This window comes from Shewanella livingstonensis (assembly GCF_003855395.1).
Classification (GTDB): Bacteria; Pseudomonadota; Gammaproteobacteria; order Enterobacterales; family Shewanellaceae; genus Shewanella; species Shewanella livingstonensis.
In genome coordinates this window covers 4032611-4090281 of sequence record NZ_CP034015.1, presented here as the reverse complement: position 1 = coordinate 4090281, position 57671 = coordinate 4032611, and the positions used below count along the sequence as shown (strand labels likewise).

Annotated in this window: 56 protein-coding genes (1 of these 56 cut by a window edge); 25 read left to right on the top strand and 31 right to left on the bottom strand. The window is 41.2% G+C overall.

Features of this window, described 5'->3' with window-relative positions:
• Positions 1-158 precede the first annotated feature (158 nt).
• Positions 159-1193, top strand: coding sequence for a patatin-like phospholipase family protein (locus EGC82_RS17745; RefSeq protein ID WP_124731933.1), 1035 nt, complete (start codon positions 159-161; stop codon positions 1191-1193).
• A 243-nt stretch (positions 1194-1436) separates the two neighbouring features.
• Here EGC82_RS17745 and EGC82_RS17740 read toward each other — a convergent pair whose 3' ends face one another.
• From EGC82_RS17740 to lolB, 3 genes are all read right to left on the bottom strand, one after another.
• Positions 1437-2384 carry a ribose-phosphate pyrophosphokinase gene (locus EGC82_RS17740; protein ID WP_124731932.1) on the bottom strand — a complete coding sequence of 316 codons (948 nt, stop codon included), beginning with the start codon at positions 2382-2384 and terminating at the stop codon, positions 1437-1439.
• Between the two features lie 90 nt (positions 2385-2474).
• Positions 2475-3347, bottom strand: a complete 873-nt coding sequence (gene ispE, locus EGC82_RS17735) for a 4-(cytidine 5'-diphospho)-2-C-methyl-D-erythritol kinase (protein ID WP_124731931.1) — start codon at positions 3345-3347, stop codon at positions 2475-2477.
• A gap of 46 nt (positions 3348-3393) precedes the next feature.
• On the bottom strand, positions 3394-4005 hold the full coding sequence (gene lolB, locus EGC82_RS17730) for a lipoprotein insertase outer membrane protein LolB (RefSeq protein ID WP_124731930.1): 612 nt from the start codon (positions 4003-4005) through the stop codon (positions 3394-3396).
• A 236-nt stretch (positions 4006-4241) separates the two neighbouring features.
• Here lolB and hemA point away from each other — a divergent pair, with 236 nt between their 5' ends.
• The 8 genes from hemA to EGC82_RS17690 all read left to right on the top strand — a co-directional run bounded on the left by hemA (position 4242) and on the right by EGC82_RS17690 (position 12145).
• Complete coding sequence (gene hemA, locus EGC82_RS17725) at positions 4242-5492, top strand: glutamyl-tRNA reductase (RefSeq protein ID WP_124731929.1); 1251 nt, start codon at positions 4242-4244, stop codon at positions 5490-5492.
• Positions 5493-5506: 14 nt separating this feature from the next.
• Entirely contained in the window at positions 5507-6592 is a 1086-nt protein-coding gene (gene prfA, locus EGC82_RS17720) for a peptide chain release factor 1 (protein ID WP_124731928.1), read from the top strand.
• Positions 6593-6601: 9 nt separating this feature from the next.
• Positions 6602-7459 (top strand): peptide chain release factor N(5)-glutamine methyltransferase, encoded by an 858-nt coding sequence (gene prmC, locus EGC82_RS17715; protein WP_124731927.1) that lies wholly within the window; start codon positions 6602-6604, stop codon positions 7457-7459.
• Positions 7460-7581: 122 nt separating this feature from the next.
• Positions 7582-7977 carry a SirB2 family protein gene (locus EGC82_RS17710; RefSeq protein WP_124731926.1) on the top strand — a complete coding sequence of 132 codons (396 nt, stop codon included), beginning with the start codon at positions 7582-7584 and terminating at the stop codon, positions 7975-7977.
• A gap of 9 nt (positions 7978-7986) precedes the next feature.
• Entirely contained in the window at positions 7987-8775 is a 789-nt protein-coding gene (locus EGC82_RS17705) for a transglutaminase family protein (RefSeq protein ID WP_124731925.1), read from the top strand.
• Positions 8776-8989: 214 nt separating this feature from the next.
• Positions 8990-10237 (top strand): DUF819 family protein, encoded by a 1248-nt coding sequence (locus EGC82_RS17700; RefSeq protein WP_124731924.1) that lies wholly within the window; start codon positions 8990-8992, stop codon positions 10235-10237.
• A 17-nt stretch (positions 10238-10254) separates the two neighbouring features.
• Positions 10255-11106 carry a 3-deoxy-8-phosphooctulonate synthase gene (gene kdsA, locus EGC82_RS17695; RefSeq protein WP_124731923.1) on the top strand — a complete coding sequence of 284 codons (852 nt, stop codon included), beginning with the start codon at positions 10255-10257 and terminating at the stop codon, positions 11104-11106.
• A gap of 166 nt (positions 11107-11272) precedes the next feature.
• Positions 11273-12145 carry a DMT family transporter gene (locus EGC82_RS17690; protein WP_124731922.1) on the top strand — a complete coding sequence of 291 codons (873 nt, stop codon included), beginning with the start codon at positions 11273-11275 and terminating at the stop codon, positions 12143-12145.
• Positions 12146-12147: 2 nt separating this feature from the next.
• Here EGC82_RS17690 and EGC82_RS17685 read toward each other — a convergent pair whose 3' ends face one another.
• Both EGC82_RS17685 and EGC82_RS17680 read right to left on the bottom strand, forming a co-directional pair.
• A complete protein-coding gene (locus EGC82_RS17685) occupies positions 12148-13128 on the bottom strand; it encodes a 2-dehydropantoate 2-reductase (protein WP_124731921.1) in 981 nt (326 codons plus the stop codon).
• A gap of 6 nt (positions 13129-13134) precedes the next feature.
• The gene (locus EGC82_RS17680; protein ID WP_124731920.1) at positions 13135-13491 is read right to left on the bottom strand and encodes a VanZ family protein; all 357 of its coding nucleotides are present in this window, start codon (positions 13489-13491) and stop codon (positions 13135-13137) included.
• A gap of 338 nt (positions 13492-13829) precedes the next feature.
• On the opposite strand from EGC82_RS17680, the gene EGC82_RS17675 reads away from it, so the two are divergent.
• Entirely contained in the window at positions 13830-14315 is a 486-nt protein-coding gene (locus EGC82_RS17675; RefSeq protein ID WP_124731919.1) for a YajQ family cyclic di-GMP-binding protein, read from the top strand.
• 212 nt (positions 14316-14527) lie between these two features.
• On the opposite strand, the gene EGC82_RS17670 is transcribed toward EGC82_RS17675, so the two are convergent.
• The 4 genes from EGC82_RS17670 to EGC82_RS17655 all read right to left on the bottom strand — a co-directional run bounded on the left by EGC82_RS17670 (position 14528) and on the right by EGC82_RS17655 (position 18012).
• Positions 14528-15949: an AmpG family muropeptide MFS transporter gene (locus tag EGC82_RS17670; protein ID WP_124731918.1), complete on the bottom strand. Its 1422-nt coding sequence runs from the start codon at positions 15947-15949 to the stop codon at positions 14528-14530.
• 128 nt (positions 15950-16077) lie between these two features.
• Positions 16078-16410, bottom strand: coding sequence for a hypothetical protein (locus EGC82_RS17665; RefSeq protein ID WP_124732698.1), 333 nt, complete (start codon positions 16408-16410; stop codon positions 16078-16080).
• Between the two features lie 390 nt (positions 16411-16800).
• Complete coding sequence (locus tag EGC82_RS17660) at positions 16801-17385, bottom strand: peptidylprolyl isomerase (RefSeq protein WP_124731917.1); 585 nt, start codon at positions 17383-17385, stop codon at positions 16801-16803.
• 60 nt (positions 17386-17445) lie between these two features.
• Positions 17446-18012 (bottom strand): YajG family lipoprotein, encoded by a 567-nt coding sequence (locus EGC82_RS17655; RefSeq protein WP_124731916.1) that lies wholly within the window; start codon positions 18010-18012, stop codon positions 17446-17448.
• Positions 18013-18240: 228 nt separating this feature from the next.
• Between EGC82_RS17655 and EGC82_RS17650 the strand changes: the two genes are divergently transcribed.
• Together EGC82_RS17650 and EGC82_RS17645 are read left to right on the top strand one after the other, a co-directional pair.
• Positions 18241-19308: a DUF2804 domain-containing protein gene (locus tag EGC82_RS17650; RefSeq protein WP_124731915.1), complete on the top strand. Its 1068-nt coding sequence runs from the start codon at positions 18241-18243 to the stop codon at positions 19306-19308.
• A 139-nt stretch (positions 19309-19447) separates the two neighbouring features.
• Positions 19448-20326: a sterol desaturase family protein gene (locus tag EGC82_RS17645; RefSeq protein WP_124731914.1), complete on the top strand. Its 879-nt coding sequence runs from the start codon at positions 19448-19450 to the stop codon at positions 20324-20326.
• Between the two features lie 30 nt (positions 20327-20356).
• Here EGC82_RS17645 and EGC82_RS17640 read toward each other — a convergent pair whose 3' ends face one another.
• The 6 genes from EGC82_RS17640 to EGC82_RS17615 all read right to left on the bottom strand — a co-directional run bounded on the left by EGC82_RS17640 (position 20357) and on the right by EGC82_RS17615 (position 28494).
• Positions 20357-21130 (bottom strand): class I SAM-dependent methyltransferase, encoded by a 774-nt coding sequence (locus EGC82_RS17640; RefSeq protein WP_124731913.1) that lies wholly within the window; start codon positions 21128-21130, stop codon positions 20357-20359.
• A gap of 187 nt (positions 21131-21317) precedes the next feature.
• Complete coding sequence (locus EGC82_RS17635; RefSeq protein WP_124731912.1) at positions 21318-22259, bottom strand: sugar kinase; 942 nt, start codon at positions 22257-22259, stop codon at positions 21318-21320.
• A 2-nt stretch (positions 22260-22261) separates the two neighbouring features.
• Positions 22262-23548 (bottom strand): MFS transporter, encoded by a 1287-nt coding sequence (locus tag EGC82_RS17630; RefSeq protein WP_124731911.1) that lies wholly within the window; start codon positions 23546-23548, stop codon positions 22262-22264.
• Positions 23545-23892 carry a cupin domain-containing protein gene (locus tag EGC82_RS17625; RefSeq protein ID WP_011638548.1) on the bottom strand — a complete coding sequence of 116 codons (348 nt, stop codon included), beginning with the start codon at positions 23890-23892 and terminating at the stop codon, positions 23545-23547. Before EGC82_RS17625 ends, EGC82_RS17630 begins: the two co-directional genes overlap by 4 nt.
• Before the next feature lie 31 nt (positions 23893-23923).
• Entirely contained in the window at positions 23924-26170 is a 2247-nt protein-coding gene (locus EGC82_RS17620; RefSeq protein WP_164839241.1) for a heparinase II/III domain-containing protein, read from the bottom strand.
• Between the two features lie 32 nt (positions 26171-26202).
• On the bottom strand, positions 26203-28494 hold the full coding sequence (locus tag EGC82_RS17615; RefSeq protein ID WP_124731909.1) for a chondroitinase-B domain-containing protein: 2292 nt from the start codon (positions 28492-28494) through the stop codon (positions 26203-26205).
• An 847-nt stretch (positions 28495-29341) separates the two neighbouring features.
• On the opposite strand from EGC82_RS17615, the gene EGC82_RS17610 reads away from it, so the two are divergent.
• Positions 29342-30082 (top strand): FadR/GntR family transcriptional regulator, encoded by a 741-nt coding sequence (locus EGC82_RS17610; RefSeq protein WP_011638545.1) that lies wholly within the window; start codon positions 29342-29344, stop codon positions 30080-30082.
• A gap of 1230 nt (positions 30083-31312) precedes the next feature.
• Here the strand turns inward: EGC82_RS17610 and EGC82_RS17600 are convergent.
• Positions 31313-32491: a methyltransferase gene (locus EGC82_RS17600; RefSeq protein ID WP_124731908.1), complete on the bottom strand. Its 1179-nt coding sequence runs from the start codon at positions 32489-32491 to the stop codon at positions 31313-31315.
• 331 nt (positions 32492-32822) lie between these two features.
• Between EGC82_RS17600 and EGC82_RS17595 the strand changes: the two genes are divergently transcribed.
• Complete coding sequence (locus tag EGC82_RS17595) at positions 32823-33233, top strand: hypothetical protein (RefSeq protein ID WP_124731907.1); 411 nt, start codon at positions 32823-32825, stop codon at positions 33231-33233.
• Positions 33234-33261: 28 nt separating this feature from the next.
• Here EGC82_RS17595 and EGC82_RS17590 read toward each other — a convergent pair whose 3' ends face one another.
• Positions 33262-33747: a pilus assembly FimT family protein gene (locus EGC82_RS17590; protein WP_124731906.1), complete on the bottom strand. Its 486-nt coding sequence runs from the start codon at positions 33745-33747 to the stop codon at positions 33262-33264.
• A gap of 133 nt (positions 33748-33880) precedes the next feature.
• On the opposite strand from EGC82_RS17590, the gene EGC82_RS17585 reads away from it, so the two are divergent.
• Complete coding sequence (locus EGC82_RS17585) at positions 33881-35707, top strand: ABC transporter transmembrane domain-containing protein (RefSeq protein WP_164839157.1); 1827 nt, start codon at positions 33881-33883, stop codon at positions 35705-35707.
• Between the two features lie 173 nt (positions 35708-35880).
• Here EGC82_RS17585 and EGC82_RS17580 read toward each other — a convergent pair whose 3' ends face one another.
• Entirely contained in the window at positions 35881-37485 is a 1605-nt protein-coding gene (locus tag EGC82_RS17580) for an AMP-binding protein (RefSeq protein WP_124731905.1), read from the bottom strand.
• Between the two features lie 484 nt (positions 37486-37969).
• Here EGC82_RS17580 and EGC82_RS17575 point away from each other — a divergent pair, with 484 nt between their 5' ends.
• On the top strand, positions 37970-40576 hold the full coding sequence (locus EGC82_RS17575; protein WP_124731904.1) for a TonB-dependent receptor plug domain-containing protein: 2607 nt from the start codon (positions 37970-37972) through the stop codon (positions 40574-40576).
• 121 nt (positions 40577-40697) lie between these two features.
• On the opposite strand, the gene EGC82_RS17570 is transcribed toward EGC82_RS17575, so the two are convergent.
• Positions 40698-41231 (bottom strand): thioredoxin family protein, encoded by a 534-nt coding sequence (locus EGC82_RS17570; protein ID WP_124731903.1) that lies wholly within the window; start codon positions 41229-41231, stop codon positions 40698-40700.
• A gap of 134 nt (positions 41232-41365) precedes the next feature.
• Between EGC82_RS17570 and EGC82_RS17565 the strand changes: the two genes are divergently transcribed.
• Positions 41366-41983 (top strand): LysE family translocator, encoded by a 618-nt coding sequence (locus tag EGC82_RS17565; protein ID WP_124731902.1) that lies wholly within the window; start codon positions 41366-41368, stop codon positions 41981-41983.
• Positions 41984-42186: 203 nt separating this feature from the next.
• Here EGC82_RS17565 and EGC82_RS17560 read toward each other — a convergent pair whose 3' ends face one another.
• Together EGC82_RS17560 and EGC82_RS17555 are read right to left on the bottom strand one after the other, a co-directional pair.
• A complete protein-coding gene (locus tag EGC82_RS17560) occupies positions 42187-42513 on the bottom strand; it encodes a DUF3144 domain-containing protein (RefSeq protein ID WP_124731901.1) in 327 nt (108 codons plus the stop codon).
• A gap of 72 nt (positions 42514-42585) precedes the next feature.
• Positions 42586-43146, bottom strand: a complete 561-nt coding sequence (locus EGC82_RS17555) for a prepilin-type N-terminal cleavage/methylation domain-containing protein (protein WP_124732696.1) — start codon at positions 43144-43146, stop codon at positions 42586-42588.
• 95 nt (positions 43147-43241) lie between these two features.
• Here EGC82_RS17555 and ung point away from each other — a divergent pair, with 95 nt between their 5' ends.
• The gene (gene ung / locus EGC82_RS17550; protein ID WP_124731900.1) at positions 43242-43904 is read left to right on the top strand and encodes a uracil-DNA glycosylase; all 663 of its coding nucleotides are present in this window, start codon (positions 43242-43244) and stop codon (positions 43902-43904) included.
• Positions 43905-44015: 111 nt separating this feature from the next.
• On the opposite strand, the gene ispB is transcribed toward ung, so the two are convergent.
• Complete coding sequence (ispB, locus tag EGC82_RS17545; RefSeq protein ID WP_124731899.1) at positions 44016-44987, bottom strand: octaprenyl diphosphate synthase; 972 nt, start codon at positions 44985-44987, stop codon at positions 44016-44018.
• A gap of 404 nt (positions 44988-45391) precedes the next feature.
• Here ispB and rplU point away from each other — a divergent pair, with 404 nt between their 5' ends.
• The 7 genes from rplU to EGC82_RS17510 all read left to right on the top strand — a co-directional run bounded on the left by rplU (position 45392) and on the right by EGC82_RS17510 (position 49597).
• Positions 45392-45703, top strand: coding sequence for a 50S ribosomal protein L21 (rplU, locus tag EGC82_RS17540; protein ID WP_124731898.1), 312 nt, complete (start codon positions 45392-45394; stop codon positions 45701-45703).
• Positions 45704-45719: 16 nt separating this feature from the next.
• Positions 45720-45974, top strand: coding sequence for a 50S ribosomal protein L27 (gene rpmA / locus EGC82_RS17535; protein ID WP_006080527.1), 255 nt, complete (start codon positions 45720-45722; stop codon positions 45972-45974).
• A 199-nt stretch (positions 45975-46173) separates the two neighbouring features.
• Positions 46174-47340 carry an Obg family GTPase CgtA gene (gene cgtA, locus EGC82_RS17530; RefSeq protein WP_124731897.1) on the top strand — a complete coding sequence of 389 codons (1167 nt, stop codon included), beginning with the start codon at positions 46174-46176 and terminating at the stop codon, positions 47338-47340.
• A gap of 20 nt (positions 47341-47360) precedes the next feature.
• A complete protein-coding gene (locus EGC82_RS17525) occupies positions 47361-48119 on the top strand; it encodes a threonine/serine exporter family protein (protein WP_124731896.1) in 759 nt (252 codons plus the stop codon).
• A complete protein-coding gene (locus tag EGC82_RS17520) occupies positions 48119-48589 on the top strand; it encodes a threonine/serine exporter family protein (RefSeq protein ID WP_124731895.1) in 471 nt (156 codons plus the stop codon). The genes EGC82_RS17525 and EGC82_RS17520 overlap by 1 nt, the downstream gene beginning before the upstream one ends.
• 19 nt (positions 48590-48608) lie before the next feature.
• Positions 48609-49091, top strand: coding sequence for a type 3 dihydrofolate reductase (folA, locus tag EGC82_RS17515; protein WP_124731894.1), 483 nt, complete (start codon positions 48609-48611; stop codon positions 49089-49091).
• Positions 49092-49189: 98 nt separating this feature from the next.
• A complete protein-coding gene (locus EGC82_RS17510; protein WP_124731893.1) occupies positions 49190-49597 on the top strand; it encodes a DUF3718 domain-containing protein in 408 nt (135 codons plus the stop codon).
• 116 nt (positions 49598-49713) lie between these two features.
• Here the strand turns inward: EGC82_RS17510 and tnpC are convergent, their stop codons facing one another.
• From tnpC to surA, 9 genes are all read right to left on the bottom strand, one after another.
• Entirely contained in the window at positions 49714-51195 is a 1482-nt protein-coding gene (tnpC, locus tag EGC82_RS17505) for an IS66 family transposase (RefSeq protein ID WP_124729339.1), read from the bottom strand.
• Between the two features lie 80 nt (positions 51196-51275).
• Complete coding sequence (gene tnpB / locus EGC82_RS17500; protein ID WP_124729338.1) at positions 51276-51626, bottom strand: IS66 family insertion sequence element accessory protein TnpB; 351 nt, start codon at positions 51624-51626, stop codon at positions 51276-51278.
• The gene (locus EGC82_RS17495; RefSeq protein WP_124729337.1) at positions 51623-51967 is read right to left on the bottom strand and encodes a hypothetical protein; all 345 of its coding nucleotides are present in this window, start codon (positions 51965-51967) and stop codon (positions 51623-51625) included. The genes tnpB and EGC82_RS17495 overlap by 4 nt, the downstream gene beginning before the upstream one ends.
• Before the next feature lie 454 nt (positions 51968-52421).
• The gene (locus EGC82_RS17490; RefSeq protein WP_124731892.1) at positions 52422-54443 is read right to left on the bottom strand and encodes a methyl-accepting chemotaxis protein; all 2022 of its coding nucleotides are present in this window, start codon (positions 54441-54443) and stop codon (positions 52422-52424) included.
• 154 nt (positions 54444-54597) lie between these two features.
• Positions 54598-55416 carry a symmetrical bis(5'-nucleosyl)-tetraphosphatase gene (locus EGC82_RS17485; protein ID WP_124731891.1) on the bottom strand — a complete coding sequence of 273 codons (819 nt, stop codon included), beginning with the start codon at positions 55414-55416 and terminating at the stop codon, positions 54598-54600.
• A gap of 3 nt (positions 55417-55419) precedes the next feature.
• Positions 55420-55800, bottom strand: coding sequence for a Co2+/Mg2+ efflux protein ApaG (gene apaG / locus EGC82_RS17480; RefSeq protein ID WP_124731890.1), 381 nt, complete (start codon positions 55798-55800; stop codon positions 55420-55422).
• Between the two features lie 50 nt (positions 55801-55850).
• Positions 55851-56657, bottom strand: a complete 807-nt coding sequence (rsmA, locus tag EGC82_RS17475; protein WP_124731889.1) for a 16S rRNA (adenine(1518)-N(6)/adenine(1519)-N(6))-dimethyltransferase RsmA — start codon at positions 56655-56657, stop codon at positions 55851-55853.
• 9 nt (positions 56658-56666) lie between these two features.
• A complete protein-coding gene (pdxA, locus tag EGC82_RS17470) occupies positions 56667-57650 on the bottom strand; it encodes a 4-hydroxythreonine-4-phosphate dehydrogenase PdxA (protein ID WP_124731888.1) in 984 nt (327 codons plus the stop codon).
• 9 nt (positions 57651-57659) lie between these two features.
• Positions 57660-57671, bottom strand: partial view of a peptidylprolyl isomerase SurA gene (surA, locus tag EGC82_RS17465; protein WP_124731887.1) — the final stretch only. 1293 nt of this gene lie beyond the right edge of the window; only the last 12 of its 1305 coding nucleotides appear in the window; the start codon falls outside the window, past its right edge — the gene reads right to left on this strand; it ends in the stop codon at positions 57660-57662.

Sequence of the window (57671 nt, the reverse complement as noted above, 5' to 3'; positions counted from 1 at the left end):
GCCTATTAATTCTCTTTTACGGGACAGATAATGAATACGCTAACGATGAGGTATCAATAGTATTTTCCTATCAACACGATTGATTCTATCGGTTATCTATTTTACTGACGGTTGTTTAGACTTGCCTTATACAGTAAATATCTTGCCAAAGGCTCACCATGAACATCCCAACATCAACACCACCAATTAATCCTTATGATGCATCACGTGCCAAAATGGCGCTTATTGCGGAAGGTGGTGGTCAGCGAGGGATATTCACCGCTGGTGTATTAGATGCGTGGTTAGATAATGATTTTGATCCCTTCGACTTATTTATCGGCACGTCTGCTGGTTCACAAAATCTCACTAGCTTTCTCTCCCGTCAAAAAGGTTATGCTAAACGATTAATTCGTGGGCTATCACGTCATAAGCGTTTTTACCAATTGGGCCGAGGATTAGTTGGCGGCAATGTTGTCGATTTAGACTGGTACTTTGATAAAACCACTCAAGGGAGTTTTGCTTTAGACTTTTCCGCCGCCGCAAAGTCATTAGGACAACGTGAATTATTGATTACGGCAACGAATTCACGCGATAGACAAGGCTATTTTATACGCCCCAATGGTGATAATGATCACTGGCGCGAATTACTTAAAGCCTCAAGTGCTTTACCGTTTTTGTATAAACAAGGGGTTAAGCTTGCACCCTGGTTAACCGCTAGTGCAGCTAATCAAGCGGAAGTCAGTGATGACTACCCTCAAGAGGATTTTTACCTTGACGGTGGACTAGCTGCGCCATTGCCGGTTCGTGAAGCGTATAACCGTGGTGCTCGAAAAATAGTGGTCATTCGCACCGTTAATGCAGATTTTCATGCTCAATCTGCTTGGGTGCATAAATTAAAGTCATGGATTTGTGTGTCAGGTTATTGTCCCAAAACCATTGATTACTTGGTTCAGCATGAACAAGCTTACCAACAAGAACTCGCTTTTATCGCTAATCCACCTGAAGATGTCGAGATCATTCAAATTTTTGCTGATGATAATCTCCAAAGTAAATTATTAGGCAGTACTGATGTCGATTTACGTCATGACTATAGAAGCGGTATTACTGCCGGTAAGGCTTTTTTACATAACCAACAAGCATTTTATGCCACGCATCCACTGCATCAGCTAGATAAACGGCACTCATTTACTGTCAGACAAGAAATGACCGCTTAAACAAATTTGATTGTTTATTTGATAGCATATGTGCCATATCGATGAAGTGGCGTGATTGATTAAATCAATAAATACATTGTGATTAGGATGAATAAACGTTGCGGAATGCTTTGACTGATACAGTGCGGACGTCAGCCATTCAATACTGGCTTTTTTCCCTACCTTATATTAGGGCTTTGGTGATAACAACAAACAAAAACGCACTCGTGAGAGTGCGTTTTTTATTTCACTCACTAAAGCTGATTAGTGGCGAAACATTGCAGAGATTGACTCTTCGTTGCTAACGCGACGAATAGCTTCTGCTAATAGCGCTGACATAGTGAGTTGAGTCACTTTGGTCACTTTTAGCATTTCTGGGCTTAATGGCACTGTGTCTGTCACGATAACTTCATCGATAACAGAATTGGCAATATTTTCAGCTGCATTACCTGAGAATACAGGATGAGTAGCATAAGCGAACACACGATTAGCGCCATGTTCTTTTAATGCTTCAGCAGCTTTACATAAGGTGCCACCAGTGTCGATCATGTCATCAACAATGATGCAATCACGGCCTTGAACATCACCAATAATATGCATTACCTGGGCAACGTTGGCTTGTGGACGACGCTTATCGATAATAGCCAGGTCAGTATCATCTAATAACTTGGCAATGGCACGAGCGCGAACTACGCCGCCTATATCAGGAGACACAACAACAGGGTTATCAAATTTCCGGGAGAGCATGTCTTCAAGTAACACAGGGCTACCGAATACGTTATCAACCGGGACATCAAAGAAACCTTGAATTTGCTCAGCGTGTAAATCACAGGTCAATACGCGGTCAACACCCACGCTTGACAAGAAATCTGCAACCACTTTTGCGGTAATAGGCACACGTGCACTGCGTACACGGCGATCTTGGCGAGCATATCCAAAGTACGGAATAACGGCAGTAATACGACCCGCTGATGCACGGCGTAACGCGTCAACCATTACAATAAGCTCCATGAGATTATCGTTAGTTGGTGCGCAAGTAGATTGGATAATGAACACATCCGCACCACGTACATTCTCGTTTATTTGAACACTGATTTCACCGTCGCTGAAACGGCCTACAACTGCATCGCCAAGTTTGCAAAATAAACGTTCGGCAATCTTAGCAGCTAAATTTGGGGTAGCGTTACCAGCAAAGAGCTTGATGTCGGGCACTTTATGAACCTCAGGTGTTTGCTTTACGATTAAAGGCTAGATCAATTTTACGTGTTGTCACTCAAAACTGACCCAGAAGATAGTAAGTTGTTAGAGTTGTTCAAGCCGTATTGCTAATGGCGACTTATTCATCCCTTTTGCAACAAACCCTCGCATATCAGCCGGTAATTTGGCTAAAGCGTCAAGTGCTTGTTGCGAATGTGTAAATTCCCCGAACACACATGCGCCTGTTCCGGTCATTCTCGACGGCGCATATTCTACCAGCCAGCTTAAGGCATTGGCAACTTGAGGGTGCTTAGTTGTGACCAGTTTTTGACAATCATTACTCCATTGCTGGGTCATTAAGCGACTCATGTCTAATTTAGGTGTGTTGCGTGGCAGATCAGGATGTTGAAAAATATCTTTAGTTGACACATGCACATCTGGAACAATGACTAAGTACCACAACTCTGTAGGTTGTACGGCGATTAACTTATCACCCACACCCTCGGCAAATGCGGATAAACCATTAATAAAAACAGGAACATCCGCTCCTAATGCTAAGCCTATTTCAGCCAATTTACTGGGTGGTACATTGGTTTTCCATAAGGCATTTAACGCCACTAATGTGGTTGCAGCATCAGATGAACCACCGCCTAAACCTCCACCCATAGGCAGTAATTTGTCTAACCAAATATGCGCGCCACCCTCATATTGGGTGTAACGCTTAAGTGACTTTGCGGCTTTAAGAATTAAGTTATCGCTGTCAGCGACAGAATCGGAGATCGTAGAATGTAAAATTAAATCTGAGGTATTGGTAATGTGAAAATCAAGGTAATCGCAATGGTCAATAAATTGAAACAATGTCTGTAATTCATGATAACCATCATCTCGTTGGCCAGTAACATGCAAAAATAAATTCAGTTTTGCTGGAGCAGGCCAACTTGGTGATGTCATTAATTTACGTGAGTTTGTTGATTTCATGTTCGTTTTACTACCTTGTTCATTCGCCAGCACTTAACATTTAACGCTACTTTGCTTTGGATTTTACCGCTGTCCATTGATTAGTTTGAATTTTTATTTGCACATCTTCACGTTCAATTTTCAATAGCTTAGGCACAAGTGCGCCGCCTTGTTGTTGCCAACTGATAAAACTGACTGACCAATTTGCTTGGGCGTCGTGGCTGATTAATTGTTTAATTGTGCCATCAGGATTATAGCTGACAATTTTATCATTGCTGCCAATTTGGCCGGTGATCCATAAAGGTAAGCTGTCCAAAGGTATTGACCAGCCGCTAATGCCGGTTAATAAATCCTGGGCGTTGCTGTCGCGATAGGTTTTGCCGTCAACGTCAAGTGTCGCCATACCTTGGTTGGTCTTAAGGGTTAATACTGTGGTGCCTAATACGGTTGTTAAACGTAAATCATTGGCGCTGGGTTGATGTAGCCAATATAGATTGGTACTAAATTTTTCTTCAGCTGTTTTGACGGCAATTTTGCCTTGTAGTTCCCATGCTTTAGCTTGAGCGGCATTGGTCACATTGATAGGCGTAAAATCTTCAGATGGAGTAACACTACAACCGGCTAATAAAAACAACACGGAAATGGTAACGATATGGAATAAAGAGGCAGATAAACGCAATGGATTGCCTAGCAGTTGTTTGACATGTTCTTATGATACTGGGCTTAAGCGATTATGTAAAAATGCTTTTGGCAAAATTAATGTGATATTAATGTAATGGTTTGCATAATACATATGTGAACAAACATAAAAATTGAGACATTTATTCGGTTTTGTTAAGCCAATTGTGTTTTTAGTCGGTCCAATTCAGTAGAATAGACTAATTAACGTCACCGAAAAGAACTTGATACCATCAAATGAGCCTAGTAATAATCGGGATAAACCATAAAACCGCCACGGTAGATTTGCGTGAAAAAGTCGCTTTCTCTCCAGACCGCATTCATGACGCCATGAAAAGCCTGGCTAGTCGCACCCGAACGGGCGAGGCTGTTATTGTGTCGACCTGTAATCGTACTGAGCTATATTGCAATAATGCCGAGAAGGAAGACATTATTGAATGGTTAGAGGATTACCATAATTTAGAGCACAGTGATTTAATGCCGTGCATCTATGTTTATGAAGAGCAAGTTGCCGTTAAACATTTAATGCGGGTTGCATCGGGTTTAGATTCACTGGTATTAGGCGAGCCGCAAATTTTGGGGCAGGTTAAGCAAGCGTTTGTGAAGGCTAAAGAAGCAGGCACCATTGCATTAACCATTGATCGTTTATTTCAAAATACCTTCTCAGTGGCTAAAAAAGTCCGTACCGAAACCGAAATTGGCGCCGCAGCTGTTTCAGTTGCATTTGCGGCAGTGAGTATGGCTAAACACATTTTCTCATCATTGAGCACTACTAAAGTGTTGCTTATTGGTGCAGGAGAAACCATTGAATTAGTCGCCAAACATCTTAAAGATAATGGTGTTGCTTCAATGGTGGTGGCTAATCGCACTATTGAACGTGCTCAAGCCATGTGCAAAGAGTTTAATGCGACCGCAATTACCCTGGAACAAATACCTGATTTTCTCGCTAAAGCCGATATCGTGATATCCTCTACCGCCAGCCCTTTGCCCATTTTAGGTAAAGGTATGGTCGAAAAAGCGCTAAAACAGCGTCGTCACCAACCTATGTTGTTGGTCGATATTGCAGTTCCAAGAGATATTGAAGCAGAAGTCGGTGAGTTAGACGACGCATTCCTTTATACTGTAGACGATCTGCATAGCATAATTGAACAGAACATGGCTTCACGTAAAGAAGCCGCCGAGCAAGCAGAATTAATTACTGAAGATCAATCACACATATTTATGGAGTGGATTAAGTCTTTAGAGTCAGTCGACAGTATTCGCGAATATCGCAGCCAGAGCTTGGCGATTAAAGATGAATTAGTTGAGCGCGCCTTGAATAAATTATCTCAAGGCAGTGATAGTGAGCAAGTAATCCTTGAGTTAGCCAATAGGTTAACTAATCGTTTAATACATTCACCCACACAAGCGCTTACTTCAGCCAGCCGTCAAGGCGATTTGAATACGTTAGGCCAATTAAGAACTGCGCTTGGTTTAGATAAAAACTAAGGTTAGCGAGCTAAATGAAAGAATCCGTTATCCGCAAGCTAGAAGGCTTGCTCGAGCGTAATGAAGAAGTATTGGCGTTACTCAGTGATCCCAGCGTGATAGCGGATCAAGACCGCTTTCGTGGATTATCCAAAGAATATTCTCAACTTGAAGATGTGGTAAAAGGTTTTACTGAATTCCAACAAGCCCAAAAAGATTTCGAATACGCCAAAGAGATGCTTGAAGAAGACGATCTGGAAATGCGTGAAATGGCGCAAGATGAATATAAGCAATCTAAGCAAGCGTTAGAAAAGCTTGAAGATGAATTACAAGTCTTACTACTGCCTACCGATCCTAATGATGACACTAACGCGTTTCTTGAAATTCGTGCTGGTGCTGGTGGTGATGAAGCGGCCATTTTTGCGGGTGACTTGTACCGTATGTATTCACGTTACTGTGAAGCTAACCGTTGGCAAATGGAAGTCATGAACGTTAACGAAGGCGAGCATGGCGGCTTTAAAGAAATCATTGTCAAAATCAGTGGTGACGGCGCTTACGGTAAATTAAAGTTTGAGTCAGGCGGGCATCGCGTTCAACGTGTGCCAGAAACTGAATCTCAGGGTCGTGTGCATACCTCTGCCTGCACGGTAGTGGTATTGCATGAAGTGCCTGAAGCTGAAGCGATTTCGATTAATGCTGCTGACTTAAAAGTGGATACATTCCGCGCCTCTGGTGCGGGTGGTCAGCACGTTAACAAAACCGATTCTGCTATTCGTATTACCCATATTCCATCAGGTATTATTGTCGAGTGTCAGGATCAACGATCGCAACATAAAAACCGTGCCCAAGCCATGAGTGTATTGGCTGCACGAATTCAAGCTGTTGAAGACGAAAAAAGACGTAGTGCTGAAGAAACGACTCGTCGTAGCTTAGTGGCCAGTGGCGATCGTTCTGAACGTATTAGAACCTATAATTACCCACAAGGCCGCGTAAGTGATCATCGTATCAACTTAACGCTATATCGCTTAAATGAAGTCATGGAAGGCGACTTAAATGTCTTGCTTGACCCTATCATGCTAGAACATCAAGCAGATATGCTTGCCGCGTTAGCTGACGAATAAGGAGTGCTCTTGACTCAGTCTTCGTATTCAACAATTGCTGAAGCCCTGCAATGGGCTTATTCACAACTGGCGGCAACCTCTGAATCTGCTCACGTGGATGCAGAGGCTTTGCTACTGCATTGTTTAAATAAAAATCGCAGTTTTTTATACACTTGGCCTGAGCGACAGCTCACTAGTGAGCAATTTAAAGCTTATAGCCAGATGATTGCTAAACGTCAAAACGGAATTCCGGTTGCACATATCATTGGCGAGCGGGAGTTTTGGTCATTACCCTTTATTGTTAACGACTCGACCCTTATTCCACGGCCAGACACCGAAATTTTAGTTGAGACTGCACTGAACTTATCAGTGCGTCACAATGCCAAAGTATTGGATTTAGGTACCGGAACGGGCGCGATTGCATTGGCGTTAGCGTCGGAGCGACCGAAATGGCGTATTACTGCCATTGATAATGTTCCTGAAGCCGTTGAACTTGCTAAGGCTAATCGTGGCAATCTTAATTTACCCGATGTAGAAATTATCCAGTCAGATTGGTTTTCTGCGGTTAAGCAGCGCGATTTTGATTTAATCGTGTCTAATCCACCTTACATTGATGAAGCCGACGAGCACCTTCATTTAGGCGATGTTCGCTTTGAACCGCAAAGCGCACTCACTGCCGCAAATGAAGGCTATGCCGAGTTGTATTATATTGCCGATCAAGCTCGGGCTCATTTACTTCCTGGTGGGTATTTATTGCTTGAACATGGCTATGAACAAGCCATTAAAGTCCGTGAAAAACTCATTGAGCTTGGCTATCAAAACGTTGCTACAGTTCGAGACTTTGGCAGTAATGATCGCTGCACTATAGGGCAATGGATTGATGGCTAGTCCAGCCTCCAACAGGTATTTATCTTTCTAAGTAAATAGCAACAATCACGGTATTGGTGTGCGGCTGGTTGATAGAGTAAACTAGCCGCCTTTTATTTTACCTTTTCAATGAGACTTAATTAATGGAAACATTTTACAGTTTATATCCAGCGGTAAAGCATACTCACATGATGTTAGTTGCCATGAGTGTGATCTTTTTTATCGTGCGCTTTGTTTTACATTTACGTCAGTCTCCTATTATGGAAAAAAAGTTTGTTAAAGTGGCTCCCCATGTCATTGATACTTTTTTATTACTGTCTGGCTTCACCTTGTGCTTTATGATCAAACAATATCCTTTTGTGGATCCGTGGATGACAGAAAAAATCACCTGTGTTGTGGCATACATTGCATTAGGCGTGATGGCACTAAAATCTAATCGTAATAAGCTGTTTAAGTTTTTTGCATTTATTGGCGCAATTGGTTGGGTAGTGTTAGCGGCCAAACTGGCTTATTTTAAACAAGTCGTATTGATGGGTTAATTGGTTTTAATGGCAAAATATCTTCTTGATGATGCAGTTTCGATTCCCGAAACTGCATTTGAACTCTCTGAACATCTTGGCTTTTCAACCTCTAAACCTGCTATGTGGGCGTGGTACGAAATGGCCGGTTCAGTATTGAGTCACTATGTTGTTGACCAGCAAGCACGGCTTGAAGGTCTGTTTAAGTGGTTTTACAATGATTTAGGTTTTTGTGTACGAGACGACTATTTTAGTGTCGAGGCTGCAGATTTAAGTTACTGCGTATTAAAGCGTCAAGGTAACAGCACTACGTTATCTATATTACTGATCTTATTAGCTAAGCAACTCGACATAACACTCGAGGCGATTTTATTACCCGGTAATACGGTACTAAAAAGCCAAGTTAATGATGTGGTTAAATATCATGATCCACTAACTGGTAATGAGCTTAGCCGTCATCAATTGCATGCATTCGTGCGCGGTGAACTGGGTAATGCGGCTAAATTAAAACCGAGTCATCTTAAAACGGCTACGCTAAAGCGGCTAATTAGCCGCATGTTACATGAGCTGAAAGCGGGTTGTATTGTCAGTCATAAATTTGAACAGGCAATGGAATGTTGCAATTTATTATTACAATGGCATCCAGACGATGTTCACCTTAATCGCGAGCGGGCTTTTATTGCTCAGCAGTTAGGGTGTATTAAAGTGGCCATGTCTGATTTACAGCACTTCATTGATTTGAGTCCGCATGATCCGGTAATTGAACTGGTTAAGATTCAATTAAAGGAACTCAGTCAACATACGCAGGTTTATCATTAATTAATTGATAACCTGCAACTTAGGCTGCTTTGGGGTAACTCAAAGCAGTTTTTATTCTGCTAGCAAGCTGATTTAATCGTTTAGTTACAGAGTAATAAGAATTAAATCACAAAAAAATTCGCAATAACAAGATTCGCAACAGCAAGATTCACAGTAATATTAGCAATAACAATAACAACTAAAAATATAATGTATTTGTAAGGGAGAACACTGCATGACAACGTCAGCAATGGTGAGCAATGATGCCACCGCACTCGGTATACTCGCCGTTATTTTAGGCTTTGTTTTTTACACTAGCTCATCCACCCATCCGTTTTGGCAAAAATTCTATAAATACATTCCAGCATTACTATTGTGCTATTTCTTACCCTCATTATTAAACACTTTTGGCGTGATTGATGGCCATGCGTCACAACTGTATTTTGTTGCTTCGCGGTATTTATTGCCTGCGTGTTTAGTCTTATTGATTTTAAGCGTCGATTTAAAGGCTATTCTAAGTTTAGGCCCTAAAGCGGTAATTATGTTTTTAACGGGCACGCTGGGTATTGTTATTGGTGGGCCGATTGCACTGTTAAGCGTATCAATGATTGATCCATCATTACTCGGTGGCAATGGCCCTGATGCGGTTTGGCGCGGCATGACAACTCTCGCGGGGAGTTGGATTGGTGGTGGTGCTAACCAAGCAGCAATGAAAGAAATTTATGACGTCGGCGGTGAGATATTTTCAGTAATGGTGACCGTCGATGTCATCGTAGCCAATATCTGGATGGCCGTATTATTATTTATGGCATCAAAAGCCAAAGAGATTGATGCCAGAACCGGCGCAGACACTACCGCAATTGAAGCGCTAAAAGAGAAAGTAGAAAAGTATCACGCTGAAAATTCACGTATTCCAACGCTTCGCGACATCATGTTGATTGTAGCTGTTGGTTTCGGGGTAACAGGTTTTGCTCATTTTGCGGCAGACTTCTTAGGGCCATTCTTTGAAGCCAACTATCCATGGACCGAAGATTACAGTTTAACCTCTAAATTCTTCTGGTTAGTGGTCATTGTGACGACCATTGGTTTAGGGCTTTCGTTTAGTCCTGTGCGTCATCTTGAAGCCTCTGGCGCGTCTAAAATCGCCTCGGCATTTTTATATATTCTCGTTGCAACCATAGGTTTGCATATGGATGTGTCTAAAGTCATGGATACGCCGATTTATTTCTTAATTGGTATCGTGTGGATGTTAGTGCACGCAGGATTAATGTTATTGGTGGCTAAACTTATTAAAGCGCCATTGTTTTATATGGCCGTGGGAAGCCAGGCCAATGTTGGTGGCGCCGCATCGGCGCCAGTGGTGGCTGCTGCATTCCATCCAGCATTAGCTCCTGTCGGGGTATTGTTGGCCGTATTCGGTTATGCATTAGGTACTTACATGGCTTGGCTATGTGGTCAGTTATTACAAATTGTTGCAGCGTAATGCGCTAAGAGGATCAAATGGATCAAAAAATTATTCAGTTAACTAATAATGTTGAAGTCGCTAACGATAAGCCGTTCGTTTTATTTGGTGGCATGAACGTACTTGAGTCGCGCGACTTAGCAATGTCGATTGCAGAACATTATGTGGAAGTGACCCAAAAACTTGGTATCCCCTATGTGTTTAAAGCCTCTTTTGATAAAGCTAATCGCTCATCGGTTAACTCATATCGTGGCCCTGGTATAGAAGAAGGTTTACGTATTTTTGAAGAAATAAAATCAACCTTTAATGTGCCCATTATTACCGATGTACACGAAATTTATCAGTGTGCACCTGTTGCTGAAGTTGTTGATATTATTCAATTACCTGCATTTTTAGCGCGTCAGACTGATCTTGTTGTCGCGATGGCTAAAACCGGTGCCGTTATTAACGTGAAAAAACCGCAGTTTTTAGCGCCACATGAAATGCGTCACATTATTACCAAGTTTAACGAAGCCGGTAATGACAACATTATCCTATGCGAACGCGGCAGCAGCTTTGGTTACAACAACCTGGTTGTCGACATGCTAGGCATGGACGAAATGAAGCAAACGGGTTATCCGGTAATTTTTGATGCGACTCATGCACTGCAACGCCCTGGTGGACGTGCAGACTCTGCTGGTGGACGTCGTGCTCAAGCAACGGAGCTTGCGCGCAGTGGTATGGCTTTAGGGTTAGCGGGCTTATTTATTGAAGCGCATCCTGATCCTGACAATGCAAAATGTGACGGTCCATGTGCGCTGCCGCTGCATTTGCTAGAAAAGTATCTCACCCAGATGAAAGCGGTTGATGATTTAGTTAAATCGTTTGAGTTTATTGATACCAGCAAGTAAATCATCAATGGCATTGAATAACTGAAACCTCGGCAAGTTGATTTTTAATCAATTAGGCACTTAATCAGTGTCTTTTAATCGCCGTAAACAGTAATCTAATTGTCCTTGTATAAGCCCTGACTTGTTACCAAGTTTCAGGGCTTTTTTAGTAAAGAAGTAACCCATTATGTGGATCATGTTTACCTTTCTCGCCGCATTCATGCAGGCGTGGCGCAATGCATTTCAAAGTAAGTTGAGTAAAGAGGTTAGCGTTGCAGGCGTAACCTTAGCCAGATTTATTTGGGCAGGACCTATAGCAGCCGTCTATCTATATAGTTTGCATCAATATCAACCTACCGCATTACCTCAGTTTAGTAGCATCTTTTGGCGTTTTGTGATCGGTGCATCGGCAATGCAAATACTGGCAACAGGGCTAATGGTCCAGTTGTTTAAAATGCAAAATTATGCCATTGGAGCTGGTCTGGCTAAAAGTGAAGCCTTAGTGGCGGCCATTCTTGGGGTCATTTTTTTCGGTACTCAATTATCAATATTAGGTTGGATAGGTGTTGTTATTGGAGGTGTAGCGGTGATGCTACTAAGCAGTAAACAAGGTTTTAAACATTTGTCGCTTAAAACGGTGTTATTAGGGCTGGCGTGTGGCAGTTGCTTTGCGCTGACATCGCTATGGGTGCGCGAAGCAAGCTTAACTCTACAAGGTCCGTTTACGCATCGGGCTGCATGGGTATTATTGTGTGTTATAGGGCTGCAAACGATAGTGCTAATTGGTTATTTACTAGCAAAAGATAAATTAACTTTAACTGCGTTATGGCAGCGACCTAAATTAACCTTAGCCATTAGCGTGACGAGTTGTATCGGTTCTATTGGGTGGTTTAGTGCCATGTCGTTGCAAGCAGTGCCTTATGTCAAAACCTTAGGTCAAGTAGAGGTATTTTTCACTCTGATTATTGCGACGTTTTGGCTTAAAGAGAAGGTTAACATTAACGATATTGCCGGATTACTATTAATTGCCATCGCGGCTATTTTAGTGATGTGGAGCTAATATTATTCGTATTTGCTGAGGTGTAAAACCTTGTCGAGCAGAGATTGATTATGGGGGGCATTAAGCTGATGTACCTTCGCTTGCTGGCAAATATAACCATTAATATAACTGATTTCAGTAGGCCTATTATGCGTGACATCCTGATACATGGATGAATAGTTTGCTGCCGTTAAATCGATTACCTGATACACCCGCGCGATCACAGCGGTTTTATCTAAGCTAATGCCATCACATTTAGCCACTTGTACTAACTCATCAACAATAGCCGTAATCTGCGTTTGGTATTGAGTTGCTGCTAATTGACCATTAGCACACTGATTTAATGCGCTTAACGGGTTTATAACTGCATTAATCGCCAGCTTTTGCCATAACACAGGTAAAACAGGTTGATGCCATTCAAGCGGTTGATTGTCACTGTGCAAATAATTAAGGCGCGCTTTTAATGTTGGTGACATAAGGGGGCCACAAAAATGCCCTAGTTGGGTTACACCCAAGCCACTGTGTTGTACTTGCCAGTCGTTTTGCTTTAACGCAGCTTGTGAAGTTGTGCCTAACGTTAATCCTTGGTTTTTATGGTTTGCTATCGCAGCAGTAACGGGTAGGTGGGGACCTAATCCATTGTGGAGTAACACAATATGGCAGTGAGGAGCTAGTCTCGCCAATAAGGGCAGAAGAGCTTGTTCGACTTGATAGGCTTTAACACACACTAACAATAATTCAACTTGTGTTAAGCGGTCATCTTCAATGCCCAATATTGTCGCTAATATATGATGGTTATAGTGCGTATGGTCAATAAAGCTTAGCTCTTGTTGCCGAGTTTGTTTGTCTCGGCCAATAAACATCACATCATTTGCTTGAGTCGCTTGAGTACAAAGACTCAATTTATGATACATCAACTGCCCAATTGCACCGGCCCCTAATATGGCAATAAGCGCACTATTGTTATCGGTGGATGGCGGCGGTAAGACAGATGTAATTACCATGGTCTATTAACGATTCGCTTTCAATTTACGGTATTTAGTCACTGAAAAGTGCAGTAAGTAAAATAATGCAATCCCAACAAAATCGGCAATCACATCGGCAACCGAAGCACTGCGATAAGGTAAGCGAGATTGAATCAGTTCAATTAACACTGCATAAGTAGCCAAAGAGGTACACAAAAAATACCAGCGCGGTTTGAACGCATAATGTGCTAGATATGAAAGGGCAAAAAAACTGCCTAAATGGCCCACTTTATCCATATTAGCGAAAGTCTGCGGGTAACTTGGTTTTGAAAAAACCAGATAGCTAGTTACTATCACAGCAACAACTAACGCAAGTTTAAAAATATTTTTATAAGTGATCACGAGCGTAACATCAGCCTTGTGAAACGAGAATATGGCTAATAATAAGAAACCTGTTTAAAATTGTCACTACTTAACCTCTATTGAAAGCAATAATTGTTCATCGAAGGGGATTTTCGTTGTTGATAATGGTAAATCGTTAGCTGTTAAACTCAGTAATAATGGGCTGTTTAGCCATCTGATCAATAAAAATAGCCTATTAATGATTTTTTGTTAATCAACCGCGAGTTAGCACAAAATAAAACCGTTATAAGTTGTCAGGTTGTACTCCACTATCCTGATAATGAGTCCTAGTGTAAAATAGCCTGATATAATTGTGATGAATCAAAGAGGAAAGCAACATGCCATCTATGGATATTGTGTCGGAAGTTGACGAAGAAGAATTACGTAACGCGGTAGAAAACTCTCGCCGTGAAGTGGCTGGCCGATTTGATTTACGTGGTAAAGAAATCGAGATTGATTTGAAAGACAATGTCGTTACCTTAAAATCAGAAGACGATTTCATTTGTAAGCAGTTAGTCGATATTCTGCGTATTCAGCTTAGCAAACGTAACGTCGATCCGTCGTCAATGGAAGTCGATGATAAAGCGATTCACAGTGGTAAAACTTTCAGTTTAAAAGTTAACTTCAAGCAAGGTATCGAATCTCTGACGGCCAAAAAGCTAGTTAAAGCCATCAAAGACAGCAAACTTAAAGTACAGGCCGCCATTCAAGGCGATAAAGTGCGTATAACTGGCAAAAAACGTGATGATTTACAAGCTGTAATGAGATTAGCTAAAGAGTCAGAGTTAGATCAACCTTTTCAGTTTGATAACTTTAAGGATTAATCCTTAAATCTCTGCATGCTGCAGAGACAAACACTGATAATGCAAAACCGATATGGGAAAGCCTATCGGTTTTTTGCTTATGGCCTGCGGCGACTAACGTCGTGGCGCTTCACCCACACCAGAGCAAGAGGAAATTAACGGCTACTCCCTTTTTGGCGTTGCAGGGAGAGCCTTGCGTTGTCAATTCACGAAGTTTGAAACTGGTCATACAGTTATGATTTTCCCTCATCCGTCGAGACATCAATTGAGTCATCCGATGATGCTTGCTTCGCTGCTATGACTTGTTGTTGCGAGCGATTCACCACCACCACCAATATTAATACCGGAAAGCCAATCAAACTGGCTGCAACAAAGAAGTTGATATAACCAAAAGCATCAACATACAAGCCCGAAAATCCTGCAATAAATTTTGGAAACAACAACATAATGGATGACAATAATGCATATTGGGTGGCGCTATAACCCGTACTGGTTAAGCTCGACAAATAAGCAATAAACGCCGCAGTCGCGATCCCGGCACTGAAATTATCCACTGAAATTGCCAAGGTTAAAAATGGTACGTTGTAGCCAATATAGGCTTGCCAAGCAAACAGCAGGTTGGTGACCGCGACGAGTAAGGCCCCCAAGAATAGAATTTTCATGGTGCCATAACGCATGATTAATACCCCACCAAAAGCGGCGCCAACCAAGGTCATAATCAATCCATAGACTTTACTGATAAAAGCGATTTCTTCTTTGCTAAAACCGATATCAACGTAAAACACATTTGCCATAATACCCATGACAATATCGGAAATACGATAACACGAGATTAACAACAAAATGAGAATCGCGCTTTTGCCATAACGCTTAAAAAAGTCAATAAAAGGCAATACACTTGCGCTGTATAACCAGGCTAATGCCCCAGCGACTTTAGCAGGGTATTTGGCTGCAAACTCGGCTCTTAATAGGCGTTCTTTATCGTCAGCCTGTTTGGTATCGACTTGCGGTTCTTTACTGCATAGGGTGGTAATAATGCCAATACCCATTAACATTGCCATGGCAAAGTAGGCAGTCTGCCAAGCTTGTAGATTGTAAGTATCATCACCTGGTGATACCCAAGCAGCGATAGTTAATGCACCTGCAGTGGCAATGATCATCGCACTGCGGTAACCGACTTGGTAAGCAGCCGCGAGGGCTGCTTGCATTTTTTCAGGGGCTGATTCAATCCGAAAAGCATCGATGACTATGTCTTGGGTGGCGGAGGCAAATGCCAAAAGTAGGGCACATAAGGCCAAGCGTTCAAGATTGATCACAGGATCGCTAACAGACATACCGAGTATGGCACCGACTAAGCACAGTTGTGCGAATAGCATCCAACCTCGTCGTCGGCCTAAAAAACGAGTAAATAACGGCAGCGACATTCGGTCTACTAATGGTGACCATGCCCATTTGAACGCATACGTTAGTGCTATCCAGCTAAAATATCCAATAGCGGCTCGGTCGATACCGGCTTCACGCAACCAAAAACTTAAGGTTGAAAAAACTAGCATTAATGGCAAGCCAGCAGAAAATCCCATTAAGAGTAATATTAATACTCTTTTGTGGTAATAAACCGATAATGCTTCACGGGTACGAGCCAAGAAAACTGACATAAGACAACTGGATAAAGGAGAATGGCTCTAGCTTATGTTGCAAGCGGTTTAGGTTCAAGCCATTCTAAAAGATTATTAAGTCTGTTTGAGGTTAAACGGGTATGTAGACTAGGATTAAGATAATTACCTTAAGGTCTGATACCAATACAACTTTGTGGCACATTACCGCCAATATTGATGTAGTCACAACAGTCATGCACTTGTTGGCGTAAGTATTGATTACCTTTAATTGCCCAGCCAGACCAATGATCGAAACAGTACAATAAGTGCCAAAACACTTTTTCAGTGTCGCTAGGTTGTTCGGTTAATTGATTGGGATTGTTGGATATACATTGCCATTCTTCTAATACATCCCACATATACAGTTGTATTTCTTTGTAATCTAATTGGTTGTCTAAAAAAGCTTTGCCGAAATAGGCAAGCTGTGGGGCTTTAGTTTCAATGAAATCATTAGCCGTCATCATAAATGCGTCCTTGAGTATTCGAAATGCGGTTGCCAAGAGTTGTGCAGCTAACTGGGTGGAGGGGTAAAATAGAGTATAGACGTTAATGAGGTTGTTGGAGCTGTGAGCGTGAAATAAAGTGTCATTTTGTCATTCTATAGTGCTACTTCATTGATTTGTAAGCTAGTAAAAATGTAGGGGTAATAACATTATCATATTGAACAAAAGATAATAGTTTTGGTTAGCGTTCAATGATGCCGGCATTCGTCTTGATGTTAGTCATGTATTATTGCTTTGGCATAATAGTATTAGTTTAGGTATTAGTTAATCGAACGAGTGGAGAATAGAGCCCTTACCGATAGTATGCGCTAGCATTACCATCGGTAGGTATAGATGAATAGCAGGAAATTAGCGAGCCAATAAAGTGGCTTTTTTTAGCATGACGGTCTTTACCGGGAAATCTGGCCAGTTTAGAGTGTGGTTATGTTCTGTGGGAACCAATGAAATGGCTTCTAACACATCCATTCCTTGAGTAACCTCACCAAAAACGGTGTAGCCCCAGCGACGTTTAGAAGGATCTAATTTCTTATTGTCACCCAGATTAAAGTAAAACTGTCGGGTGGCGGAATGAGGATCGTTATCTCGAGCCATTGCAATGGTGCCAAGCAAGTTAGATAAACCATTACCGGATTCATTCACTATTGGCGCCAGTGAAGGGCGCTCTTCTAATTTAGCGGTTAATCCCCCTCCTTGAACGACAAATTCGCTAATTACGCGATGAAAAATAGTATTGTCATATTCGCCTTTCACCACATAGGTTAAAAAGTTATCTACGGTCAGCGGTGAACGAGTGCGATCTAACTCAACCACTATTTTACCCATAGAGGTGTCTAACTCTACTTGCGGATATAAGGTGTCTTTTTGAATATCGACTGCGGCGTTAGTGCTTAAACTGGTTAATAACAATAGGCAAGTGGCGAGCCATTTCAACATAATATGCAGTCCTTTGTTATTGGCATCAAACGATGCCAATCGATGATAATGCGTGTTGGATTAACGTTGAATAAATTGGTGTAACTCTTCATCGTTAAGAATTTCAGTGGTGAGCTTATCAACTAATTGAGTGATATCTAATTCAAGCGTGGCAAAGTCTGGGCTCAATGAGCCTTTTAAGTAGCCATTAGCATTATATGACTTAGTGAATTCTTGTTGTGAATTTTTAGCTAATACATTGATAACTAGGCGTGTTTTTGATTCAAAACTGAATGTAGAATCAGTTACGTCAGCCAATAAATAGTTGAGTTGAAACTGCACTGAATTACGTGCGGCAGGGTCAATAACATAACCCGCTTTGTTCATGCCATTACGAAACAGTTTTTCCAGCTGTTGACGAACCGGCTCACTGGCGCTCACCAACCTAGGCGCTTTACCTTCTTCGTTAAAACGCACTACAAAGCTTGCTTCTCGAGTATCTATGGTGTCGACCATTACCGGAAAATCGGCTTCAGTTTGTAACTTAACCGCACCCAGGGTCGGATTGAGGCCAACATGAGTCGGTTCATAACTGGCGCAAGCTGTTAACAGTAATGTAGACAGTAAAATAGGGATTAATAACTTCATGAGACAACAATAACAAGTAAACGGTAGATAAATGATACCAGAATTTGTCTGGGTTTCCAGTATCGCCAAGGTTATGTTGTTATAAAGATAACTCTAGTGATGTACGCCGCAATGTATCTGGATGAAGCTGATAATTAATATTTGGTTGAACTCCTCCTCTATTTAGATGCCCAGCAACAATGTTACTCGGTTGTTGACATTAATGACTGATCAATTCAGGTTAGTGTGATGCAACTTAAGTTTGATAAACAATATGATGTAGGGAATGTAATGCAACATAAACAACCGCAATTGGCACCAGAAAAATTGATCAATGCCAATGGCCAGCCAGTGTTTGGCCTATTTGATGGAATCGTTGATTCGCTCAATGTTAATCAATTTGCTTATTCAACAGTAATGGACAAACAAGCATCGATAATGGCTAAACATTTTAATTTTAAGCAATTCCAATTTGTTAACATTATTACCCCGCATTATATTGTCGCCCTTGCGATTGCCGATATTCGATATGTTGCCAATGGTTTTTGTTATCTTTATGACATCAGAGCCAACAAGCTAACCCAAACACAATGGTTAACGCCATTTGGGCTGGGCTGTAAGTTAAGTGGTTCACCTAAGCGTGGCCGCGCCGAGATAGGCCGTAAAAGCAAAGGTATTGTTATCGATATTATCGACGGTCAATGGCACGTTGAAATTAACCTTGCTTATATACAAGCTAATTTACGCATTCAGCCAGCGCCACTCAGTTTACCGATCAGCTTGTGTACTCCAACAGGTTATAACGGTTGGACTTATACTCAAAAGCACAATGGCTTATCCGTGGCGGGGCAACTCACCATTCATCATGAACCACAGCCTTTGCAATATGCACTGGCAGGTTATGACTTTTCGGCCGGATTTATGCGCCGTGAAACCAGTTGGCGCTGGGCTTCAATTAATGCTCAAACTGACGAGGGGATTATAGGGCTTAATTTGGCGGCCGGTGTTAATGAAACCGGCCAAACTGAAAATGTGATGTGGATAAATGGCGAACGCCATTTACTGGGCGGGGCACAATTTGATTTTAATCGCCACTCTCAACAAGATGGGTGGTATATCACCACCAATGATGGCCAAGTCGATTTGCATTTTAGGCCATTAAATCAACGCAGTGAAAAGTTAAATTTACTCTGGTTAAAAAACAACTTTAGACAATACATTGGTTATTTTAGTGGTGTGATTTGCGATAATAATGGTAATCAGTATCGCCTAAAAAATCAGTTAGGATTAACCGAAGATCACTTTGCTAAATGGTGATGCAAGCTAAATAATATTTTGTTAGTAGCTTGCTTTGCTAAGCGTGTATTTTACTAAAGGTGTGCTTTGCTAAGGAATGCGAATTCGCACCGCGTCACATCAGTGACGAAAATAATAATAATTAAAAATGGATAACAATATGGACATGGATTTACTGATTACTCACCCTGAGTGGTTATTATTGGTGTTAGCGCCGATTTTTTTCGGCTGCATTTTACTGGAATGGTGGTTTGGTGTTCGCGCCCAGCGATTACCGAGTAATGCTCAATATCGTCCTGCCGAAGTATTGTGTAATTTTGTATTGGCTGGTATGCACCAGGTGGCGGACATCATCGCTGGCTTGTTTATTGCGAAGATATATTTACACTTTTTCGGTTGGCGCTTATTTGATATTGAAATGACATTATTCACTTTTGGTTTATTGTTGATTGCTCAAGACTTTTGTTATTACTGGTTCCATCGTGCTAGCCATCGTATTCGCTGGATGTGGGCGGCGCATGTGGTGCATCACAGTTCAGAAAACATGAATTTCAGCACTGCATTTAGACAAAGCTTAATGTACCCATTGGCAGGAATGTGGCTGTTTTGGTTGCCTTTAGTGGTGATTGGCTTTGATCCTAATTGGGTGGTGTTTGCAGTATTACTTAATCTGGGATTGCAGTTTTTTGTTCATACCCAAGCGATTAAGTCGTTAGGGCCGCTAGAATTGATTTTTAATACACCGTCCCATCACCGGGTTCATCATGGCCGTAACCCACAATACATCGACAAAAATTATGCTGGCGTATTGATTATATGGGACAAACTATTTGGAACCTTTGAGCCAGAAAATGAAACGGTGATTTATGGCATCACTAAGCCGGTAAACAGTTTTAACCCGTTAGTGGTAACGTTTAGTGAATGGCGCGACATGTGGGGTGATGTTACCCAAGCGCAATTATCTCTAAAACAACGTTTACGGATATTATTTGCACCGCCTTCAACACATCAACAGTCATCCACTAAAACCGATATTTGAGCCCGCTGTAAACAAGCTTCAGGCTAGTACTTATCCCACTTTACTTGCTTTAATAGAGTAAATAAGTGGGATGAGGTGACCTTGATGTTTTAGCTGGTAACCTTTACCTACCACAAACTCCAAACCTTCAACGCAGTTGTAGGGGCTATAAGGATGTTCATTGAATGCTTCGATGTGAAGTCCTGCACTAATAAGTGCGCTAATGACTTCACTTATCGGGTGCGGCCAAGTGACTACCGTTTCAATTTGGTCGTTGTGGTTTTCGGTGTAGGTGACTTCATCTTCGATATCCGGTTGTGTTTGTGGAAAGTAGCCATAACCACACAGCACATCATTAAAAGGGTGGAACTCAACCAAATGAAATTCACCGCCTGGACGTAATGCTCCTGCAATGGTTTGCGCCCAGCGAGTTAAATCGGGTAACCAAGCTAACACCCCATAAGAGGTGAATACGATGTCATATTGCTCTGTATTGTGATCACCAAATTGATAGATGTCATTGTTGATGAATGTTGCTGGTAAGTGTAATTGAGCAGCCAGCTTTTTTGCAGTTGCAATCGATTCGCTTGATAAATCTACGCCAGTGACATTGGCGCCAAGCCTTGCCCACGATAAGCTGTCTTGTCCAAAGTGACATTGTAGGTGCAACAGGCTTTTGTGGTGCACATCGCCGACTTGTTCAAGTTCAATGGGGTTTAATGATGACTTACCTTGGATAAATGCCTCTAAGTCATAAAATGTTGAGTCGAGATGGATTTGAGTTCGCTGGTTCCATGCGTGTTTATTGATGGCTAAATAGTCCATGTTCAATGTCTTCTTATTGCTTTAATGGGGTAAATTATCGAAATGATTCAGTAATATTACTTGTTTTGAAGCTAAAACACGAATGGCTCAACAGGCGATATATTACTTTTTCTTAGCAAATAAAAAGGCTTGATAACTCAGTGTTATCAAGCCTTTTTACAAGCGACAAAAGATGACTCTTTAGCTGTTATTGCATGATTAATTTTTGACGTTCAATAAATTGATGAAACTCAATTTTAGGTGCAATGGCGCCTTTATGTTGGATCACAAATCCTGCTGCTTGGGAGGCTAACTTTATCGCTGTGCTGATATCTGCGCCAGTTAAGCGTGCGCCTAAATACACCCCGTTAAATGAGTCACCCGCTGATGTTGTGTCGACAACATTCGTTACTGGTGTGATTGAGAAATGCTGTTGCTGGCCATTAATCAGATAATTAATGCCGTTTTCACCATTTTTTATCACCAGCTCGTTAATGTCGTAAGGCTGGCAGAACGCAATAATGTCTTCAACGGAGCTAATACCGTAAAGTTGATTAAAGTCATCAACACCTGGCAGTACGACATCGGCCACACTAAACGCAATATCAAACTGTGCCTTTGCCTGGTCTGGACTGTGCCACATTCTTGCGCGGTAGTTAGGGTCAAATACAATACTGACACCCGCTTGCTTACATTGTTTAATCAGTAACCAAAATGCGTCTCGATCTTCTTCCTTAATCACCGCTAAAGAAATGCCTGAAAAAAACACCATATCTGCCTGAGATATTTTACTGATGGCTGCATCGTCAATAAATTGCATGATTTGCTTGGCGGCAGAATCATTGCGCCAGTATGTAAAGCTGCGCTCGCCTTTACTGTCAGTTTGTATTGCATACAGACCAGCAATTTTGTCAGTACTTTTAAAGACCATATCAGTATTAATATTTTCATCTTCAAAGCGCTGCAACATGGCCTGGCTAAAACTATCTTCGCCAATGGCTGTGACAAAGTGCGTGTTAACATCACTAAAGGTACGTTTAAGGTAAACCCCAGTGTTATATACATCACCAGCAAAAGATTGCTGTAAGCTGGTGGCCGTTACACGCTGTAATTCAACCATGCACTCACCAAATAAAAACAGACTCTTCACCGTTATGCCTTCCTTTTTACCGGTTCAATTTTTCCGCCTAACCACAACGAAATTAATGCTAATGGAACTAATGCCGCACCTAAAATAAAGAACGGCGTATAGTCACCACCTTTGGTCATCATCGGTACTAATTGGATGGTGATAATCACGCTTAATACTGCCGATGTGCCACTAATGCCTGCCAAGGTACCAACGGTTTTACCTGAGAAGTAATCGCTAGGTAAGGTTTGTACGTTGCCAATAGCGGTTTGAAAGCCAAATAATATAAGCGCTATAAGGCCCATTGCCATCCAAGGCGTTGCGGCGAGAGATGTGAGTAATAGTGCTGGCAGCATAACCACACAACCTAGGACAATTGCACTACGACGGGCTTTATTTACTGACCAGCCTCGGCTCATTAAGTGGCCGCTAAACCAACCACCAAATAGTGCTCCGATGGCAGCACCTACATAAGGTAACCAAGCAAATGCACCAATTTGTTTAACATCAAAGCCAAATTTTTCGTTTAAATACAATGGTAGCCAAGCAACAAATAACCACCAGATTGGGTCGATAAAGAAACGTGCTGCAATCACTCCCCAAGTTTGACGGTGACGTAATAACTGCCCCATAGTGGGCACATATTCTTTGTCCTGTTGTTTCTCTGAAGTGCATCGTTGTCCGGTTAAGATATGTTGGCGTTCTTCTTCAGTGATCCATGGGTGTGAGTCTGGTGATGATTTATAAACAATCAACCAAGGTAAAATCCAAAGAATACCCAAACTACCAATGACGATAAAGGTTGCCTGCCATCCTAAAAAGGCATACAAAAAGGCAATCAATGGTGGGGCGATAATCGAGCCTAAAGACGCACCAGCATTGAAGATGCCTTGTGCTAGAGCGCGTTCTTTAATCGGAAACCATTCAGCATTCGCTTTGGTTGCGCCAGGCCAGTTACCGGCTTCACCTAGCCCGAGCATGGCTCTAAAAATAGCAAATGAGGTAACGCTTGCTGCAACAGCATGCAGGGCGATTGAGACCGACCACACGACAATGGATAGTAAAAAACCTAGGCGCGTGCCAATAGCATCAAATATCTTACCAAATAGAGACTGACCAATTGCGTATGAGATCATGAACACGGTAATAATGTTGGCATAATCACTTTTATCTAAACCTAAATCTTCTGCAATGCCTGGCCACATAATGGCAAGGGCAGATCGGTCGATGTAGTTAATGACGGTAGCGAGTGCCACTAAGCTGACAACAAGCCAACGTAGGTGCTTCAATTTAAGGGGGACTTTTTTCATGATAAACCCTCAACAAAGTCTTCTCTAGCCGGGCTAAAGGTATCAATTAAAATGCCGCCCGTTGGGCAAACTGCACCATGGTCTACATGAGGTGGCACAAAGAAGCTGTCTCCAGCCGTTAACACCTTAATCACGCCATCGACATTGACATGAAACTCGCCTTCTACCACATACGATACTTGTGAATGGCGATGAGCATGGACATAGCCTTCTGCTCCCTTATCAAACCAAATCTTTACTGCCATGAGTTCATGATTAAATCCAAGCATTTGGCGCTTTAACCCTCCGCCAATATCTTCGATTTCTGTTTGTTCCCCAAATGAAAAATGTTCACTTTGCTGCATGGTGTTTATTCCTTTTTATTTTAATTTTGTGTTACTTGAATTCTTTAATGTCTAATAATTCGGCGCGTCCGCTAAACGGGTATTGCACCCCGTTGACGCTAATGACACTTTGTGTTTCTTGAGTCACAGCGTTATCAGCGTGGTTGATTGCTAATAGATATTGTTGTCCATCGGTAAAGCGTATTTGCACCGCTTCTAGTTCAGCTTGTTGATGATGAATCAGCCCTGCAATATTGCTGGTGGCTTCTAGGGTGTATTCTTTTGATGGGTTGTACTCGCCGTGTGGCTCCATCACGCTGACATAAGTATGATTAGTGGCATTCACTCGGTGAATGAACGACTGCTGTTGGCGTAAGTTCATATCCGGATCGTTGGCACCCAATTGGGTGAATAACATTTGCTCGTTAGTGGCATTGTTGAAGTTAGTATTGACTAACGTGCTATGGGTATAAAAATGGCCGTTATCATTTAACCAAGTGACTTTAGCCAGTTTATTAGCGGCTTTGTCTTTGGCTAGGTTAGCAGTTGCTAACAACCATAGATGTTGGTAACCATTTTCGGTACCCAAAGCAGACAATTGAGTCAGTGACGCTTGTCTGTCAAAGTTGGTATCGATTAATTGCCCTTGATAATGCACTGGTAAGTCGTATTGATGTGGCTTGTTAGCCGTAACACGCATTATATCGATACCAATTACCGCATCACGTTGTTTGATGTTGACTAAGGCGAGAGTGCGCTTAAACGCGACATCATCATAAGCAGTGTCGATAGAAGCCGATGCGATGGTGAGGTCTTGTTTTGCTGAGTAGAAGTGTAATGTCGGGTTATTTTTGTTAGCCGCTTTAAGCTTGCCATTAAAATGACTTTTCTCATCAACAATTAAAGTGTTATGGGCAATGGTTTGTTTAGCCCACGATTCATTTTCAGGTAAATAACGGCCACCAAATTTAGCTTCTACATTTAGAAAACGTGCAGCGCCATAATCGGATACGATTTCATTACCAGCATCGTAAAACTGCCACGTTAACTTATCAAAATGGCCATGACCTAAACCTTGCGCAGTCGCTTTAAATACAATGGCTTGGTCGGTTGCTTTGCCTTGACGCATAACCACTAATGCACCGTCATCACCTTGTTGGCCATCACGGAATAATGTCGAAACGAATGGAAAGGGCTGTTGTAGTTTGTTGTCTAACCCTTGTGCAACTTTGAGCCCATCACCCGTTAATAAAATATTGTGTTGTTGCTGAGCAATATCTAATAAACGTGGATCGCCGTTGAGACCATAAGCAATGGCGACGCCGTTGACGAGTTCAATAGTGTCGATGCCTTTGCTTTTTATCGCATCGTTAAGCGGGAAAAACAGTTTGTTATAACTGAGTTCAACCGTACTCGTAATAGCTTTAAGTAATATACCTTCACGGTATTGAAAAATCTTACGTTGCGGTTCATTTTGCTCAATGGCTTTAGCAAAAGTCACAAATGGCATTAATGCATAACGTTGATAATATGGCCCTTCATTGTAATAACCGTCTGGTGAAAACAATTCGTCCAACTGACGCATAAAACCGCCTTTTTTGGCGAGATTTAAGTCGTACAATGCACGTTCAACCCAAAGTGGCTTATCGAGTACATATCCACTCATACCAACAGCAGCAGTGGCCCAAGTGCCGTGGTTATGCACCTTATTAAAGGTGTGTGGAGATTGTTCTGACAAAAAGAGTGCGGCGGGTATTATTGCACCCGTTTCGATGGTATTACGTTCTGCAGGTGTTAACGCATCATAGATAAAGTCGTACGCCTGAATGGTGTGTACCAACCAAACTGCTTCATTGAGTCCTTGCCAGAAAAGTTTACCTTCATTGTTACTTTTACGCATAGGGTGCAAAGGTAGCGTTGGGTAAAGTGTGGCATATTGCAACAGCATGTCTTTAACGTATTCGGCATATTTTTTATCGCCAGTCAGCTGATAAATAATGCCAGTGTCATACATTTGTTGGTAATTACTTTTATGTTTTTCGTGGGTATAACCACCACCTGCATCTTTGGGTACTGGTACTTCAATTGGCTGAGCCAGTCCCTTGTCCACATTGCTCTGCGTGGTATTGAATGCATTTTGAAATGACCCAGGTTGAGTGATGGCCTGTTTCATGGCTGTCACATCTTGCTGGTTTATGACTAAGTTTGGATGTTGCGCAGCCATTACGGGTAATGAAATAGCGCACGTCATTGACGCCAATAGTGCTATTTTTCCTGCCTGCTTAATGACATGCGTCATCGGGCTTACGCCGGCCGCTATATTGAAGTTTTTCATAGTTTTTGCACTTTATTATTGTTGATATCTGCAGTGTGTTTACCTATTGCAACTAACTCCGTTACTTGTGGGCTAGGTGTATTAGTAAACTGATTATGCGTAATGCGGGTTTGTGGTTCACCGACGGTGTGTTCAACAATAATAACGGCACTGTCGTTAAATTTATTGTGCTCTATTTGGCTCATTTGAACCCCGTGCAATTTCAGTGACGCACCTGTTTTATTGCGCTTACCTTGACCGACTTTAGTGAACACATTGTTGGTTACCGATACATGGGGACCAAAGGTACTCTCATCCGTACCACCGCGGTATACCGAGGCAATAGCACCCTCAATATCGTCAAACTGGTTATTGTCCAATATTAGGTATTCGGTGTTATAAATTCCTAGGTCGTCGGTTTCTTTGTCGAGGCGAAATAAATCCCCGCTAATATGGCGGAACTGGCTATTGCTGACATTAATACTATCTGCAAAGGCGCGACTGCCCGAATCGAAAAAGTGAAATGAATGATTCACATTAAGTTGCTCAACAATGCTGTTTGTCATTTCAAAACGATAATTCGTTAACATGCCCCATTTGCGGGTTCTTACTACGCTATTACCGGCAGCATCAGGGCTGTTTAAGCCAGTAATGACTAGACCATCGAGTTGCAAACTACCGTTGTCTTGAATTTCAAATAGACTAGGGCGTTCAAAGCTGATTATTGCTTGGTGAGCATTAGCGGCTTTAAAGGTTAACGTTTTGTTGATCGCCAGTATTCTGCTGATGTTATATTTACCATCACTGAGTAATAAAATATCGCCTGGTTGAGCTCGTTCAACTGCGCTTGCTAATTCATCGTCACTGGCGCTAACCTTGATGGTGTTGCCAGATTGAAATGCGACAGTAGGCTCTGCTTTTGGATACCAAAGTGTGCCGGTATCTTGCTTTAATGTTGGGGTTAGTTTTTTACTGGCACCGTATGCTGTAAAATTTGCATCACTGGGATATAACAAGCCATTTGCAGCACGTTTCATGGTGATATCTTGTGAACGAATACCTTTAGCCATGAATGGGCTTAACGTTTTTGTCGCAAAATTACTGAGGTTATCGTTAAAGCTAAGTCCGCTAATATCATCATGTAAAGTAAATGGTGCGGTTGGACTAATAAATAGATTGTGGTTTAACTTACTGTCTAGTGGTACCGCTGAACGTTCGCTGTCACTGCCCGCGGCCAGCTCAATATGTTCAAGATTAATAAAGCTATTGTGGTTAATATTGGCGTTGACCACTTGGTGATAACGGTTAATCGTTGAATTGGGTACACCATTCATAATAGTGAAACCACTGCCAAATCGATTACCGGTTAAGCCTTCTAGGTAGTTGTTGGTGATAGTTTGATCGCGGTTAATCACGCGGATCCCACCGGTATGTTCAACGCCATTACCCAAAAACACATTGCTATCAATAATATTACCGTTACCGTGCCTTAAGGTTAATGTACCTCTTGATTCATAAAAGACGTTATTTTGAATACGGTTTTTACCCGACTTGACCGAAATAATTTCAACTTCACCATCGCAGCGATCAAAATAATTATTTTCAACCACGGTAAAGGAATCGGTTAGTGAGTAATGGCTGGTGCCAATTCTGAGAGTTTCGCCACCATTAGAGCCTAAGATTGGGCGAGGACCAAAATAGTTATGATCAATTCGGTGATGATTTTGCTGGCTGCTTTCACTGTCTAAACGCACTGCAACAGTTACGCCTACATTGCGTTTACCAACAAAGTGGTTGTGATCAAGTCGGTTATTTTGTCCATATAAGCTGACCCAATAATCAGACTCTTGACGATCTAGATTGCTGTAGTTATCGATAACCACTTCGGTTACTCGTGAATGATTGGCTAACTGATTTTTATTCTTACGAAATGCAATAACTTCATTACTTGGCGTAAAGCCATTTTTAAATACTAGCCCCGACACCTGTAAATACTCACCAGCCAGTTTAAGGTTCGATTGGCCAGACAGGATTACTTTACCTTTAGTTTCGGCTGTTAATTCAATAGGGGCATTGGCGGTGCCTGTCGCCATAAACAACACTTCAAAATCTTGCCATGTACCATTTTTTAAAATGATTTTATCGCCAGGTTCAACGAGCTTTAGTGCTTGTTTGTACTCAGTTTGGGTAGTCACGAAGCGATCTTTTGCCTGCACGTAGATTGATGGGATGCAAAGCATTAATAAGACTAACAACTGCGTGAATAACCAATGCCTTGACGATGACGTATTGTTATTTGAATGATTCATCTAGTCTCTCGTTTAATACTGTTTAAATGATATCCCCATGGCTACATTAAGTAGTTATCAAAGGGGAAGGCTCAAAAAATTACTTTTTCACCTTAGAGTTTCGTTAGCGCCATAGCATGAATAATCAGCAACTGTGGTGTTATTTCCACGGGGAATTATTTGGGGTTCACCCAACCTGTTCAGAGCTTTGATACAAAGTGACAAGTAATCTGTCACTGTAACGTTAGCCAACAAATTGAGGTCGTCCATTGTCATGCGCATAGTGATTAGAGCTGTCTGGAAATGGTAGGCTGTTTGGCTGGGTCTAACTCTCACGGTATTATTAATTAAGCGTAACCGTAAGTAAGCGTAACCTAGTCCAATTACCTAGCATTTAAGAGACTGTGACGTGCTGTTTTTGTATTGACCCGTTTGTCACTATTGCACGTTCATGATTGGTGAATAGAGATATTAGTGCCGCGTCGTAAATTACTGATCTTGATTGCGGCTTTAATCCTGTTAATCTCAAAGTATTGCTTGTTTTGGTAAATTTCACGTTAACCTCCCCAGATTAGTTGATTTCCTTTTCTTTACGAACACACAAAATTTAAATTATTCTGTTAAATGATCATTTGTGCTTGAATAGAAACTAACCAATCATTAAGATTATGTCAATAAATTGTTTTACCAATTACTAAGATTTTACATTTTTAGTCTATTACCAATATTTTTAAAGGTATGACAATGTGCTATTCTTTCTATATTGAGATTAACATAACATGTAATTTAGTTGTTTGCTGCTAAGGTATTAACCGATAATATGTCAGCATTAACCTGTAAATTGGTTTTACTTTTCGAAGGAAGGTATATGAAAAACCGTCGTTTATTTTGGCGAATAGTCGATACGATTGAAGCCGCTATCGCCAGTGGCGAGTATCCGGTAGGCAGTCGTTTACCCCCAGAGCGTGAGCTTGCTGAAAAGTTTGAAGTAAGCAGGCCAACTATTCGTGAAGCTATTATTGCATTAGAAGTGCGTGAAAAAGTGGAAGTGAAAACGGGTTCTGGCGTATACGTGGTTGACCATCAGCAAAAACCGGTAGCAGTTAATAATGTTAACGCATTTGAATTAACCCAAGCACGTGCTTTAGTTGAAGGTGAAATAGCTGCTTTAGCAGCAAAAACCATTACTGCAGAAGAGCTTGAAAAACTCCATGAAACATTAGTAATGATGAAAGATATGCAAAATGTCGAAGAAGCAGACGAACTGTTTCATCAGATCATCGCATATTCTACTCGTAATGGAGCGTTGATAAATCTGTTTGAAAACATGTGGGCACTGCGTTCATCAAGTAATGAAATCATTGAAGATTATAATATTGTTTGTAGCACAGACAATAATAAAACCTTAGCAGAACATACCGCAATTTATCAGGCATTATCACTGCACGATGCCGCCGAGGCTCGTTTAGCAATGCATAAGCATTTTAATCGCTTAATCAATGTGTTGTTTGATAAATTAGAACAGCAGGCATTAGAAGAAGTTCGTCGGAAAAATAGCGCTAATCGCGACTTGTATTCAATTGAGAGTTTAGTAAAAACAAAAGGTTAATTGCTTTTAAAGCGGATTAGCTTATTGTGATAAAATTAACGCGCTCACGCTTAAGTGTTAGCGCGTTTTTTATGAGAGATATTATGAGGGATGTTGACCATAATATCGGTAAAGATGACTTCATGATTTCAACTGCCAGCTTGAGATAACAAGCAATTTAGTTAACGCCATCAATAATCCTATCCCCAATGCAATGATGTGTCGTATTTTCAGCGGCCACTTTAGCTATTTGTTACATGATTTTTTTGCGCTATTGAAGTTGTAATATTCCACATAAATAGCGACCAATTAAGCAACTTGGTTAGTCAGTTGATGTTCTTTATGGTCAACTTACTCAGAAAATAAGCTGTTAAATTGGTCTTTAAAAATATAAGAAATATCATAATTAGCTTCAATATTATTACAGGCGTTTATTCTCATTAGTTAGGGCCTGTTGATCTTTCAAGGTTATTTTTGCAGCGAATTGTTGGCCATTTGTACAAGGCAGAGACTTTGAGGTGTAGTTATTCTACATAAAAAGTCGATAACACAGTAAAAATGGCCAACAAACGCTGCCCGAAGGGTTCGGCTAAAAACGTTTTACTCTTTGTTGAATGCATTTTGCTTAGATGACTAGGCATCAATCCATTCGCCTCGATTAAAACGTTTTTAACTCGAACAAAATTCAACCAGCAAAGATCAACAGGCCCTAGTGTAGCGGCTGTTCTATCTAGATAAATATGATTGAATTGTGTTGTTACCACTACCCATACTCATTTTGGTAATGTCATTATAGGATTCAGTTTATTTGTGCGCTAACCAATTATACCGACTTGGTAATACCGATAGTGAGTTATTAAGCGAGGGAAGGTATTGGTCATAAGGTCAGTGCTTATTAATCATTCTGTTCACTTATCATTGCGGCTATTGATGCCTCGTTATTGCGAACGAGTGATCAACACAATCGGACATATAGTTATTTATTCAAGGGATATGAACATCACAAATCGATTTGCTGTTAGTTACAACAAAAAGAGATTTGTATCGCCGTTTACACTAATGAATGTTCAGTGGTTATTGGTGCTCGTTAATGTGGGTGTACGAAATAAACAAGGTGTAGTGAGTTGAATTACATACGAGTGAAAGGCTGCACATAAACTGTGTCGGCCATCGCTCGTTACTATCAATATTGGTTTGGTTTTATATGCAGGGTCATGTAGGGGAACATGACCTTAGTACCTCATTAGGACATTATTTTATTGCTTGTAAAATGACAAACTTACCATTAGAGGCAACCGTGGTACAGTTTTTAAAAATGCGGTTTATTTTAACGTGGTAGGCTAAATGTCGATTACCAACGATATGTAATAAACCGCCTTTTTTTAGGCGCTGATGTGCATCAACAAACATTTGCCAAGCGATATGGTCAGTAATGGCTTCACCTTGATGAAACGGAGGGTTACATATCACTAAATCTGGTTCAACATCCGCTGGTAAATTACTCAGGCAATCGTCCCAATGGAAAAAAGCTTGTGGCATTTGTTCAGTTTGAGGATCTTGGGATTGAAGATTTTGAGATGGAGTGTCTAACTCGTTCGCTTGCCAATTATATTTTGCCGAGGCGATAGCCATATCAGAATCATCCACAAAGTAGATTTGCGCATTGGGATAACATTGCTTTGCGTGCAATCCTAAAATACCGTTACCACAGCCTAAGTCTATAATGTGCTTGAATTCACCTTTGGGCATGTTGTCGAGCATAATCCTTGCGCCAATATCGAGCTTATTGGCCGCAAATACATTAGCAAGGTTACTGATAGTGAGTTTGAGCTCATCGACAGTCCAACTCACCGCTTTCGCTAAAGAGCGTTTTTTACCATCGCTAATACAGCTAATTACTCGGGTTTTTTTCCACGCTAAACTGGCGGATGCGGGACCTAGATTTTTTTCAATACTGGCCAATAATGCTGGATTGATTGACTTGGCTTTAGCACCAATCAGAATTTGGGTTCCTGCTGGAAGCACCGTTGATAAACGCGCAAGTTGCTGGCCAAAATAGTGTAGATTTTTCGGTAACTTCATCAGTACTAATTGAATATTTTGTGGCAGTGTTTCGCGGCTGTTTAGCCAATGTATGTTGCTTGATGCCAGTTTGTTGTGTAATAAATTTTGCTGATAACCTAACAAGCTGGTTTTAGCATCCGTTTCGACAAGCAATTCACTGTGTGGGTGTTGCATGGTTAATGCACATGTGAGAGCCCCAAAGTTGTCATTTAGAATGGCGGTAGTGGTTGCTGTTATTTCGGTGTCGATTAAGTACTTTACTAGGTGTTCATCAGCGGCATCCCATGCTTGTAAGTTTGATGCTTGTTGGCTTGGATAACGAAAAAGCTCAAGCTCTATACCTGAACAAGCAAATTGGGTTGTCATGACGGTGTTACCTAATAAAAAGAATATCGATAAAATAGCCCGATATTATCTCAGATAACACTTACTAGCGCGAGGCTTAGGCTTAAACAAGTTGATAGGGATAATTTTGTGGAGTGTCGCTAGTTAACTGATTATCAAAGCTTCCTTGTTTAACTCGTGTTAAGCGACATGTTGAATTTAGGATACAGAACAAGGTGATATTGATTTTTTAACTTTGAAACTAAAACCTAACGTCACGAAAATGGCTATGCTGCAGAGGTGATTGCTATTAATTGCACGCTTCAGTAACATCAATATATTGACTTAAAATAATGGTTTTCAAGGGATATTGATGAAAGGTGCTGGTGGAACGTCAGGTGGAATGGGTCAGTTCTTTATTGGGCTAGTGATGATGTGCGGTGGCTTTTATATGCTATTAAATGCCATTAAAGTGACAAGCTCATTTGGCTTTAGCAGCCATTTATATCAGCTGGGCGGCTTTGGGCTTACCAGCGGAATGGTGATGATACCCTTTATGTTTGGTGTGGGACTGATGTTTTATAATGGCAGAAACATACTTGGATGGTTACTGACATTTGGTTCGTTAGTGGCACTGATTTTTGGCGTGATAAGCTCGATTAATTTTCGATTTTCTTACATGAGTGCATTTGATTTAATCGTTATCTTGGTACTTTGTGTGGGGGGTATAGGGTTGTTTTTACGATCGCTGAAAGCGATTGAAAAACGTTACCCTGAGTTTTAATGTTATGTTTTTTTAAACCTATTGGTGCTTAACATCCGCTTGTTTGAACATCTATAACAGGGCGTGCGGTGGCTGATGTTACTTGCCTGTAACGTAAATAACATGCAGCAACGCCCGCATCCTCTTTAATGACTCCATGCCAATATACCCATGCAGTTATAGACAAAGTACTTTTGCGTTGTTGCCAATCACCTTCGGGAATATTCATTAGCATTGCAATACCTGCGGCTGTTCCATCAGGGTAACCATATGCCAGATTAATATTGTTACCATCAATATTAATCGTGGTTGTCGCCAGCCTTTCAACGCCTGCAATAGCGGCTTTTGAATAAGTTAGCGTTGCCGCAGACTGCATTGCGGTTTCCATTCCGTTCATGGTCGATACTATCGCGTCAGTGCGTAAGTCAAAAAATTTACTTGTCGCGACCACGGCTAATATGGCCAAAATAATAATCACCACAACCAATTCTATTAATGTAAAACCACGTGAAGCTTTTGTACTCTTTTGCATCATTTTTTATCTTAATATTGTTGGCTAAATACTAGCATTATTTTTGGTGGTAGTTGATCAAAGGTTTTGATAACGCGTTGTTAAGGCATCTACAATGTTATGTTTTGTTGTTACTATCAATACATCTTAGTTATTCATGCTGGTTAATACTGTGACGAATTCAACGACTACTTCAACCGAGGCTATTTCTTCTACTAAACAGCCTTTACCCCATCCAGTTTTGCCTTGGATTTTACAGTTTTTGTCGCCTTATCGTATGAAAGTGGTGGCGGCGATAATCTTTTTGTTTATTGGGTCACTAGCATGGCTATCGCTTGGGCAAGGCGTTCGATTGATGGTTGATGAAGGTTTTGTTGCCGATAATGCCGGTCGTTTGAATGAAATTATGTTGTTTATCATTGCGATTACAGCGGTTAGTGGCACAGCGGTTTTTTGTCGTTTCTACCTTATGACCTGGCTTGGTGAGCGGGTCAGTGCTGATATTAGATTACAGGTTTACAATCATTTAATATCGTTATCGCCTGCTTTTTTTGCGACTCAGCGAACCGGCGAAGTTATTTCACGATTTACCGCTGACAGCACCTTACTACAAAGCGTGGTTGGTTCGAGTTTATCTATGGCACTGCGATCAAGTGTGACTGTGATTGGTGGCATCGTTATGATGGCTTTTACCAGTATTAAATTGACCGCCCTAGTGTTGTTAGCGGTTCCTTTGGTATTAGGCCCGGTGATCTTTTTTGGCCGAAAAGTGAGAACCTTGTCGCGTAAAAGTCAAGATAGGGTGGGCGATCTTGGCGCTTATATTGATGAAACCTTACATGAAATTCATACCGTGCAAGCATATACCCACGAAGCTAAAGACCGCCAGCTATTTGCTGACAGGGTCGAGGCGGTAATGGATGTGGCTAAAGGCCGTATTATGTATCGTGCTCTACTGATTTCAACGGTAATGTTTCTAAGTATTGCAGCAATTGCTTTTGTTACATGGATTGGGGCGCAAGATGTTATGTCTGGCAGTATCACTGGTGGTGAGCTGTCTGCATTTATGTTTTATGCCGTGATGGTTGCAGGTGCTGTAGCGACCATCAGTGAAGTGTTTAGCGAAATACAGCGCGCCTCTGGTGCAGCTGAGCGTTTAGTTGAATTAGTTAAAACGCCCGTTGATATACCTCAGCAAGCTGTACCCAATAAGTTACTGTTGCCTGTTAATGGCTTGCTCAGTTTTGATAACGTGTGTTTTGCTTATCCATCTGATTTGGGGCAAGACGTAATCCGCCAGTTATCGATGACTATTGCACCAGGAGAAAGAGTGGCCTTAGTTGGCCCAAGTGGAGCAGGGAAAAGCACCTTATTTGAACTTATGATGCGTTTTTATCAGCCAAAACAAGGGCGAATTTTATTAGATGGTATTGATATTTCGACATTGTCGTTGGCAGACTTACGTCAACAATATGCACTGGTCCCGCAAGAGTCAGTTATTTTTGCTATGAACGTACTCGACAATGTGCGTTACGGCCGCTTAGATGCTAGCGATGAAGAAGTGAAGCAGGCTTGTGTTGCTGCTAAAGCGGATGAGTTTATTAGCGAGTTTACTGAAGGCTATGCAACTTATTTAGGTGAAAGAGGTGTGCGTTTATCTGGTGGTCAAAAGCAACGGATAGCCATTGCCAGAGCCATTTTAGCGAATAGACCATTACTCTTGCTCGATGAGGCAACCAGCGCCTTAGATGCTGTTAGCGAAGTAAAAGTTAAGCAAGCCCTTGATTCACTAATGGCCAAACGTACCACAGTGATTATTGCCCACCGATTAGCGACGGTGATTAATGCCGATCGGATTTTTGTAATAGATAAAGGCCAATTAGTAGCCACTGGTACCCATAGCGAATTAATGATTAGCAATGAGTTATATCGTGAATTTGCCAGTTTACAGCTATTAATGGATAACGATGACCTAATGACCTAATGACCTAATGACCTAATGACCTAATGACCTAATGAGCCAAGTAAGCTGACAATTGATTACCTCATTGTTTAGTTTAATTACTAACCCATAAAAAAAGATGCTACAGCATCTTTTTTTATGGGTTATCGACAGAGAGTCACCTTAGGGCGACGATTGAAACTATCGATAGGTAATTACGCTGGTTTGCGTAATTCACGACGTAAAATTTTACCTACAGTGCTTTTGGGCAGCTGTTCGGTAAATTCAATTATACGCGGGACTTTATAAGCTGTGAGTTGGCTACGACAATAATCGTTAATGACCTGCTTTGTCTCATCGATATTAGTCGTTGATTGTTTTAGCACAATCACTGCTTTTACCGCTTCGCCAGAACGTTCATCTTCAACACCTACCACAGCACACTCCAACACTAACTCGTGGGTCGAAAGTACGTCTTCGACTTCATTAGGGTAGACGTTAAAGCCAGAGACAATAATCATATCTTTTTTACGATCGACAATGGTGTGATAACCATCTTCACTGGCAATGCCAATATCACCGGTTTTAAAAAATCCATCTTTGGTCATAACGTTTGCGGTTTCTTCGGGTTTATGCCAATAACCTTGCATCACCTGTGGACCACGTACAGCAAGTTCACCAGCTTGACCAATAGCGACCTCATTATCATCCATATCGAGGACCTTAACTTCAGTGCCCAATACTGGTTTACCAATAGTGCCCAGACGTTGATGCCCTGGTGCATTAAGGCTAACAACTGGAGAGGTCTCAGACAAACCATAACCTTCTGAAATCATACAGTGGGTAGTCTGTTGCCATAAGTTAGCCGCAGCACTGGTTAATGCGGTACCACCTGAAATAGTTATTTTCATTTTACTGAAATCTAAGGCTTTAAATTCTGGTTGATGACATAAACCAACAAATAGAGTGTTTAAGCCAGCGAACCCAGTAAATGGATAAGCTTTCATAGTATTAATTAACCCTGCGATATCGCGAGGATTAGGGATTAATACAGAACAACTACCCGATTCAAAGTACAACACTAAATTAACCATAAAAGCATAGATATGGTAAATAGGTAATGGTGCGACAAATACATCATGTCCTTCGTCCATAGTGCTGGCAATTCGTGACTTTACTTGGCCTGAATTGGCTAAAAGGTTGCCATGATTGAGCATGGCGCCTTTAGATAAACCTGTTGTACCACCAGTATATTGCAGCGCAATTAAGTCATCATGATTTGGTTTTATTGTCTGGTATAAATGCTTTGCACCCTCAGCAAGCACGCTCAAAAATGTGACTTTAGCAAACGGGGTTTCTGGTTGCTCTTGTGGCTGAATCAGATCCATTGCGTGCGTTGAAATGACCAACTCTACGGGGGTATTGTTGATGACATTAGTTAAGGTTGGCAGTAGATCTGACAATACTATTAATGCTTTAGCCCCAGAATCATTAAATTGATGAGTGAGCTCACGTTCAGTGTACATCGGGTTAGTATTGACCAGCACCATACCCGCACGAATGACGCCATAGGCTGCAATAGCAAATTGAGTAATATTTGGCAGCTGAATGGCAACTCTGTCGCCCGCTTGCAATGAGGTGCAATACTGTAAGTAACTGGCAAAATGACGTGAGTCACGTTCTATTTCGCTAAAAGTAGTACTTTTTCCCAGACAGGCATAGGCCGTGTTATCAGCAAACTTGTCACAAGCTTTTTCGATTAAATCAACAATTGATGTGTATTGGTGTAAGTTGAGTGTTGAATCCGCATCATAAGCCATGCTATCCCCTTTCATTTTTGGGTTGTTATTATAAAATCAAACGTCCGTTTAGATTTTAATGACTAACCTACACGGGTCATTATCAATTGGCAAAGGTTCACTGAGATTGAGTCGAAATTAGATTATTGATTTTAATTGTTTGTTTAAAACGATTGTTATGGAAATGCCGTTATAAAAGAAGCTTATTTACGTAAACTTATGGTTACAGCTAATTTTTATGTTAATGGTGTTAAAAAAGTTTTTTTGTTGAAAACAATTGATTATGTGATGTATGTCACCAAAAATCAATTGCTTAGGCATTTTGTTTGCCGCTATTTCTTTAGCGTATGCTTATTTATCCCAAAAAGTGTTAGCAATTGTGTTTTAATTGTTATAAAAATGTAGTCGAGATAGGGAGTATTTCGATAGGGATAGACATGTTTTTCATTTGTTTTTGAAGAATATCGTCAACAAACAACAATAATAAGCAGTTGAGAACATAATAATGATGCAATCAAAAAAATCTAAATTTGGTATCAGCTCGTTGAGCTTAGCCATTTCATTTGCACTTGCCGGAATAGTGATGAGCACTCAAGCTTTTGCTGCAGACGAAGAAGCCGTAAAGAAAGAAAACGTTGAAAAAATCGCTGTAGTAGGTTCTCGTGCTGCCCCCCGTTCTATTGGCGACTCACCGGTACCCATTGATATTATTAGTAGTGATGACCTGAAAAAGAACGGTTCGACTGACATGATTGATATGTTGGTAACATCTGTACCTTCTTTTAACTCTCGTGCGCAACCTATTAGTGACGCCGCAACACTAGTACGTCCGGTTAATTTACGTGGTTTACCGTCTGACAGCACGCTTATTTTGGTTAACGGCAAGCGCCGTCACCGTGCATCAGTTATTGCTTTCCAAGGTGGTGGCATTAACGATGGTGCTCAAGGTCCAGATATTTCAGTTATTCCTGGAGTGGCATTAAAACAAGTTGAAGTACTACGTGACGGCGCTGCAGCGCAGTACGGTTCGGATGCAATTGCTGGCGTGATGAACTTTGTATTAAAAGATGACTCTGAAGGCGGTTCAATTACCGTGAGTCAGGGTGAATATTACGAAGGTGACGGCGCAGCAACCACTATTGACGGTAATATTGGTTTACCGCTAACAGATGATGGCTTCATTAATATCAGTGCGCAATATAAAACTGCCGATGCGACCAGTCGCAGTGTACAGCGTCCAGATGCTTTTGATATTGCTGATGCGGGTAACACATCAATTCAAGACCCGGCGCAAACTTGGGGTAACCCAGAGATTAAAGATGACTTTACCGTATTCGTAAACTCAGGTTTTGATGTTAATGATAAAACCCATTTATACGCATTTGGTAACTTATCTTCACGTAAAGCAACAGGTGGTTTTTATTATCGTAATCCACATAATCGCGGTAACGTTTACTCGGTTGATGGCGGCGAAAACTTATTGGTAGGTGACGTTGGGTTAGCCACTGATGGCGTTGCAACATGTAACAACATGGGTGTACCCATTCCTAAAATAGATACTGATGGTGATGGTATTCCAGATAAAGACGGAAACGTACTAGACACTGATGCGTACAAAGCGATGGTAGCCGATCCAAATTGTTTCTCGATGAACCAAATTCGTCCAGGCGGCTATACACCGCAGTTCACTGGTAAAATTGAAGACATGTCTTTCTTTGCTGGTATTAAAGGCGAGCTAGGGGAGTGGATGTATGATGTTAGCGGCGGTACCGGTAGCAACAAAGCTAGCTTTGGTTTAAAAAACTCACTTAACCCTTCAATGGGTTTAGATACACCAACTGACTTTGATACCGGTTCATACGAGCAAATAGAAACGACCTTTAATGCTGATTTTAGTCGATTTGTGACCATTGGTAGCTTAGAAGATATTAGCTTTGCTACTGGTGTTGAATGGCGAGAAGAGTCATTTGAGATTGGTCAAGGTGATGAAGCTTCTTGGATTGCAGGCCCTTATGCTGATCAAGGTTTCAACATTGGCTCACACGGTTTTAAAGGTTTTGGTCCTGAATCAGCGGGTAAAAATGACCGAAGCAATCTTGGTGTTTATACCGATATTGAAGCATATTTAACCGAAGACTTATTGTTAGGTCTTGCACTTCGTTATGAAGATTTCTCTACTTTTGGTGACACATTAAACTACAAGTTAACCGCGCAGTATGTTGCAACCGATGAATTATCATTCCGTGCATCACACAGTACTGGTTTCCGTGCGCCAACTGTTGGTCAAGAAAATGTAGTGAATACTCAAACATCGATTGTTAATGGTGACTTGATTCAAACCTTTATTGCTCCACCAACAAACCCATTAGCGGCTTTTTATGGTGGCGAAGTACTTAAACCAGAAGAGTCTGTTAGCTATGCGGCTGGTTTTGTATATCAATATGAGAACTTGTTCTTAACGGTTGATTACTACAACATCGAAGTTACTGGTCGTATTGCACAATCAAGTCAAATTTCGGTTAAAGCAAGTGACTATGATGCATTAAGAGCCGCTGGTGTTGAATTCCCTGAGTTAATCTCTGCGGTAACTTTCTACACTAATGACTTTGATACAACGACTCAAGGTGTTGATGTTGTAGCGTCTTACACTACAGAAATGCTATCAGGTGATGCCAAGTTCAGCTTAGCATATGGTTGGACTGATACCAGTGTTGATAAGTATGACCCTGAAACAACTGATGCTGGTAAGGTACGCCGTTTAGAAGATGGTATACCTGCACATCGTGCTACCCTTACTTGGGGCCAAAGCTGGGATGATTTAAGCATGTCAGTTCGTGGCAATATGTTTGGTGAATACTATGCCACTCATGCTGATGATACTTCTGATTGGGGTTCTGAAACGGCTGATGCTGCAGTGACTATCGATCTTGAAGTGAGTTATGCAGTGCTTGATAACTTAACCGTATCATTAGGTGCTAATAACATCTTCGATCAAGAAGCGCAGAAGTTGAAAGACGGCACATTAGGTGAGCTAGGTGCGGTGTACTATGAAAGTGGTCCATTTGATTACAACGGCGGTTTCTATTATGGCCGTGTAAATTATCGCTTTTAAGCGTTAGCGACATGTAAAATACAAATCAAAAACTAAAAAGACTGCTGCGGCAGTCTTTTTTATTGAGAGCATTTTTAAGTATCTTTCTTGAAGACTAAATATTTCTTGAAGATTAAGTATCTTATTTGACGACTAAAGCTAATGCTCGATACACATCGTCAATAATCAGCGCTTTAGGCAACTCAATACCCTCAGGGTAGGATGATCCATAGATTTTATTAAACGGCGTGCCAGCAGCCCCTTGTTGCCCCATATATTGCTCAATAACGGCATCGGCTTGGGTCCAGTTACCTTGCATAAGAATAATGTGCTGTTGGTTTAATTGATTTACGACTTGTTCGCGATGAAGTACGTTGGCTTTATTCGTTTGGCAGGGTACACACCAGTCGGCTGTTATATCGACAAACACAATATAACCTTGTGCAACATAGCCAGCAATTTTCTCTGATTCAAGCGGCTGCCAGCGCAATGTTTGGTAAGCTTGGTAGTTTTCGCCTTTATTAACAAACGCAATAACGCCTGCAAAACAGATCCCCATAAAAATGAGCATTACTATCACCAAGGTTGGAATCGATTTACCTTTAATTTTAGCCAATATCAATATCCCTACGGCGCTAAAAATAACCAAGAGTAATATCATCATTAATGTTGCCATAGGTTTGTCCTGTAAATACGTTAATATATCAATCCATATCAGTGGCGCTAGATTAGCAGTGCACACTTAATTGGTTGTTAAACGTTATTTTCACACAAAAATTGATGATTAAGTAACTGTAAAGAAGAGGTGTTATGACATTAAGTACTTGGCTGGGGCTATTAGCAATATGCTGTCTGGGAGCTATGTCTCCAGGGCCTAGTTTAGCCATGGTGGTAAGGCATACTCTCAGTGGTGGGAGATTACACGGAGTAGTGTGTGCTTGGGCGCATTCAATTGGGATTGGTATATATGCTCTTGTGACCTTGTTAGGTTTGGCCGCAATATTGAAAGCGTCGCCATTAATTTTTAATACTATAGCGCTAACAGGGGCGATTTACTTAGCTTGGATGGGCATTCAAGCTCTTGGGTCTAAAGGGGGAATGCAGCAGAAATTAGCAGCAGGACAACCTACTAGTTTATGGGTTGCTGCCCGAGATGGTTTAGCTATTTCACTTTTTAATCCAAAGATTTTATTATTTTTTCTCGCCTTATTTAGTCAGTTTGTATTGGCTGCTCAAACGATAACGGGCCAAGCGTTGATTGTATTTACGCCGCTCATTATTGATGGCGTGTGGTACACCATTATTGCATTTGTATTATCGCATTCAGCTGTATTGCCTAAATTACGTGAAAAGACAAAATTGATAGATAGACTGTCAGGTGTTGTACTGATTTTACTATCAATTAGAGTTGTCTACACGTTGTTTTAGCGCTCAGTTTTAATCGGCTACTCGTGGTTGATATTGACTGGAAAGATGAATTTATAGAGTGAGTATCGAGGATTAATCGTACGAAAGTCTACTATTAGCAGGTTAAAGTCATCCCTAGCGGTAATCTGCTAGGGATGTTGATAGATAGCTAAGTTTGATTACTGTGACTAATCACTGTGACTAATCATTGTATCTAATAGAGATTAGACGCCTTTAAACATCTGCACGCTATCATCATTTTTTTGTTCTTGTTGCTCAGCAGCTACAGGTGGGTTAGCAATATGATCTTCTAAATTTTCTTTTAGCATGGCTTTAAATTCATCAGAGAACCAAGCTAATGCATGATCTTTTTCAGCTGCAAGATCAGCTGATTTAATAGAGGCTTCGAACGCATTAAAACGTGCTGAGGCAAATCTCATTGCAGTACCCACTTTACCAATATCATTTTCTTGTTGGCTTAGTTGATTAGCTAGGGCAATAAATTGATCAGCAATTTGATACATGGTTAATTCTGTTTTGGTTTCAGACATCAGATCCACTTTGTTGGTAAGTTAATTTTCCACTGAGTGTAACGTTTTTATTTGAAAATATCAGGTAAAAAATTAGCTGTTGGGATCTGAATCGACTAAGACTTGGCCGTTACGTGAGTCATAATATATCGACATAAGTGCTAATGAGTTGTAGTTATATCGACATTGATCTGGGTTGATATATTCAGCTTGATAATCAGAGGTACCTCTATCTGTACTGTTGGAAACACTTGGACCATCCTGTAACAGAGTAGGCCATATTGAGAGGCAGTCATTAATATTATTAAGTCTTGGAGAAGCTTCGTAAGGTGGATAATTTTGTGCGGGATAACCCCATAAATTCATATCAAGTTCGCCATCGGCTCCCGCCTGGCTGAAAATAGCTAAATTATCAGCGGGACCTGAATAACCCATAACGGCCCATTTTATGTGCGCCAATGATACCGCTGAAGAAAATGCTCCACCAGTGGCTTTTACCGTTGCGATTTTAGCATCTTGGCCTAAATCGATAAACTTTGGTAAGGCAACAACCGCAATAATCCCAAGTATGATGATAACAACGACCAGTTCAATAAGGGTAAAACCATTTTTAGCGGTGTTTTTGTTATTGTCTGAATTCTGGTGTAATAGCATCATAATTAGTCATAAGAGTGATTAATCTGTTAATAGTAAACTAAAGACTGAGTAGTTTACTAACTTATCGCTTACTTTTTAAGGAATATATGTAGATGACTTCCCATTGGCAAGAGCTGTTTGAACAACAACAAACACAGCCATATTATCAACATTTGCAGAACTTTATAGCTTCACAAAGAGCGGATGATAAAGTTGTTTATCCACCAGATGATGAAGTGTTTGCCGCTTTTGATTTAACACCACTGTCAGAGGTTAAAGTGGTGATATTAGGCCAAGACCCTTACCACGGGCCTAATCAAGCCCAGGGGCTGTCTTTTTCGGTTAAAAAAGGCATAAAACCACCGCCATCATTAGCTAACATTTATAAAGAATTAACGAATGACATCGAAGGTTTTACAACACCTGAACACGGCGATTTAAGCGCTTGGGCTAAGCAAGGGGTACTATTATTAAATACTGTGCTGACGGTTGAGCAGGGATTCGCTCATTCACACGCTAAATCTGGCTGGGAGACATTTACCGACAGTGTACTAAAGCAGTTAGATCAACAAGCGTCACCGATTATAGTTGTCTGTTGGGGCAATCATGCAATTAAGAAAGGTCGGCTTATCACAGCCTCTCATCACCATGTGCTGAACGGTCCTCATCCATCACCGTTATCGGCTTATCGTGGCTTTTTTGGTTGTGGTCATTTTTCAAGTATAAATCGATTGTTAATTGAGCAGGGCAGCAAACCAATAAATTGGCAGATTTGATTATAAAAAAGGTGTGAATATTAAATTCACACCTTTTTTATTAATATTATTATCAGAAAAATATAGTCTTCAAAAATGAACCTATATTAACCATTCAAACGCAAATTACCGTTAACTACTGCGATTAACTGACAAATGAGCGAGTGAAATTAATGCTTGTTTATAACTGTTATCTGGAAAAATACTGAGTGCATCAATCGCTTTCTGCGCTTCAACTTGAGCCTTTTCTTGAGTATAAATCAATGCTCCAGACTCCTCTAACGCCACTAATATCTCATCAATAGCTTTAGTGCCATCGCTTTGCTCAATTGCTTGCCTAATAAGCTTTTTAGCCGTGTCAGAACCATTTTCCATGGCATAAATTAACGGTAATGTAGGTTTGCCTTCAGCAAGATCATCGCCAATATTTTTACCTAGTTCATCGGCGTTAGCCGTATAATCAAGTAAGTCATCGGTTAATTGAAAAGCTGTGCCGAGATATTTGCCGTAATCAGCTAATGCTTGTTCTTGTTCTGGGCTGACATTGGCTAAAACACCGGCTAACTGAGTTGCTGCTTCAAACAATTTTGCCGTTTTACAATAGATAACGCGCATGTAGTTTGCTTCAGTGGTATCAGGGTCATTGCAGTTCATCAACTGTAACACCTCACCTTCAGCGAGTACGTTAGTAGTATGAGCGAGAACTTGCAGCACTTTCATGTTGTCGAGTTCGGTCATCATTTGAAATGAACGAGTATATAAAAAGTCACCTACGAGCACGCTTGCGCTATTACCAAATAAGGCATTGGCTGTTTCACGGCCCCGACGCAGTGTCGATTCATCAACAACATCGTCATGCAATAAAGATGCGGTATGTATAAATTCGATAATTGCCGCGAGTTTAAGGTGATGTTCGCCTTGGTAGTCAACGGCTCGCGCGGCTAATACTGATAATAACGGGCGTAAGCGCTTACCACCGCCATTGATAATGTAAAAGCCTAATTGATTAATTAGGGCTACATCAGATTCAAGTTGTTTGTATATCAGCTGATTGACTGCTTGCATATCAGTGTCAGCCAGTTGACGAATGGCGTTTAAATCCATAATAGTCTCTGGTTGTTGGGCGACAGGCTTTGCACCCTTAATTAGTCATATCGAATTAGAACGCATATCTTACAGGATATTAGTGCTATTTTTCAAAGTATGTATTTCCATAATTGAGCTTACATAATCCTGATTTTGCGATAGTTTGCTGGATTAGTCTCAATTTACCTATAAAATGTAGGTATAAATGAACACCATCATGTTAACTAAATTTTAAACACGGCACATTAGCTATTAATGAATAGTGTGCAGTAATAAGGTCTTTTTTATTTGATAGTGAATAATGACTTGCCGGATGATAATTCTTCGCGTAGAATCCGCGCCCATTGTCATTAAAAGTTTTTTAGCACCTAGTCTCGTCAATAATATGAGTTAGTGTGTTAGTCATTTGGAGTAAAATAGCCATGTATGCTGTTTTTCAAAGTGGCGGAAAGCAACACCGTGTTGCTGAAGGTCATACAGTTCGTTTAGAAAAATTAGAAGTTGCTACTGGTGAAACCGTAGAATTCGATCAAGTTTTATTGATCGCTGATGGTGAAACAGTGCATGTTGGTGCTCCTTTAGTTGCTGGCGGTAAAGTCGTAGCTGAAGTAGTTGGACATGGTCGCGGCGATAAGGTAACTATTATTAAGTTCCGTCGTCGTAAGCATCACGACAAGAAAATGGGCCACCGTCAGTGGTTCACTGAAGTTAAAATCACTGCGATTAGCGCATAATTTAGGAGTCTAACTCATGGCACATAAAAAAGCTGGCGGTTCTACTCGTAACGGCCGCGATTCAGAAAGTAAGCGTCTTGGTGTTAAGCGCTTTGGTGGTGAATCAGTTCTAGCTGGTAACATTATCGTTCGTCAACGTGGTACTAAATTCCACGCTGGTGTAAATGTAGGTATTGGTCGTGACCATACTTTATTTGCATTAACAGACGGTAAAGTAAAGTTTGAAGTTAAAGGCGCTAATAACCGTAAGTTTATTAGCATCGAAGCTTAACTCTTTATAAGCTAGATTTCGAAAGCCCTGCCTATGGTAGGGCTTTTGTGTTTTTTATGTTATTAAACTGTTGTTGATAGTTTAATGATTTTGTTTATATGCAGTAGGCGATATAGTGATGAATGCTATCTTCAGTGCTTTCCTGCAAACCCCAATTATTGGGGTTATAATTACAGATTAAGTGGCGGCAGGAGTCAGTATGAAGTTTGTTGATGAATCAAATATTCGTGTAGAAGCAGGTGACGGCGGAAGCGGTTGCGTGAGTTTTAGACGTGAAAAATATGTTCCAGATGGTGGTCCTGACGGTGGTGATGGCGGCGATGGCGGCAGCGTATACCTGCAAGCTAACGAAAACCTTAATACATTGATTGACTATCGTTTTACTCGTTTTCATATGGCCGAACGTGGATCAAATGGACGTGGCCGCGATTGTACCGGTCATGGCGGCACTGATTTAGTTCTTCAGGTTCCTGTAGGTACGCGAGCTATCGATCAAGAAACCGAAGAGTCACTTGGCGATCTTACTGCACATGGACAAAAATTACTTGTTGCTAAAGGTGGTTTCCACGGTTTAGGTAATACTCGTTTTAAAAGTAGTACTAACCGCGCTCCGCGCCAAAAAACCCTAGGTACACCAGGTGAAGTTCGCTCTATTAAGCTTGAGCTATTACTGCTTGCAGATGTAGGCTTACTCGGTATGCCAAATGCTGGTAAATCAACGTTTATTCGCTCGGTATCACGTGCGACACCTAAAGTAGCTGACTATCCGTTTACCACTTTGGTACCCAACCTTGGTGTCGTTAACCCTCGTCCAGGTCAAAGCTATGTTATTGCTGATATCCCGGGTCTAATTGAAGGTGCTGCTGAAGGTGCTGGTTTAGGTATTCGTTTCTTAAAGCATCTTGAACGTTGTCGTATGTTGTTACACATTATCGATATCGAACCTATTGATGGTACTGATCCTGTACATTCTGCTCGTGCAATTGTAGGTGAACTTGAAAAATACTCTCCAAAACTAGCGGCAAAACCGCGTTGGTTAGTGTTTAATAAAACTGACCTGCTATTTGAAGATAATCTACAAGAAAAAATTGACCGTATTGTTAAAGAGTTAGATTGGCAAGGCGATGTGTATACTATGTCAGCCTACAATAGAACGGGCACTGAAGAATTAAGTGTTAAGATGCTTGATTATATTAGAAGCCTACCGGCTATTGTGGAAGAAATAACGCCAGATGCAGACGTTGAGTTCAAATGGGATAATTACCATAGCGCTGAAGATGAAGTCACTAATGAAGATTATAATGATGACTTTGACGATGATTTTGATGATGATGATTATGATGTAGAAGTCATCTATCAACGTTAAAAGACTCATTTGAGGATATCGTGTACGAAGATAGCCAAAATGAAATTACCCGCCTTGTAGTGCGTTGTGCGCAGTTACTGTTGGCTTATGGCGCTGAGTCTGATCTTGTTGAAGAGATTAGCCAGCGTCTTGGTAAAGCACTCGGTATTGCTAGTATTGAAATATCGATTTCATCCAATGCATTAGTATTGACTAGCTTAGTACACGGTCGCTGCGTTACTACTACACGTCGTATTCGTGCTCATGGCATTAATATGATGGTGATTTGTGAATTGCAGCGAATTTGTATATTGGCAGAAAAAGGTATTTATGGTGCCAACGAAGTTCGCCGACGTCTCGCTCATATCACGCCTAAAACTTATCCCGCAATTGCCGTAGTCACCATGATAGGCTTGTCATGTGCAAGCTTCTGCCATTTATTTGATGGTGACTTAATGGCATGTTTAATCACTTTTGTGGCCTCATCGATAGGCATGATGGTGCGTCTTTTTTTGGCATCTCGCCATTTCAATTTATTGATTAATTTTTCAGTTACGGCATTTATTATTACTGCCGTAGCCCAGGTTGGCTATATTTTGCCAATTACCAATACCCCTCAAGTCACAATGGCCGCAAGCGTATTGATGCTAGTTCCCGGATTTCCGTTAATTAACGCTATTTCTGATATGGTGAAAGGCCATATGAATGTCGGTATTTCTCGTTGGGGCCACGCCACGCTACTCACTTTAGCATCGGTTATTGGTATTACTATTGCGATGCAAATGGGCGGGATTTTTTAATGCTGCCACTTATCGGTTTGCTATTGCATGATGCTTTTTTTTCGGCAATCCCAGCAATTGGTTTTGCAATGGTGTTTAATGTACCTAAACGCTATTTGATTTACTGCGCAATAGCAGGAGCCATCGGCCATAGTTCAAGAACCTTTTTGTTACATTTTTCAATGCCTATTGAATGGGCGACCTTTATTGCCTCTGCTATTGTAGGCGTGATCACTATTCAGTTTGCTAAGCGTCATCTTGCTCCACCACTTATGTATGCTGTTGCAGCCATTATTCCAATGGTGCCAGGAACGTATGCGTTCAATACCGTGATTGCATTAATTCAACTTACAGCTCAAAGTCAGGTTAGTCCTGAACTCACCGCTCAAGTTGTTGTCAATGGGTTAAAAACCGTCTTTATTTTAGGTGCGCTTGCTGTTGGGTTAGCGTTACCAAGCTTACTTTACTACCGTACTAGACCGATAATTTAACCATAAGGATTTTGCTTCCATGCGTATAGCAATGATTGCCGCAATGGCCAATAACAGAGTTATAGGTAAAGACAACAAAATGCCATGGCATTTACCTGATGATTTACGCCATTTTAAAGCGATGACCCTGTCTAAACCTGTGGTTATGGGACGAAAAACATTCGAGTCCATCGGGCGACCATTACCTGGACGGCATAATATTGTGATTAGTCGTAATCGTCAGTTGAGTATTGAAGGGGTAACCTGCGTAGAAAGCTTCGAGCAAGCGCTTGTTGCTGCAGGGGATTGCGATGAAATAGTGGTAATTGGCGGTGGCCAGCTTTATCAACAATTATTGCCTAAAGCTGACGTTTTATATCTCACTTTAATTGATTTAGATGTTGATGGTGATACGGTGTTTCCCGATTGGAACGATGGCTCTTGGGATTTACAGAATTCAGTAAATGTAACAAACGACAAAGGATTGCAATATAGTTTTAACACTTTCGTCAAAAAGTGTTAAATTAGTCACGTTTAACCCTGAAATTAATATGTGACAGCGATCAAAAACATGATTTCTACGCATAGCTATATAACTATAAAAAGATAAAGGAGTGTCAGATGCGTCTATTGCCTGTAGCTATTGCAGCCCTGATTGCAGCATCTTTTGTGTCAGCCCCTGCTATTGCCGATACAGATCAATTAGTTGCAAATATTTGTGATTATGTAAAATCAGATGATAAAAACCGTTTACGTAAGAAAATGAAAGAGAGCCGTGTTAAGTTACGTAACATTTACTCAAGCATTTCTTGTGATGGCAGCAGTTTATTACGTACTGCCTACAAGTCGAATGCTGGTAATGTCGGTGAGTTTATCGCTAAGCGCATGCCATCATCAGATCTCGCTGCACCAGAAGCTGATGGTAAAACCATTTTAGATTGGGCTTCTGCCAATGGTCATGATGCAAGCGAAATTACCACTGCGATTAAAGGTCGCCTAGGTGGTAGTGCTGAGTCTGATGATGAATAACTGCATCAGCCAGTAATCGAAACCTAAAAACAACAATGCCGATAAGTAATTATCGGCATTTTTCTTTTATAATGTGTAATCTAGTTCATCTATTGTAACCGTCTAGCGAACCACACCTACTTTTTAAAATTCCATGGTAACAGGCTGTCGATATTGGGTTCTGGTTTACACAGTTCATCAAGGCAAACCATGATGTAATCAAATGGGATTAGACCATTTACCTTTGCGGTTTCCACAATACTGTAAAGGGTGGCACTAGCATGTGCACCGTTAGCTGTTTGGCTAAATAACCAATTCTTTCGGCCTATCACAAATGGTTTTACCGCGCGTTCAGCTCTATTGTTATCGATGCTGAGTCGTCCATCATCCACATAACGGATAAGCTTGTGCCATTGATTAGCCAGGTAATTAGCCGCCTCAATCAGTTTGGTATTACCCACTAAATTTGGCTGGTTCTGCTCAAGCCATGCTTTTAGCTTGTCCAGTATAGGCACACTGGCTTGTTGTCTGGCAATGTACTTTTCATCAACACTTTTATCTTTAACGCGTGACTCAACAGCGTACAGTTTTTGGATAAGGCTCAATACCACATCCGCTTTACCGGTTTTGTTTTTACCTTGTAGCTTTTTCGCGTCGATAAATTTACGACGAGCATGAGCCCAACAGCCGATTAAGGTTGCCTCTGTTCTGGCATAGGCTTGATAACCATCCACGTGCAAGTAGCCTTGATAACCTGCAAGATAATTGACCACGCACGCGGCCGCGCGACTATTGTGGAAGTCGTAAAGCACGATATTAGGGATAGGATTATTCGGGTCTGGTGAGTCTCGACCCGAGCAATACACCCACATATAGCTGTTCACTTTATCGGATTTCACCACTTTCAATGGTGTTTCATCGGCAAACAACGTGGGCTGCTTTAGCAGTTCGGCTTTAAGCCGCGCAACTAATGGCGCGAAGAGTGTGGCGGATTTGTCTATCCAACTGCTCATGGTCTGGCGACTGAGTTCAATACCGTATTGCTTAAACATCGCTTCCTGGCGATAAAGCGGTAACCCATATTGGTATTTACTGGTGATAAGCTGGCTCAATAAACTCGCCGTCGCAATGCCTTTGTTGATGGGCATGGCAGGCATTGAGGCTTGTTTTATCGGTGTCTGAGTCGAGGATTTATCACAGTGACGGCAAGCGTACTTAGGCCGAATGTGCTCAATCACTTTGATTTGAGCGGGTATAAACTCAAGCTTTTCTGACTTATCTTCACCCATTTTATGCAGCTCACCGCCACAACAATCACAGGTCTTATCGGTGATGTCGTGAATAACCTGCTCACGGGGTAAGTCTTTTGGCAGTGGCTTACGCACCGGCTTTTTACGGGTATAGCTAATGGATTGCTGCTCAGCCTCAGCGGCTTCAACAATCTCTTCTACTTCATTGAATAACTCGCCTTGGCCGACAAAGCCTTCAGCACTTTTGCCGAATTGTTTTTGTTGGGCCAGACGCCAGCGCTCTTCCAATGCCGCAATGTGGGCATCCTTCTGCGCTAACAGTTTTTCAAGTTCAGCAATACGCTGTTTAAGGGCGAGTTCATTTTCCATGACGCCTATTTTAAGGCATAACAAAAGGCTTTCCAGTGCTAACTGAACTAACTTTGATGATCATCAATCGATCGCAAGAATTAAAGCACTTGCTTACCTGCAACATTCATTTTGCTGTGACCAATCACATCATAACCTGCTAATAACCAATGTAATTGTTGCTCGGTTAATGTCATGGTGGGTGACATGAGTTTAGGCCATTTGAACTTATGCTTATCTAAACGCTTATACCACAGGGCAAAACCGGTGTTATCCCAGTACAGCAGTTTGAGTTTGTCGCGCCCTTTATTACAAAACACAAATAGCGCACCACTGAGCACAGGTAGTTCAAGCTCTGCTTCCACCAACGCCGCCAATCCATTAATCGATTTACGAAAATCGACCACATCGGCACATAAATAGACGGTGGGTACATCAACGAACATCTTCATGCCGTTAGCCCTTTAATAATGGCAACGATATCGTTCGTTGCTAAATTGGCTGGAAACATTAACTGGCCTGTGCGGATATCAAACTGCACCACATTTTGATGAGTTTGCGCGCAGACTTCAGTGGTGGTTTGTTTTACCTGAATAAAACGTGATGATGTGGGGTTGGTTGTTTGCACTGGCAAAGTTGAATTAGGCTGATACTCAGCCAGTAAAGCGCGCTGTTTATAGTAAGTGGTGATAGCGACATTATGGTGTTGGCAAAATTCAATATTAGTGCCACTAAACGAGCCGCGTTGTTGAAGTAGCATCTGCCACTGAGTTGTTGTTCTGTATGTTTTCATCACCTGCTCCAAATTTATCATTGAGCAGGTATTTTTAGATAATCAGAACATCGATGCTAGGTGTACTTCGCTAGACGCATACCATCTATTCTAAAGTGACCTTCAGTCAACGTTCTGTGCCTTCTATCTCAGCGTTATCTCCAACTGTTAATCCTATCTACCACTTTCCTGTGCAGTTGTGTTTGGCTCAAAATATGCTTTATATAAGCAACTCAAGGAGCCTTAAATTGGTCGTGATTAGCTGACAGTTATGATATGACGGTTACAAGACGGTTATTATTACGAGATGACCTTAGCTAATAACTTAAGGATCGAGTGAGCGATTTCGGCAATTAAAATAGCTGGCTAGTTATAGAGTTAGCACATTTGAATTTAAGGTGAGATTGTTATTAGTTTCTAGCGCAATAAAAAGGCCGCAAAGCGGCCTTTTGTTAATTTGGATATCTGGTATTAATTAAACTTTAAACTCGCGTACTGACGCTTGGAGTTCTTCAGCAAGCATAGCCACTTGATGACTCGATTGTGCCGTTTGATCTGCACCAATTGAGGTTTCTTCAGAAATCGATGCAATGTGTTCAAGCTTTTCTGAAACTTGTTGGCTAACTATATTTTGCTCTTGCGCTGCATGAGCAATATGGTTACCAGAATCATAGGCTCTATGAACTGACTTACTAATGGTTTCTAGTGCTATGTTTGCTTGCTCATTCTTTTCAACACAGCTATTTGCTTGACTACGGCCGAGTTCCATTACTGCTACAGCTTCTTGTGTGCCTATTTGTAGCACTTCAATCATTTGCTGAATCTCACTCGTTGAATGTTGAGTCCGAGATGCTAAGTTACGTACTTCATCAGCCACAACGGCAAAGCCTCGACCTTGTTCACCGGCTCTTGCTGCTTCAATTGCTGCGTTTAAGGCGAGTAAATTAGTTTGATCTGCAATACCACGGATAACATCGAGAATAGAGCCAATCGAAGCACTGTCGGAATGGACTTTATTGATAACCATACCGGCTTTTGCAACTTCTTCAGCCAATGCCAGTATCGTATTTTTACTTTCTTCAGCCAGCGTACGCATGTGCTGTGTTTCTTGATCAGCTTGTTTAATCTCATTAAGAGCTTGGTCGGCGCTCATAGAGACTTGTTGCGCACTTGAGCTGAGTTCAGTCGTTGCCGCAGCAACTTGGTCAACCTGGCTTTTCTGCTCTTGAATACTAATAGTCGTTTGTGAGGTAATTGCCGATGTTTGTTCAGCAGCAGCAGCTAATTGATTAGATCGATCAACAATCCCAATAATAAGGCTGCGTAAACTGTCGACTAATCGATTACAGTTTTTAGCTAATTCAGCGAATTCATCGTGACCCGTATCATCTAATTTATGGGTTAAATCACCAGATGCTAGTACATTTAGGGCTTTATTTACTTTTTCTAACGAGAGAGTTAACGGTTTAACTACAGCAATACTAACAATAATAGCAACAATAATAGCGGTTAATACTACCAATAACGTTTTAATCATTGCTGAATCAATAATATCCAATGCAGCAGTACTGATCTCACTTGCGAAGGTATCGATTGATTTAGCCAAAATGGTCATTTTATTGTTGACGTTTTTGGCAGAACTTTGGGTTTCAGTTAATTGTTTAGCGGCTGCAAATTCATGGTTTAATTGCTGTTGTTTTAGGGCTAAAATAGAATCGCTACCTTTTAGTAACGTAAACACTTTTGCGCTTTCAGCTGTTAAATCTTCTAAAATTGAACTGCTGACAATACCACTACCTTGACGGTTAATGTGGTCCAATTTTGTTGAGGCTTCACTGACCATGTAATCGAGTTCTTTGATGATCAGGTCATATTTACTTTGTTCGGTAGCGGCCACCAAATCATAAATTGTGGTGATAATATTGATAAATGTACCATCGACTAAACTCGCCGTTGCAGCCAAACTGCGTTCAGTTTGATCTTCACTAGTTTCTAGATCGATAATGTCTAATAAAATAGATGAGGAGTCATCTGCCGCGTTTTCCAGGTTACTGCGCATCTTGAGTAACTTTTCTTGCAAAGTAAGAGCACTCTCACGCTCTACCAACATTTTGGTCGCATTGGACTCATACAGAGTGTAGCTTTTAGTTAATGCTGCTAATGGTGCTGTAAGCTGAGCCTGTTTACTGACTAAGTTATTTAAGCGATTTAGATCCTGTTTAAAGGTACTGTCTAAGTCAGATAACTTTTTTTCTATTACTGGCACTTTAGATGAATGAGTACTGTAATAAGCAAGTAGCGCTTCAATTTGTTGCGAGCTTAAGTTCTCACTTAAAATACTAGTGGTTTCAAGAGCAGGTAAACTGATAGTCTTAAGAATAGTTGCCCCATCTTTAATTCTGTCATTACTCAGCATGGTTACACCACCGAGTACTATCAATAACAGCGTCACCACGGTAAAACCGCCAATGACTCTGGTTGCTACATTAATTTTCATACAGTACTCCGACTATTATTATTTGATCCTGATTTTTATCTGGTATGTGCTGTTGTATATTTCGATATCGAATTTATTAAAGGGCGATTGTTTCTCAGGCAAACGTAATAAATTCTACATTTAGCTATCGGCTAATTGGTACTTTAGTTTAACGTTAAATTAACCTTTTTTGGGTAATTTTTTCATTCTTTTCAAGATGCCACAATGTTAAGTGTTCTCCCCAGCAGCAGCCTGTATCTAATGCGAGAATTTGCGCATTATTAGTATGACCCATTAACGCAGCCCAATGACCAAATACGATGGTATTTTGCGGCACTGTTTGTGATGGGAATTCAAACCACGGACGTAATTGGTCCGAGTGCTGTTCGTTAGGTGGTAATTTACATTTAAAATCAAGATGACCATCGAGATGTAAAAATCTCATGCGGGTTAATGCATTAATACAGTAACGTGTTCTGGCAATACCGGTTAATGTCGGTGACCATTGCTCTGCATCTTCAGTATACATTTTGGCGATTAATGCAGGTAAATAGTCGTCTTGTTGTAATGCTAAGCTGACTTGCTCCGCTTCATGTTTCAGGGTGCTGATATCCCATTGAGGAGGCACACCAGCGTGCGTCATAATGATATTGTGTTCGGGCAGGGTTCTGACTAACGGTTGTTGGCGGATCCAATTAACTAAATTATCAATATCAGGAGCATTGAGTAATTCTTCAAGGTGATCTTGCGGATGAGCTCGTTTGAGTTTTCCGTGCAGGGCCAACAGGTGCAAATCATGATTACCGAGTACGACTTTGGCTGAACCTTGTAACGATTGAAAAAAGCGAAGTGTTGCTAGCGATTCTGTACCTCTGGCAACAAGATCGCCTACTGCCCAGAGTTGATCTTTGGATGGATTAAAAGCCACCTTTTGGAGTACTTGTTGTAATTCCGCATAACAACCTTGAACATCGCCGACAAAATAATGTGCCATGAGTTATTGAAAGATCCCCGGAACCGCAAGACGAAAAGGTGGAATAGTCGCTAAAAAGCGTTCTCCTTTATGATCTTCCATACCGTAAAATCCTTGCATAAAGCCTACTGGGGTTTCCATTACAGTACCACTAGTATATTGATAAGCCGTATTAGGCGCTATGGTTGGAGTTTCTCCAACGACACCAGGACCTTTGACTTCATTCTGCTCACCATCAGCATCGGTGATAATCCAATGACGGTCTTTAAGAGTTACTTTATTATCACCTAAGTTGATGATAGTAATGGTATAGCTAAACAGGTATTTATTATCGGCAACATCGGATTGTTGTTCTAAATATTGGGTGTCGATCTTAATTTTAATAGGCGATTCAACTTGGCTCATGTTATGTCCTAAAGCGAAAGGGCATGCTCAATATCAGCATGCCCTTATAATTAATCTTTTTTATCACACAGCATATTAGCCATTGCCACATATTGTGGGACACTAATTTGTTCTGGCCGCAGACTAGAGTCAATTTCTAGTGTGGTAAAATCATCGTCTGACAGCAATGTCTTCAAATTATTACGCAATGTCTTACGGCGCATATTAAATGCCGTGGTGACTAAGTGCCTTAATACATCGACATTTTTACACGGCCAAGGTTTGACTTCATAAGGTAATAATCTTATTACCGCAGAGTCGACTTTGGGTGCAGGAGTAAAGCTCGTTGGTGGTACTTCTAATACAGGTACCACTTGACAATAATATTGCGCCATTACGGTTAAGCGGCCATAAGCTTTAGTGCCAGGGCTGGCAGATAAGCGCAGAACCACTTCTTTTTGCAACATAAAATGCATAGTTTCTATTTGTTCGGCGAACTCAAACAAATGGAACATTAATGGCGTTGAAATATTGTAAGGAAGATTTCCAAACACTTTCATTTTTTTGCCAGGTTGCTGCAATTGACCAAAATCAAACTGTAATGCATCACCTTGGTGAATGGTCAGTTTGTCTTTAAGTATTGGGTGATATTGTAAGCGCTTAACTAAGTCACGATCTAATTCAACAACGGTTAGGTTATCAATCATGTCAGCAACAGGCTCAGTTAATGCACCTAGACCGGGTCCAATTTCAACCATCACATGATTATTATCAGGTGCAATAGCGCCTACTATGCTACTGATCACGCCTTGATCCGTTAAGAAGTTTTGTCCAAAACGTTTTCTGGCCGTATGGCCTAAATGTACTTTATTACTCATTAAAATAGGTTACTTACTTTTTGAGGCCAATTCGATGGCTTTGTTTAATGCGCAGGTAAAACTGCCACAATCCGCTTTACCACTACCAGCCAAATCCAGCGCGGTGCCGTGATCGACAGAGGTACGTATATAAGGTAGACCTAAGGTGATGTTAACCGATTTGCCAAATCCTAATGATTTAAGCACCGGTAATCCTTGGTCATGATACATGGCTAATACTACGTCAGCTTGTTCAAGATATTTAGGCTGGAATAAGGTATCTGCTGGCAATGGGCCAACAATATCCATGCCTTGCTCTCGTAACTCGTTGAGCGCCGGTATGATGATATCTATTTCTTCGCGACCTAAATGGCCATCTTCTCCTGCATGAGGATTGAGTCCACATACATAAATTTTAGGTGAGCCTAAATCAAATTTGCTAACTAATTCGCGATGCAAAATCGTAATAATATGATGCAGTCTATCGCGGGTAATCGCCTTAGCCACATAAGCTAACGGTATATGAGTGGTCATTAGCGCCACTTGTAAACCTGGCGCGGCCAACATCATCACTACATCAGCGCAATTAGCTTGTAATGCAAAAAACTCGGTATGACCGCTAAATGAAATACCGGCTTGGTTAATAATACCTTTGTGCACCGGGCCGGTAACTACAGCGTCGAATTCATTCGACATGTTTTTCTCACCGGCGTAGCGTAAGGTTTCGACTACATAAGCACTGTTTGCTTCATTTAACACACCACACTCAACCTTTTCGGCTAATGTAAACGGAGCAATCGTTAATGTTCCGGCTGCTTGAGGTTTTGGCGGTAGCAAATGGTTATACGGCGTTAACTGTAAAGGTAAACCGAGTAGTTTTGCCCGACTCATTAATAAATCAGGATCGGCGCAAACAACCAACTCAACAGGCCATGCCTGTTGAGCAAGTTTGATGACTAAGTCGGGACCAATACTTGCTGGTTCGCCTGGCGTGATGGCAATACGTTTAGTCATTAATTTTGCTTAGCCTCGTTT

Coding starts and splice junctions, on each gene's coding strand:
- prfA (WP_124731928.1), top strand. CDS start 5,507: ATGAAAGAATCCGTTATCCGCAAGCTAGAAGGCTTGCTCGAGCGTAAT.
- tnpB (WP_124729338.1), bottom strand. CDS start 51,626: ATGAAGATGTTCGTTGATGTACCCACCGTCTATTTATGTGCCGATGTG.
- EGC82_RS17665 (WP_124732698.1), bottom strand. CDS start 16,410: ATGACGGCTAATGATTTCATTGAAACTAAAGCCCCACAGCTTGCCTAT.
- rpmA (WP_006080527.1), top strand. CDS start 45,720: ATGGCACATAAAAAAGCTGGCGGTTCTACTCGTAACGGCCGCGATTCA.
- EGC82_RS17620 (WP_164839241.1), bottom strand. CDS start 26,170: ATGACGCATGTCATTAAGCAGGCAGGAAAAATAGCACTATTGGCGTCA.
- EGC82_RS17645 (WP_124731914.1), top strand. CDS start 19,448: ATGGACATGGATTTACTGATTACTCACCCTGAGTGGTTATTATTGGTG.
- EGC82_RS17745 (WP_124731933.1), top strand. CDS start 159: ATGAACATCCCAACATCAACACCACCAATTAATCCTTATGATGCATCA.
- EGC82_RS17700 (WP_124731924.1), top strand. CDS start 8,990: ATGACAACGTCAGCAATGGTGAGCAATGATGCCACCGCACTCGGTATA.
- ung (WP_124731900.1), top strand. CDS start 43,242: ATGACTTCCCATTGGCAAGAGCTGTTTGAACAACAACAAACACAGCCA.
- EGC82_RS17580 (WP_124731905.1), bottom strand. CDS start 37,485: ATGGCTTATGATGCGGATTCAACACTCAACTTACACCAATACACATCA.
- folA (WP_124731894.1), top strand. CDS start 48,609: ATGCGTATAGCAATGATTGCCGCAATGGCCAATAACAGAGTTATAGGT.
- EGC82_RS17590 (WP_124731906.1), bottom strand. CDS start 33,747: ATGATGCAAAAGAGTACAAAAGCTTCACGTGGTTTTACATTAATAGAA.
- EGC82_RS17610 (WP_011638545.1), top strand. CDS start 29,342: ATGAAAAACCGTCGTTTATTTTGGCGAATAGTCGATACGATTGAAGCC.
- EGC82_RS17575 (WP_124731904.1), top strand. CDS start 37,970: ATGATGCAATCAAAAAAATCTAAATTTGGTATCAGCTCGTTGAGCTTA.
- EGC82_RS17485 (WP_124731891.1), bottom strand. CDS start 55,416: ATGGCACATTATTTTGTCGGCGATGTTCAAGGTTGTTATGCGGAATTA.
- EGC82_RS17705 (WP_124731925.1), top strand. CDS start 7,987: ATGGCAAAATATCTTCTTGATGATGCAGTTTCGATTCCCGAAACTGCA.
- EGC82_RS17675 (WP_124731919.1), top strand. CDS start 13,830: ATGCCATCTATGGATATTGTGTCGGAAGTTGACGAAGAAGAATTACGT.
- EGC82_RS17585 (WP_164839157.1), top strand. CDS start 33,881: ATGCTGGTTAATACTGTGACGAATTCAACGACTACTTCAACCGAGGCT.
- EGC82_RS17650 (WP_124731915.1), top strand. CDS start 18,241: ATGCAACTTAAGTTTGATAAACAATATGATGTAGGGAATGTAATGCAA.
- EGC82_RS17570 (WP_124731903.1), bottom strand. CDS start 41,231: ATGGCAACATTAATGATGATATTACTCTTGGTTATTTTTAGCGCCGTA.
- apaG (WP_124731890.1), bottom strand. CDS start 55,800: ATGAGCCAAGTTGAATCGCCTATTAAAATTAAGATCGACACCCAATAT.
- EGC82_RS17655 (WP_124731916.1), bottom strand. CDS start 18,012: ATGAAGTTATTAATCCCTATTTTACTGTCTACATTACTGTTAACAGCT.
- EGC82_RS17615 (WP_124731909.1), bottom strand. CDS start 28,494: ATGAATCATTCAAATAACAATACGTCATCGTCAAGGCATTGGTTATTC.
- EGC82_RS17685 (WP_124731921.1), bottom strand. CDS start 13,128: ATGGTAATTACATCTGTCTTACCGCCGCCATCCACCGATAACAATAGT.
- pdxA (WP_124731888.1), bottom strand. CDS start 57,650: ATGACTAAACGTATTGCCATCACGCCAGGCGAACCAGCAAGTATTGGT.
- ispE (WP_124731931.1), bottom strand. CDS start 3,347: ATGAAATCAACAAACTCACGTAAATTAATGACATCACCAAGTTGGCCT.
- EGC82_RS17630 (WP_124731911.1), bottom strand. CDS start 23,548: ATGAAAAAAGTCCCCCTTAAATTGAAGCACCTACGTTGGCTTGTTGTC.
- EGC82_RS17690 (WP_124731922.1), top strand. CDS start 11,273: ATGTGGATCATGTTTACCTTTCTCGCCGCATTCATGCAGGCGTGGCGC.
- EGC82_RS17490 (WP_124731892.1), bottom strand. CDS start 54,443: ATGAAAATTAATGTAGCAACCAGAGTCATTGGCGGTTTTACCGTGGTG.
- EGC82_RS17565 (WP_124731902.1), top strand. CDS start 41,366: ATGACATTAAGTACTTGGCTGGGGCTATTAGCAATATGCTGTCTGGGA.
- EGC82_RS17625 (WP_011638548.1), bottom strand. CDS start 23,892: ATGCAGCAAAGTGAACATTTTTCATTTGGGGAACAAACAGAAATCGAA.
- EGC82_RS17660 (WP_124731917.1), bottom strand. CDS start 17,385: ATGTTGAAATGGCTCGCCACTTGCCTATTGTTATTAACCAGTTTAAGC.
- EGC82_RS17640 (WP_124731913.1), bottom strand. CDS start 21,130: ATGGACTATTTAGCCATCAATAAACACGCATGGAACCAGCGAACTCAA.
- EGC82_RS17560 (WP_124731901.1), bottom strand. CDS start 42,513: ATGTCTGAAACCAAAACAGAATTAACCATGTATCAAATTGCTGATCAA.
- tnpC (WP_124729339.1), bottom strand. CDS start 51,195: ATGGAAAATGAACTCGCCCTTAAACAGCGTATTGCTGAACTTGAAAAA.
- EGC82_RS17670 (WP_124731918.1), bottom strand. CDS start 15,949: ATGTCAGTTTTCTTGGCTCGTACCCGTGAAGCATTATCGGTTTATTAC.
- ispB (WP_124731899.1), bottom strand. CDS start 44,987: ATGGATTTAAACGCCATTCGTCAACTGGCTGACACTGATATGCAAGCA.
- hemA (WP_124731929.1), top strand. CDS start 4,242: ATGAGCCTAGTAATAATCGGGATAAACCATAAAACCGCCACGGTAGAT.
- EGC82_RS17595 (WP_124731907.1), top strand. CDS start 32,823: ATGAAAGGTGCTGGTGGAACGTCAGGTGGAATGGGTCAGTTCTTTATT.
- kdsA (WP_124731923.1), top strand. CDS start 10,255: ATGGATCAAAAAATTATTCAGTTAACTAATAATGTTGAAGTCGCTAAC.
- rsmA (WP_124731889.1), bottom strand. CDS start 56,657: ATGAGTAATAAAGTACATTTAGGCCATACGGCCAGAAAACGTTTTGGA.
- cgtA (WP_124731897.1), top strand. CDS start 46,174: ATGAAGTTTGTTGATGAATCAAATATTCGTGTAGAAGCAGGTGACGGC.
- EGC82_RS17710 (WP_124731926.1), top strand. CDS start 7,582: ATGGAAACATTTTACAGTTTATATCCAGCGGTAAAGCATACTCACATG.
- EGC82_RS17520 (WP_124731895.1), top strand. CDS start 48,119: ATGCTGCCACTTATCGGTTTGCTATTGCATGATGCTTTTTTTTCGGCA.
- EGC82_RS17555 (WP_124732696.1), bottom strand. CDS start 43,146: ATGCTATTACACCAGAATTCAGACAATAACAAAAACACCGCTAAAAAT.
- EGC82_RS17510 (WP_124731893.1), top strand. CDS start 49,190: ATGCGTCTATTGCCTGTAGCTATTGCAGCCCTGATTGCAGCATCTTTT.
- EGC82_RS17495 (WP_124729337.1), bottom strand. CDS start 51,967: ATGAAAACATACAGAACAACAACTCAGTGGCAGATGCTACTTCAACAA.
- rplU (WP_124731898.1), top strand. CDS start 45,392: ATGTATGCTGTTTTTCAAAGTGGCGGAAAGCAACACCGTGTTGCTGAA.
- EGC82_RS17600 (WP_124731908.1), bottom strand. CDS start 32,491: ATGACAACCCAATTTGCTTGTTCAGGTATAGAGCTTGAGCTTTTTCGT.